This window comes from Mycobacterium aquaticum, from assembly GCF_002086485.1.
GTDB classification, from domain to species: Bacteria; Actinomycetota; Actinomycetes; order Mycobacteriales; family Mycobacteriaceae; genus Mycobacterium; species Mycobacterium aquaticum.
Genome location: NZ_MVHF01000036.1, coordinates 1 through 57,671 on the forward strand (window position 1 = coordinate 1; position 57,671 = coordinate 57,671).

The 57,671-nt window shown below is 65.0% G+C and carries 56 protein-coding genes; 31 read left to right on the forward strand and 25 right to left on the reverse strand.

The annotated features are described in order from the left end of the window. Positions 1-458: 458 nt before the first annotated feature. The gene (locus tag BST13_RS39850; RefSeq protein WP_245839817.1) at positions 459-677 is read right to left on the reverse strand and encodes a hypothetical protein; all 219 of its coding nucleotides are present in this window, start codon (positions 675-677) and stop codon (positions 459-461) included. A gap of 44 nt (positions 678-721) precedes the next feature. Here BST13_RS39850 and BST13_RS27290 point away from each other — a divergent pair, with 44 nt between their 5' ends. From BST13_RS27290 to BST13_RS27325, 9 genes are all read left to right on the forward strand, one after another. Further along, a complete protein-coding gene (locus tag BST13_RS27290) occupies positions 722-1,480 on the forward strand; it encodes a DUF932 domain-containing protein (RefSeq protein ID WP_245839818.1) in 759 nt (252 codons plus the stop codon). Between the two features lie 216 nt (positions 1,481-1,696). After that, positions 1,697-1,948 carry a hypothetical protein gene (locus BST13_RS38785; RefSeq protein ID WP_142282846.1) on the forward strand — a complete coding sequence of 84 codons (252 nt, stop codon included), beginning with the start codon at positions 1,697-1,699 and terminating at the stop codon, positions 1,946-1,948. Positions 1,949-2,024: 76 nt separating this feature from the next. After that, complete coding sequence (locus BST13_RS27295; RefSeq protein ID WP_083167654.1) at positions 2,025-2,294, forward strand: redoxin NrdH; 270 nt, start codon at positions 2,025-2,027, stop codon at positions 2,292-2,294. Positions 2,295-2,338: 44 nt separating this feature from the next. Then, a complete protein-coding gene (locus BST13_RS27300; RefSeq protein ID WP_083167656.1) occupies positions 2,339-2,620 on the forward strand; it encodes a hypothetical protein in 282 nt (93 codons plus the stop codon). Further along, a complete protein-coding gene (locus BST13_RS27305; protein WP_083167659.1) occupies positions 2,617-3,192 on the forward strand; it encodes a hypothetical protein in 576 nt (191 codons plus the stop codon). Before BST13_RS27300 ends, BST13_RS27305 begins: the two co-directional genes overlap by 4 nt. 52 nt (positions 3,193-3,244) lie before the next feature. Further along, the gene (locus tag BST13_RS27310) at positions 3,245-3,433 is read left to right on the forward strand and encodes a hypothetical protein (RefSeq protein WP_083167661.1); all 189 of its coding nucleotides are present in this window, start codon (positions 3,245-3,247) and stop codon (positions 3,431-3,433) included. Beyond that, positions 3,430-4,104, forward strand: coding sequence for a trypsin-like peptidase domain-containing protein (locus BST13_RS38385; RefSeq protein ID WP_142282847.1), 675 nt, complete (start codon positions 3,430-3,432; stop codon positions 4,102-4,104). The genes BST13_RS27310 and BST13_RS38385 overlap by 4 nt, the downstream gene beginning before the upstream one ends. Before the next feature lie 467 nt (positions 4,105-4,571). After that, the gene (locus BST13_RS27320) at positions 4,572-5,150 is read left to right on the forward strand and encodes a hypothetical protein (RefSeq protein WP_083167666.1); all 579 of its coding nucleotides are present in this window, start codon (positions 4,572-4,574) and stop codon (positions 5,148-5,150) included. 89 nt (positions 5,151-5,239) lie between these two features. Further along, positions 5,240-5,521: a hypothetical protein gene (locus BST13_RS27325; protein ID WP_083167669.1), complete on the forward strand. Its 282-nt coding sequence runs from the start codon at positions 5,240-5,242 to the stop codon at positions 5,519-5,521. Positions 5,522-5,657: 136 nt separating this feature from the next. Here the strand turns inward: BST13_RS27325 and BST13_RS27330 are convergent, their stop codons facing one another. Beyond that, positions 5,658-6,122, reverse strand: coding sequence for a hypothetical protein (locus BST13_RS27330; RefSeq protein WP_083167671.1), 465 nt, complete (start codon positions 6,120-6,122; stop codon positions 5,658-5,660). A gap of 486 nt (positions 6,123-6,608) precedes the next feature. Here BST13_RS27330 and BST13_RS27335 point away from each other — a divergent pair, with 486 nt between their 5' ends. Further along, positions 6,609-7,196 (forward strand): hypothetical protein, encoded by a 588-nt coding sequence (locus BST13_RS27335; protein ID WP_083167674.1) that lies wholly within the window; start codon positions 6,609-6,611, stop codon positions 7,194-7,196. 395 nt (positions 7,197-7,591) lie between these two features. Here BST13_RS27335 and BST13_RS27340 read toward each other — a convergent pair whose 3' ends face one another. Further along, the gene (locus BST13_RS27340; RefSeq protein WP_083167676.1) at positions 7,592-8,797 is read right to left on the reverse strand and encodes an IS110 family RNA-guided transposase; all 1,206 of its coding nucleotides are present in this window, start codon (positions 8,795-8,797) and stop codon (positions 7,592-7,594) included. 261 nt (positions 8,798-9,058) lie between these two features. Between BST13_RS27340 and BST13_RS27345 the strand changes: the two genes are divergently transcribed. From BST13_RS27345 to BST13_RS27370, 6 genes are all read left to right on the forward strand, one after another. Beyond that, positions 9,059-9,334 carry a hypothetical protein gene (locus BST13_RS27345; RefSeq protein WP_083167678.1) on the forward strand — a complete coding sequence of 92 codons (276 nt, stop codon included), beginning with the start codon at positions 9,059-9,061 and terminating at the stop codon, positions 9,332-9,334. Positions 9,335-9,400: 66 nt separating this feature from the next. Beyond that, a complete protein-coding gene (locus BST13_RS38390) occupies positions 9,401-9,718 on the forward strand; it encodes a hypothetical protein (RefSeq protein ID WP_095533725.1) in 318 nt (105 codons plus the stop codon). A gap of 125 nt (positions 9,719-9,843) precedes the next feature. Beyond that, complete coding sequence (locus BST13_RS27355; RefSeq protein ID WP_245839819.1) at positions 9,844-11,043, forward strand: tyrosine-type recombinase/integrase; 1,200 nt, start codon at positions 9,844-9,846, stop codon at positions 11,041-11,043. A gap of 713 nt (positions 11,044-11,756) precedes the next feature. Next, positions 11,757-13,700 carry a site-specific integrase gene (locus tag BST13_RS27360; protein ID WP_245839820.1) on the forward strand — a complete coding sequence of 648 codons (1,944 nt, stop codon included), beginning with the start codon at positions 11,757-11,759 and terminating at the stop codon, positions 13,698-13,700. After that, complete coding sequence (locus BST13_RS27365; protein ID WP_083167688.1) at positions 13,697-14,320, forward strand: hypothetical protein; 624 nt, start codon at positions 13,697-13,699, stop codon at positions 14,318-14,320. Before BST13_RS27360 ends, BST13_RS27365 begins: the two co-directional genes overlap by 4 nt. A gap of 88 nt (positions 14,321-14,408) precedes the next feature. Then, entirely contained in the window at positions 14,409-15,743 is a 1,335-nt protein-coding gene (locus BST13_RS27370) for a HEPN domain-containing protein (RefSeq protein WP_083167690.1), read from the forward strand. Positions 15,744-15,945: 202 nt separating this feature from the next. On the opposite strand, the gene BST13_RS27375 is transcribed toward BST13_RS27370, so the two are convergent. After that, positions 15,946-19,065: a hypothetical protein gene (locus BST13_RS27375; protein WP_142282848.1), complete on the reverse strand. Its 3,120-nt coding sequence runs from the start codon at positions 19,063-19,065 to the stop codon at positions 15,946-15,948. 545 nt (positions 19,066-19,610) lie between these two features. Next, positions 19,611-19,754, reverse strand: coding sequence for a hypothetical protein (locus BST13_RS39095; RefSeq protein ID WP_158087202.1), 144 nt, complete (start codon positions 19,752-19,754; stop codon positions 19,611-19,613). Here BST13_RS39095 and BST13_RS27380 point away from each other — a divergent pair. The 5 genes from BST13_RS27380 to BST13_RS27400 all read left to right on the forward strand — a co-directional run bounded on the left by BST13_RS27380 (position 19,753) and on the right by BST13_RS27400 (position 22,547). Continuing rightward, entirely contained in the window at positions 19,753-19,962 is a 210-nt protein-coding gene (locus BST13_RS27380) for a hypothetical protein (RefSeq protein ID WP_095533726.1), read from the forward strand. The two genes, BST13_RS39095 and BST13_RS27380, sit on opposite strands and share 2 nt — an antisense overlap. A 104-nt stretch (positions 19,963-20,066) precedes the next feature. Continuing rightward, positions 20,067-20,414 (forward strand): hypothetical protein, encoded by a 348-nt coding sequence (locus BST13_RS27385; protein WP_083167698.1) that lies wholly within the window; start codon positions 20,067-20,069, stop codon positions 20,412-20,414. Between the two features lie 393 nt (positions 20,415-20,807). Beyond that, positions 20,808-21,248, forward strand: a complete 441-nt coding sequence (locus tag BST13_RS27390; protein WP_083167699.1) for a hypothetical protein — start codon at positions 20,808-20,810, stop codon at positions 21,246-21,248. Between the two features lie 78 nt (positions 21,249-21,326). Continuing rightward, entirely contained in the window at positions 21,327-21,581 is a 255-nt protein-coding gene (locus BST13_RS27395; protein WP_083167702.1) for a hypothetical protein, read from the forward strand. 408 nt (positions 21,582-21,989) lie between these two features. Then, positions 21,990-22,547 carry a hypothetical protein gene (locus BST13_RS27400; RefSeq protein ID WP_083167704.1) on the forward strand — a complete coding sequence of 186 codons (558 nt, stop codon included), beginning with the start codon at positions 21,990-21,992 and terminating at the stop codon, positions 22,545-22,547. 196 nt (positions 22,548-22,743) lie between these two features. Here BST13_RS27400 and BST13_RS27405 read toward each other — a convergent pair whose 3' ends face one another. Together BST13_RS27405 and BST13_RS27410 are read right to left on the reverse strand one after the other, a co-directional pair. After that, entirely contained in the window at positions 22,744-23,280 is a 537-nt protein-coding gene (locus BST13_RS27405) for a hypothetical protein (protein WP_425437059.1), read from the reverse strand. Between the two features lie 115 nt (positions 23,281-23,395). Then, positions 23,396-23,869: a hypothetical protein gene (locus BST13_RS27410; protein WP_083167707.1), complete on the reverse strand. Its 474-nt coding sequence runs from the start codon at positions 23,867-23,869 to the stop codon at positions 23,396-23,398. A 241-nt stretch (positions 23,870-24,110) separates the two neighbouring features. On the opposite strand from BST13_RS27410, the gene mobF reads away from it, so the two are divergent. Continuing rightward, positions 24,111-29,906, forward strand: coding sequence for a MobF family relaxase (gene mobF, locus BST13_RS40215; RefSeq protein WP_083167709.1), 5,796 nt, complete (start codon positions 24,111-24,113; stop codon positions 29,904-29,906). 151 nt (positions 29,907-30,057) lie between these two features. On the opposite strand, the gene BST13_RS27420 is transcribed toward mobF, so the two are convergent. The 3 genes from BST13_RS27420 to BST13_RS27430 form a co-directional block, all read right to left on the reverse strand. After that, positions 30,058-30,780 (reverse strand): hypothetical protein, encoded by a 723-nt coding sequence (locus BST13_RS27420; protein WP_083167711.1) that lies wholly within the window; start codon positions 30,778-30,780, stop codon positions 30,058-30,060. Between the two features lie 474 nt (positions 30,781-31,254). After that, positions 31,255-31,599: a hypothetical protein gene (locus tag BST13_RS27425; protein WP_083167721.1), complete on the reverse strand. Its 345-nt coding sequence runs from the start codon at positions 31,597-31,599 to the stop codon at positions 31,255-31,257. A gap of 210 nt (positions 31,600-31,809) precedes the next feature. Further along, entirely contained in the window at positions 31,810-32,367 is a 558-nt protein-coding gene (locus tag BST13_RS27430; protein WP_083167724.1) for an Imm61 family immunity protein, read from the reverse strand. Positions 32,368-32,750: 383 nt separating this feature from the next. On the opposite strand from BST13_RS27430, the gene BST13_RS27435 reads away from it, so the two are divergent. Both BST13_RS27435 and BST13_RS39865 read left to right on the forward strand, forming a co-directional pair. Then, the gene (locus BST13_RS27435) at positions 32,751-33,098 is read left to right on the forward strand and encodes a hypothetical protein (RefSeq protein ID WP_245839821.1); all 348 of its coding nucleotides are present in this window, start codon (positions 32,751-32,753) and stop codon (positions 33,096-33,098) included. Positions 33,099-33,211: 113 nt separating this feature from the next. Next, positions 33,212-33,502 carry a hypothetical protein gene (locus BST13_RS39865; RefSeq protein WP_245839822.1) on the forward strand — a complete coding sequence of 97 codons (291 nt, stop codon included), beginning with the start codon at positions 33,212-33,214 and terminating at the stop codon, positions 33,500-33,502. A 28-nt stretch (positions 33,503-33,530) separates the two neighbouring features. Here the strand turns inward: BST13_RS39865 and BST13_RS39100 are convergent, their stop codons facing one another. The 5 genes from BST13_RS39100 to BST13_RS27460 are packed head-to-tail and all read right to left on the reverse strand — an operon-like array spanning position 33,531 to position 36,467. Continuing rightward, complete coding sequence (locus BST13_RS39100) at positions 33,531-33,674, reverse strand: hypothetical protein (RefSeq protein ID WP_158087204.1); 144 nt, start codon at positions 33,672-33,674, stop codon at positions 33,531-33,533. Further along, a complete protein-coding gene (locus BST13_RS27445) occupies positions 33,671-33,961 on the reverse strand; it encodes a helix-turn-helix domain-containing protein (protein WP_083167726.1) in 291 nt (96 codons plus the stop codon). Before BST13_RS27445 ends, BST13_RS39100 begins: the two co-directional genes overlap by 4 nt. Continuing rightward, the gene (locus BST13_RS27450; protein WP_083167729.1) at positions 33,958-35,382 is read right to left on the reverse strand and encodes a type IV secretory system conjugative DNA transfer family protein; all 1,425 of its coding nucleotides are present in this window, start codon (positions 35,380-35,382) and stop codon (positions 33,958-33,960) included. The genes BST13_RS27445 and BST13_RS27450 overlap by 4 nt, the downstream gene beginning before the upstream one ends. Then, positions 35,372-36,079: a hypothetical protein gene (locus BST13_RS27455; RefSeq protein ID WP_245839823.1), complete on the reverse strand. Its 708-nt coding sequence runs from the start codon at positions 36,077-36,079 to the stop codon at positions 35,372-35,374. The genes BST13_RS27450 and BST13_RS27455 overlap by 11 nt, the downstream gene beginning before the upstream one ends. Further along, the gene (locus BST13_RS27460; protein WP_142282849.1) at positions 36,033-36,467 is read right to left on the reverse strand and encodes a hypothetical protein; all 435 of its coding nucleotides are present in this window, start codon (positions 36,465-36,467) and stop codon (positions 36,033-36,035) included. The genes BST13_RS27455 and BST13_RS27460 overlap by 47 nt, the downstream gene beginning before the upstream one ends. A 98-nt stretch (positions 36,468-36,565) precedes the next feature. Here BST13_RS27460 and BST13_RS27465 point away from each other — a divergent pair, with 98 nt between their 5' ends. Genes BST13_RS27465 through BST13_RS27500 form a run of 7 tightly spaced genes read left to right on the forward strand, consistent with a single transcriptional unit; the run spans position 36,566 to position 44,694 of the window. Further along, positions 36,566-36,823, forward strand: coding sequence for a hypothetical protein (locus tag BST13_RS27465; RefSeq protein WP_083167736.1), 258 nt, complete (start codon positions 36,566-36,568; stop codon positions 36,821-36,823). After that, on the forward strand, positions 36,823-37,971 hold the full coding sequence (locus BST13_RS38395) for a hypothetical protein (protein WP_095533727.1): 1,149 nt from the start codon (positions 36,823-36,825) through the stop codon (positions 37,969-37,971). Before BST13_RS27465 ends, BST13_RS38395 begins: the two co-directional genes overlap by 1 nt. A 24-nt stretch (positions 37,972-37,995) precedes the next feature. Next, complete coding sequence (locus BST13_RS27480) at positions 37,996-38,946, forward strand: conjugal transfer protein (RefSeq protein ID WP_083167744.1); 951 nt, start codon at positions 37,996-37,998, stop codon at positions 38,944-38,946. Next, entirely contained in the window at positions 38,946-39,185 is a 240-nt protein-coding gene (locus tag BST13_RS27485) for a hypothetical protein (protein ID WP_083167746.1), read from the forward strand. Before BST13_RS27480 ends, BST13_RS27485 begins: the two co-directional genes overlap by 1 nt. 17 nt (positions 39,186-39,202) lie before the next feature. Continuing rightward, a complete protein-coding gene (locus BST13_RS27490; protein WP_245839824.1) occupies positions 39,203-39,532 on the forward strand; it encodes a glycosyl transferase family 39 in 330 nt (109 codons plus the stop codon). Further along, on the forward strand, positions 39,533-42,529 hold the full coding sequence (locus BST13_RS27495) for an ATP-binding protein (protein ID WP_083167749.1): 2,997 nt from the start codon (positions 39,533-39,535) through the stop codon (positions 42,527-42,529). Between the two features lie 2 nt (positions 42,530-42,531). Then, positions 42,532-44,694: a hypothetical protein gene (locus BST13_RS27500; protein ID WP_083167752.1), complete on the forward strand. Its 2,163-nt coding sequence runs from the start codon at positions 42,532-42,534 to the stop codon at positions 44,692-44,694. 28 nt (positions 44,695-44,722) lie between these two features. Here the strand turns inward: BST13_RS27500 and BST13_RS27505 are convergent, their stop codons facing one another. The 10 genes from BST13_RS27505 to BST13_RS27550 all read right to left on the reverse strand — a co-directional run bounded on the left by BST13_RS27505 (position 44,723) and on the right by BST13_RS27550 (position 57,634). After that, positions 44,723-45,331: a hypothetical protein gene (locus BST13_RS27505; RefSeq protein WP_083167754.1), complete on the reverse strand. Its 609-nt coding sequence runs from the start codon at positions 45,329-45,331 to the stop codon at positions 44,723-44,725. Then, positions 45,328-46,122: a hypothetical protein gene (locus BST13_RS27510; RefSeq protein ID WP_083167757.1), complete on the reverse strand. Its 795-nt coding sequence runs from the start codon at positions 46,120-46,122 to the stop codon at positions 45,328-45,330. Before BST13_RS27510 ends, BST13_RS27505 begins: the two co-directional genes overlap by 4 nt. Before the next feature lie 234 nt (positions 46,123-46,356). Next, complete coding sequence (locus BST13_RS27515) at positions 46,357-47,739, reverse strand: ApeA N-terminal domain 1-containing protein (RefSeq protein ID WP_342744317.1); 1,383 nt, start codon at positions 47,737-47,739, stop codon at positions 46,357-46,359. A gap of 62 nt (positions 47,740-47,801) precedes the next feature. Further along, positions 47,802-48,137, reverse strand: coding sequence for a hypothetical protein (locus BST13_RS27520; protein ID WP_083167762.1), 336 nt, complete (start codon positions 48,135-48,137; stop codon positions 47,802-47,804). A 138-nt stretch (positions 48,138-48,275) separates the two neighbouring features. Continuing rightward, positions 48,276-50,105: a type VII secretion AAA-ATPase EccA gene (eccA, locus tag BST13_RS27525; protein WP_158087205.1), complete on the reverse strand. Its 1,830-nt coding sequence runs from the start codon at positions 50,103-50,105 to the stop codon at positions 48,276-48,278. 14 nt (positions 50,106-50,119) lie between these two features. After that, positions 50,120-51,745 (reverse strand): type VII secretion protein EccE, encoded by a 1,626-nt coding sequence (eccE, locus tag BST13_RS27530; RefSeq protein ID WP_083167767.1) that lies wholly within the window; start codon positions 51,743-51,745, stop codon positions 50,120-50,122. Beyond that, positions 51,742-53,472, reverse strand: coding sequence for a type VII secretion-associated serine protease mycosin (gene mycP / locus BST13_RS27535; protein ID WP_083167770.1), 1,731 nt, complete (start codon positions 53,470-53,472; stop codon positions 51,742-51,744). The genes eccE and mycP overlap by 4 nt, the downstream gene beginning before the upstream one ends. After that, the gene (gene eccD / locus BST13_RS27540) at positions 53,469-55,067 is read right to left on the reverse strand and encodes a type VII secretion integral membrane protein EccD (protein ID WP_083167772.1); all 1,599 of its coding nucleotides are present in this window, start codon (positions 55,065-55,067) and stop codon (positions 53,469-53,471) included. Before eccD ends, mycP begins: the two co-directional genes overlap by 4 nt. Beyond that, positions 55,064-56,569, reverse strand: coding sequence for a MinD/ParA family ATP-binding protein (locus BST13_RS27545; RefSeq protein WP_083167775.1), 1,506 nt, complete (start codon positions 56,567-56,569; stop codon positions 55,064-55,066). Before BST13_RS27545 ends, eccD begins: the two co-directional genes overlap by 4 nt. A gap of 153 nt (positions 56,570-56,722) precedes the next feature. Next, positions 56,723-57,634: an ESX secretion-associated protein EspG gene (locus BST13_RS27550; protein WP_158087206.1), complete on the reverse strand. Its 912-nt coding sequence runs from the start codon at positions 57,632-57,634 to the stop codon at positions 56,723-56,725. Positions 57,635-57,671: the final 37 nt, after the last annotated feature.

Sequence of the window (57,671 nt, forward strand, 5' to 3'; positions counted from 1 at the left end):
CGGCCGCCCCGGGGGCCGCGGCGCGGCCCCCCCCCCCCCCCCCCCACCCCCCCCCCCCCCCCCCCCCCCCCCCGGGGGGGGGGCCCCCCCCCCCCCCCCGGGGGGGGGGCCCCCCCCCCCCCCCCCCCCCCCCCCCCACCGGTCGGTAGTGATGGAAGCGCCTGCGGCGCTGCTGAAATCGGCTACGCCTGCGGCGTGGGCCACGGCGTGGTTTGCCTTTCCGGCCTCCGATCGTAACCGGCGGTCCGGACGCACAAGGGCCGCTTCGGCCTTCGGCTCGGCACCGGTTTCCCCGGGGCTCGCTGCGCTCGCCGCGGAAACCGGCCCCGCTGGACCCTTGCTGCTTACCCGGCCCTCTGCCGGTTCTCGATCTCCTTGCCGGACAGGCAAACAGAACGGGCGGATCCGAGAGCGCCCCCCTTTACGAAAGGTTCCCCACCATGGCTCACCAACTCGACTCAACCCGTGGCCGCGTCAGCTTCGCCGACTCGCAGACTGACGCCTGGCATCAGCTCGGCCAGCAGGTCGGCCACCTCATGACCGCGCACGAGGTCCTGGAGGCCGCACACCTTGCCCGATGGAACGTCCGCAAACTTCCGTTGCAGGTCGCCCAGGATCCCATCGTCACCGCAGACGGTCACGTCATCACCCCGAGCCCGCTCGTGGTGCCCGATCACTACGCCACGGTGCGCGATAACCCATCATCCCCGGCCAGGTCGACGTGCTCGGCGTCGTCGGCAGCAAGTACCAGCCGCTGCAGAACGAGGCCTCTTGCGACTTCCTGACCGCCCTCATTGACGAGAGCGGAGCAGTGTTCGAAACCGCTGGTGCCCTCAATGGCGGCCGCCACACGTTTGTCACCCTGAAATTGCCCGAAACCATGGTGTTTGACGGCAAAGACGGCTCTGAAGACCGCACCGAGCTGTATATCGCCGCGCTCAACTCCCATGACGGCAGCGCAGCGTTCCGAGGCATCGTCACCCCTGTCCGGGTGGTGTGCGCCAACACGCAGACCGCCGCGATTCGGGAAGCCAAGGCCAGCTTCGCGATCCGCCACACCGGCAGCGCCCGCATCGCGATCCAGCAAGCCCGCGAGGCCCTCAAACTCGCGTGGCGCTACCTCGATGTCTTCCAGGCCGCGGCCGCTGCGCTCTATGCCCAACCGATGGACACCGACGAAGTACGCGCGTTCGCCGATCGGCTGGTCGACGTCGACGGCGCAACCAGCTTGTCCGCCAAGAAGTCTCGCCGGGAACAAGCCAGCGGCATCGTCAAGCTATGGGTGTCCTCCCCCACTGTCGCACCGATCGCAGGAACGCGGTGGGGCGCCTACAACGCGGTTACCGAGTTCGTCGACCACCACGCGAAGGTGCGTGGCCGTGGCAACCCAGAAGCGGTCCGGGCGCTACGCGCGGTGACCACAGGTAGCAGCGCCCAGACGCTCAAGTCGAACGCGTTCCGGATGCTGCAAACCCTCTGACCCCAGGGGTGAGCCGGGCCCGCCGCGTAATCAGCCGGCGGGCCCGCGCTTTATCCGGCACCGACCGAGCGGAAACGCCTTCGGCGCTGCAACCACCTCTTTTCGCCCCAGAATCATCACCGAAAAGACGAAAACCTCACTAATTCCACAACATGCGATCACAAACACAGCTCCCCGTTTCTGCCGTCCGAATTATGCGCTGGTTTCGGCGACTACATGCAAGGCTATCGGCTCCGCATCCGCTGCGGCCTGCGGCGCGAAAACTTTTCCGAGACGCTCGCTGCGCTCACTGAAAACTTTCCGCCCGAAACCGTGCATTACGCGCCACCACTAGCGGTAACAAGCCTGCCAGAAACGGAAAAAGAACGGCAGCAGACACCCATGACAGCGATGATTGATGCGTCGTCGCGCACGCCTACTTTCCGGCCGATAAACGATAGAAAACCGCAACAAAGTTCTTTTGTTTGAGTGTGGCATAACCAAATAAGTGCCAGTAGAATAACTGAATATAAACCCCGCACAACCAATTCCACGGAGGCTAGAAATGTCTCACATCACCGTCTACACCAAACCGGCATGCGTCCAATGCAACGCCACCTACAAAGCCCTGGACAAGCAGGGTCTCAATTACCGGATCATCGACATCACGCTCGACAGCGAAGCCCGCGACTACGTCATGGCCCTGGGCTACCTCCAGGCCCCCGTCGTCGTGGCCGGCGACGAGCACTGGTCAGGATTCCGCCCCGATCGCATCAAGGCACTCGCCAACCGAGCGATATCCCCATCAGATGCAACGGTGGCCACCGTCGCCTGACAGCCACCACAGGCAGATGAATCCCGCGAAAGGACCGTAACGACATGACAATTCACCCGCTACCCACCTCCACCGACTTCGACGAGCACGCCGAACAAGTCGGCCTGACCCGCGGCCAGCTGCTCACCGAGATCGCCAACGGCGTCTCCGCATTCCAGCGCGCCTACGACCAACTGACCCTGCTGCGAGGCTCGGTCGAAGACCCCGAATTCGTCGACGGCCGCGACGGCCGCGACGTCGCCCGCTTCCTCGATGACAGCATCCGGATCGGCCGCGCCGCCTACGCCGTCGTGCACACCATCATCGACAAGGAGATTCCGCGATGAGCCCCGCCGCCGTGCAGACCCTCGAACCGGTCGCCGGCGATGACTCCTGGCTGCGCATGACCGGAACCGACCTCGAGAAGCACGTCGCTGACGACTGGCGCGCCGAGGCCTTCGTGATGCCCACCGAATCCCAGCACCAACTGATCGGCGCACTGCTGTGGCTGCCGGCCACCCGCGCCCGCGCCATCCTCGAGTTGGTCCCCGACACCGCGTTCTGGCGGCCCCGCGCCCGGTGGGCCTGCCAGCTCATCCGCACGCTCGCCGAAGCCGGACACGATCCCCACCCCGTTGCGGTGTTCGAGCTCGCCCAAACCCAACCCAGCACATTCGCCCTACGGCCGGACCATCCGCCCACCGCCCACCAGATCAAAGGGCTGGCGATCTACCTTTTCGACGCCTACCAGGACGCCATCGCCCCCCATGACAATGCCGGCCGATACGCCGCGACGTCCTCGACGATGCCTACCGAAAAGCCTTCCGCGAGCACGCCGTCCGCATGCAAGAGCTCGCCGAATGCGACGTCGAACGCGAGCTGCTCACCCAGCTGTTCACCGACACCCGCGACGACCTAGCCGACCTGCGGCGCCGAGCCGAAGCCGCCGCGCAACCCGGATGGGACACCCCATGACCACAATCCCGATCGACACCGCCATCGTGCGCCGCACGGCAGCCGCCGTCGCCGTCGCCCACCGTGACCGCCAAGCCGCCACCATCGCCGGTACCTGGATCGAAACCCTCGGCGTGCGGGCACAAAGGCATGCCGAACGTCACCTGTGCCGCCGTCGGCGCCCGACCGGCCGCCGTCCGGCATGAACACCGCGCGCCTGGCGGCCCGCGCAATCGCCACCACCGCCAGCATGGTCATCGCCGCGTCCACAGCACCAGCCGCGGCCGCGGTGCAGCTCGTCGAACCCGGTGACCGCATCGAAACCGCCACCAATGCATGCACACTCGGATGGGTTTACATCGGCGCCGACAAACACACCTATGCCGTCACTGCCGGTCACTGCGCAACAACCCCCGGCGAAACCGTCACCGACAAACACAGCGGCGCCATCGGCACATTCCTGCAAACGCGCGTCGACCCGCCCGGCATCGGCGGAGCCGACTACGCCCTCATCGACTTCGGCGTGCGCACCCTGCCCGTACCCTTCGTCGCCAACCAACCCGTCACCGCCAACAACCACACCGAACCCCGTCCCGGTCAGAAAGTGTGCCGCGACGGCATCTCGACAGGAACCGTGTGCGGTGAAGTCACCCGCAGCTACGGCCAACACCAATACATCACCGTCGGCATGACCCCGACCATCGGCGGCGACTCCGGCGGCCCGGTATGGACCACCGACACCGACGGCGGCGACATTCGCGTCATCGGCATCTGGCTCGGCGGCCGCACCACCATCGCCGGTGGAAACTTCGGCCGCTTCGCCGGCCTCAGCGACGCCCTCGCCGTCATCGGCACACCACCCATCACCGCCCAGTAAGGCCGCACTCTCTACCCGCACCAAAGTCGCCGACTCCCAACGGAATAGGAGTTCGAGCACCCGAGTCTTGCAATCAGGCCTGCCCTGTGGGGTGGGTCGGGTTTTTCATGTTCCGGCTCTGGGGTGGTGGTTGGCGGCGCACTAGGTGCGGCCGCTGGTGGCCACCTGCGGTGGCCATGGGGTTGGGTGCCTGCTCACTTTTTCTTTTGCCTGTCAGCGTGGCCCAGTCTGACCGGCCGGGGCCCGTCACGGTCAACCCACGCGCGCGGTGATGTTCGCCGGCCGGGTGACCCTTTCGGCCCTACGGGAGTGAAGCGCCAGGGCGCTGCGCGCCGGCGTTTCACCCGGGCCGAAAGCCCGGCTCGCATCATCGCGCGCTCTGCCGGGGTTGACCGTGCCACCCTGCCGGTCCCCCTGACCCACACGCCAACCGGCGCAACCACTCCCGACCCGAACGGAGAAAAACCATGTCGAAAACCGACGTCACCGCAGCAGAGCTGGGCCAACCCACCGCCATCATCACCAACACCTACATCCGGCTGCGCAGCACCCAACGAGCCGACCTCACCGTCTATCACGCCCGCACCCGCAACGTCCGCGTCACCCTCGCCTGGGGCGGCATCTTGATGACCTTCCTCAACGCCCAAGCCGCTCAAGGTGTCCGAGAAGCACTCTCAGCCGCCCGGCCCACCATGGTCAACCTGCCCACCGATATCGGCGCCGCCCGACCCACCGACGAAGACGCCTACGACCGGCCCACCGTCGCCATCGACTGGACTCAGCGCCCCACCTACGCCGTCATGCCCCGCGAAACCCAGACGCCGCACCACCAGCGCATCGTCCGGTGGACGGACGTCTATCTCGGCTCGCTGACCTTCCAGGTCCTCGATCGCGCCGCATTCCACTCGACCATGGAGATCCTCGAACTGGCCCATCACACCGCGATCGCGGTATGCCTCGACGGCGAGCATCACCGGGCCGACCCCACCACGGCCGGATACCGAGCCCTCAACGCCGACAAGCACACTGAGACAGATCCGGACTAGTTATCCACAACACGCCTCGGGGCCCGCAGTTATCCACAGACGGAGCTGCGGCCCTCGACGGCGCCGCGCAAAGGCGCAACGATGAGCCCATGACCACCTGGACCCTCACCACGAGCAGTCCCGACGCAGAGCGCGTCACCATGGGCTCAGCCCGCGATCCGCGGCGAGCTCGCCGCGACCTTGTCGCGGCCGCCCGCACGCAAATGCAGCACGCCCCGGCCGCCGGCACACCCCGCTACGTCCTACACCAAGACGGCGTCATAGTGGCCATCATCCAGACCGGACTCACCGAAGCCGGCACACCCGACCACGCCGGCGCCGCCGGCATGCTCGATCGCCTCGACCATTCACGAAAACCGTTCGAGGACTGAGCAACTTACCCTCACCCGGGGCCGCGTCCAGAGGGTTGATCCGGGGCTGCCGCCCCGATCGTTGAGGTGGGATACATGAGCGGCAGCCACATATCACAGTAGCCACGCCGTCGGCCAAGCTCATCGAGCTCGCAGCTCAACCCGCCGTGGACGCCTCAGCGAGCCGTTGCGCGCCGTCGACCATCATGGTGCCGAGATCGCTGGCCAGCCGTGAGCCGATGTTGGCCAGAACCAAGGCCCCGACCATCCGGCCAACGGCCGTCATGTCCTCGTTGGGCCGCGGATGCGGCTGCGGACCCGGATGCAGATGCGGAAATGGCCAGTGGCGCGGCCACGGCGTACCGCACCACTCATCGACGAGCTCGCTGATGATCCGGACGCCGTCGCGGCCCTGGATCTGCGATTCGATGGCCAGTTGCGCGTATCGGTGTGCCATCACCGCCGCAGCCACCTGAAACTGGTCAGCCTCCACCGGGGGAAGAGGCTGCGGGTGCAACTCAACTTCGTTGCTGCCGTTGATCACTCGCCACGCACCCACCGAGACTTGACTGATCAGTGGCAGAACAGATTTGGCGGTTTCCCGATCGATCGACGTAGTCACGACATCCCCTCAAATAGAACATCATTGGACCTCGCCAGTATCAAACTGAGCATCTCCACGGTGCACGTGTAATGCACTACCCCACATCGTCGTAGCAGCACCAAATCGTCGTGACACACATTGGCCCAGGCTGGGTCTATCGACGCCTGGCACCCTGCGGGCCGCCCGGCGACCAGCCCACCTGCCGGCGGGCTTGGGGTTGGAAGCCCACTCACCTTTTATGCCTGTCAGCAGGTGCCCCAGCGTAATCGTCGGGACCCACCGCGGCTCAACCCACGCCCGGTACCGGGCTGCGCAGGCCGAGTGACTCTTTCGGCCCAACGCTGGTGAAGCACCAAGGCGCTGCGCGCCAGGCACTTCACCTGGGCCGAAAGCCCTGCTGCGCCCGGCCCGGACTCTTCGGGGTTGACCCCCCGGCACCCACCGATTCGCCTGCACCTGTGCCAACCGGCACACACCGATCACCAGAACAGAACGGACAACAACATGACCACCACGTGGGACCGTATCGACCACGACCCCATCAGCATTGCCAGCGGAGCTGCCGAGCAGCGCCCGACGATCCGGATGCTCCACATGAGCATGAGCGGCGGCGGTGTCACCGACTGGTCCACCGACCGCACCTTCCACACCGTCGCGGAGGCCAACAAGGCCATCACCGCCCTGGCCATGGACAACGACCACGCGGTCTTCGGTGTCATCCTCGAGCCTGACCCGTCCAGCCTCGTCGACGACGCCCTGCACGTCATCATCCACTGGGGCTTGGTTTCCGACCGCTACCACCTCGACACCATCGACAACGCGGCCCCCAGGGAGCTGAGCATGAAAATCCTCACCGCCCACACGATCTCCGGCGCGGTCGGCGCCGAATACCCCGACTTCGAGAAAGGAACCGCGGTGCGGGTGCTGCCCGCCATCGTCTCCAACCAGATGCCGGTCGAGCACCGCATCGTCGATGACGCATGGAGCTTCTCCGGGCCCACCCGCCATCCCGAGTACGCCACCATCCATCACGACCACGACCGCGTCACCATCGCGATACACCGCCACCGCCTGCAACCGCGGCCAAGCTAACCCTGCGGTATCGGGCCCGGCCAATCCCTCCCCGTGAGGTGGTTGGCCGGGCCCCCTTTTTTTCTTCCGGCCGCGATCCTGTACCGGCGCCCGGGGAGCGTGAATAGCCCACCGCTGGTGGGCTTTTGGGTTGGCAGCCCACTCACCTTATGTGCTGTCAGCGAGGGGTCGCAGCCTACAAGGCCGGGGGCCCGACCGGTCAACCCACGCCCGGTGCTGGTGCCGGCGGCGGAGGACATTTGCGGCCCAACCCTTGCTCGCTGTCGCTCGCGGGCCGCAAATCCGCCGGCACTCATCGCCGGACTCTTCGGGGTTGACCGCCCACCCTCAGCCTTGCCGCCGCTCCCCAGCGCTGACCAGCAGCGCACCGACCGAAAGGATTCTCAATGAGCGTGTCAAGCCGCCGCTGTGGTGATTTGGCTCGTGGGTTCCCAGGCTCGGTTGTCACGGATCAATGCGTAGAGGACGTTGACGAGTCGGCGGGCCAGACAGATGGTGGCCGGTATGGGTCGCTTACCTTGGTCCCGTTTGCGTTGGTAGTAGGCCTTCGACGTGGGATCGCAGCGGATCGCAGTCAGGGCGGACATGTACATCACTCGGCGCAGCCGGCGGCTGTAGCGCTTGGGTGTGTGCAGCCGGCCGGTGCGTTTGCCGGAGTCTTTGGATACCGGGGCCAGCCCGGCCCACGCGGCCAGGTGATCGGGCGATTCGAGCAGGGCGGGATCGCCGATGACGGCAAGGAATTCAGCGCCGAGTCGGAACCCGATGCCAGGCAGGCTGGTGATCACTTCCGCGAGCGGATGGCGGCGAAATCGTTCCTCGATGTCCGCATCAGTGGTCTTGATACGGTCGTCAAGGTTCATCACCTCCTGGGCCAACTCGGCGACCAATGCTGCGCCAACATCTTCACCGGGCAGTCCGACGGTCTGGGCCTTGGCGGCTGTTACCGCCGCCGCCGCGATCGTGGCGGCGTTACGCACCCCGGCGGTGGTAAGCGCTTTGGTCAGTCGCGAAACACCGGTTCGGCGAATAGCTTTCGGTCGTTGGTAGTGTGCCAGCAGCACCGCCCAGCCCCGGTCCTGGGTCAGCTCAGCGACACGTTCCAGCGCCGGGCACACCGCCAGCAGCTGCTGGCGCAGGCGGTTGATGGTCCGGGTGCGGTCGGCAATCAAGTCCGCACGGTGGGCGGTGAGCATGCGCAGTTCGGTGATCAGGTCATCCCCGGGACGCAGGACCGGAAGGTCTTCACCGCGCATCCGAGATTGATCGGCGATCACCCGGGCGTCTTTGGCATCGGTCTTGGATTCGCCACCACGGTAGGTCGAGGAGGCCTGCCAGACTTGCCGGCCGGCCAGGTAGCGCACCGTTTTGCCGGCATCGGCGAGCACCGTGAGCACCAGGGTGGCGTAGACGTTGCTCAGGTCCACCGTCCAGAACACCTCATCGGCAAGCCCATCAATTTTGGTGGCAAGGTCGCGGATCGTGTGTTCGTCGTTGATGAACTTGCGCGACAACACCATGTTGCCGTTGACATCCACGACGCACACCCAGTGATGTTCTTTGCCTACGTCGACCCCAGCCCATACCTGGTTTACCGTCATAGAGCCTCTTTTCGCTTGTCTGCCAACAGGATCCCCATGGAAAACCTCGCCGGCATTTCCTTAAACAAGCGATCACATCGCAGATCTCAATCAGCGGCCCGAGGAAGTCCAGGCAGGCCGGGCGGCCAATCCTTTCAAGCCGCACCACCAGGCCGGCAAAAAACCATTAAGCCTCACCCGACCCACCCGGGTCGCAGCACACCGTAACCGCATCAACAGCACGAAGAAACTGCAACTACAAACAAACTTAAGGAACACACCGTGACCACCAGCGACTACACCGAAGCCGACTTCTACAGCGACCACGCGATCGAAATCGACGAGCGCCGCGTCAAACTCATCGCCGAACTCAACACCGCCCTGGGCGCCCTTCAGAAAGCCAGCACGGTCCTCACCGAGCTGTGCAGTAACCAGGTCTACGACCTGGAATTCGCCGAAGGAACCGCTGGCGACGACGTCTCCGCGTTCATCGCAGACAGCCTGCGCTACACCCGCGCCGCCTACACCGTCACCCACGACATCACCGAACGCCGCTAACCCGCGTCCTTGCCCGGCCAGCCCCTTCCCAGCTGGCCGGGCACCCACAGCCGAAGGAACATCACCATGACCCTCAGCACCCACCCTCACCCCGACGACTTCTGGGAACCCCGCGACAAGCACTCCGGCCCCGTCGACTGCATCAAACCCAAGGCCAAAGTCCAGATCCGCGACGGCGTCAAGTGGATCACCTACACCGACGAAATCCGCCGCTCTCGCAAGCGAATCCCTGTCATCGTCGAGATGCCCGAGAACGCACCCACCAAGTCCTGCCACGAAGGCCGCCACCACCAGTGCGATCACCGCCGCGGCGCCCGCCAGGAAGGCGGCGTCTGGTTGAAGGTCACCAAGCCCGCGTTCCGATGGCTTACCTCCCGGGGGTAAACACGTTCGCGACGTTCGCGGTGAGCCTTCGCCGGAGTGTGGCGAACGCGTGGTAAACCTTCGTTCGCGACGTTGTGCGATTTCTGGGGAGTGTCACCGTGGCCAATCGGTTTACAGTCCGCAAAGTGCGCCACGGCGAGGGGATGTCTTCACATTGGATCTTCACGCCCGATTCAGAGGTCGATCAGGTCTCAATGAAGGTGCTGTGCCGATATCGTGCGTCGTCTCAACAGACCTACGCCTACAGCCTGGTTGATCACCTCAACTGGGCATATTTCAACCGGCTCTCGCCCCAGACACTGACATTGGCTGACCTGCAGCGCTATATGCACAGCATTACCGGTGAGGCTGCCACAGTCCACGGCGTCGCCTGGAGGGATCCGAATCGCCGCCCTCTCAGTGCCGCGGCGGCAAGCAACGTCGCCACGATCATCAAAGCGTATTACTTGAGTCCCGGGATGTGCGGACAGGTGAATCCAGAGCTGGTCGCCGGTCTGACCGCTGGCGCAGTTGAGCGGCGTCGTGGCGGGCGGGCTCGCGGCAATGTCGAGGTAAATCCTTTGTCCCCGAGGCGGACTCCTCGTCGCCCTCGGTACCTTCCCGATGAAGCTGTGGAAGCACTTTTTGAGCCTGGAATTCTGACCACTGCCCGCGACGTGATGATTGTTACCTGGCTCCACGATGGAGGCCTACGCGTCGGCGGTTTGTGCGGCCTGCGGTTCAGCGACCTACACCTCATTGAGCACCACCCGTGCGGCCAACGTGCCGACCCGCACATCCACATCATCGGCCGCGACGACAATCCCAACGGAGCGCGAGCGAAATCGTACGGACCAGCAATCGATAACTATTCGAGCAGAGAGGGTTACACGATCGATGGGGTCATTCGCGCAGTGAGCGCGGGCATGATCAGCACCTTCTATGGCTATCTGCTCGATGAGTACTACCCTGCACAACACCTCGTCGAGCATGAGCAAGTCCTTAATCACACTCGCGGTGCGACGCCGGGCGCTGCGCTCACCACCGCTGCGGTGCGAAAAATGTTGGACCGAGCGTCCCGCCGGGCTGGACTAAGCACGCGCATCACCCCGCACGCCTTTCGACACAAAGCTGCAGCGGCGTTCTACGCAGCGACGGACTTCAATGCCGAGATGGTGGCGCAGGAGTTCGGATGGGCAAACCCCGAAATCGTCACCGACCTCTACGGTCGTTCCGCCAATCGCCACGCGATGGCCTTCCTGAAACAGGCATGGGACGCAACCGCTCGACCCCGCACCGACTCATACCTGAACACCACCGAGCACACCGGCCAGGGCCAGCGATGACGACCACTGGCGCCCACAGCGCTGTTGCCCCCCGCCTGACCACCGTTGATGATTACCTGGGACTCTCAGCTGAAGAACGCTACTCAATAGCAAGCCAGCACTTTCCGCAGTGGCTTCTCTCGGAGCCGATCCAGTTCCCGCCTCAGCACCCGACTTTCGGTTGGGCGTGCATGGTCGAATCGTGCCAAGGCGTACCCTCGCCCACCGCGGCCAATGGTCTGTGCTACAGCCACGGGCGGAAGTTCGCCCAGCTCGGACGTGGAGCCGATATCGAAGAGTTCCTACGCTCAGCCAGCCCAGTTTCCGCTCGAAGCTTCGAACGTGCCCTCAACCGCCACGCAAACTGTCTAGTCTGCGCTGAGAACCGTGAGGCACAACAAAACGGTTACTGCACAGCGCATATGAAGCGGCTCTCTACAGCACGAGCACGCATCGACTGGATGAGCGAGGAGCACTGGCGGCAAGCCCAGACAGCCTTTCCGCCGATTCCACCGTGCAGCATCCACGGATGCGTCCACGACGGCGCGCTACACATCAACGTCGAATCTGAACGCCACCGCATATGCCGACATCATCGCCAAAGTTGGCGGTACCAAACGAAATCAAGAGGAGGCCAGTGCAGCAGACCAACCTGGGAACACTGGTATTCCAAGACCTGCCAGGGCCCCTCCGTCTCGCGGCTTGACCAACAGGGACGGCTGCACCTAGCCAAATTGCCCACCGTTCTGCAACAGGAGATCCGCTACGGCCTCCATCGACACGCCAAGACCCCTCGCCGATCACACCGGCGACCAGTCAACATTCAGAGGGTCGTCGATGATCTTGCTGCCGCCAGCGTTCAATCACTGACGGATGACACCATTTCTGACATCGCGGAAAAGTACCCGAGTGGGTCGATGGAGCGTCGCATACTGCTCGACCTGCCAACCGCTGCCCGCAGCCTCGTCATCACAGCCGACATGTCCAAAGAAGCCGGTTGGTTTGACCCTGTCATCGTCGGAGGGGCACCGTTCGCCGGCGCAGACGTTTCGAACCGGCGCAAACCGTGGGACTTGACCGGAGTATCCCAACGCTGGCTTCGAGACCTAGTGTGGGAGCACCTTCGCGACGAGTCTCTCAAGCCCAAAGGAAAACGAGCAGTTAAGGGGACGATCTACCGGCGCGTGGCGGCGATGTTCCTGGTTTCCTACGCGCTCAGGCAGATTCGAAGCGACCACGGCAACGATCCCCCAGCGCTATCCGAGAAGGACGCACTACGCCTGAAAGAGCTCTGGGATCTCTGGTTTCGCGAACAAACGGTCCTTCCTGCCTATATGGACCGGCCAAGCCGCCAACCAATGGTCTTCAATGAACGTTCTCGCCACACCTACATGTCCAGTTGCCGCATCGTTTTGCGGAACGCCCGAGAACGCCGCCGGACTCCGGCAAGCCTGGACATGTTCATCCTGAATCTGCCTGAGTATCCGCGCGCTCCCAGTAGCCCGCGACCACGTCCACTCACATACGGCGATTTCAAACTCCTGATCGACCAGGACAATATCGAACTCCTAGAGGGCGCAGACCGCGACGACGTCGGTTTCGCCGACATCTGGCTGACCCAGGCCTTTCAGGGAGGACGGATCAGCGAAACGATCCAACTACGCCTGGGCTGCGTGGGCCTCGTGGGCAATGCACAGCCCTACATCTGGCGAGATATAAGCAAGGTCAACGTCATCGACTACGGAATGCCCTGCTATCTACCGATTTATGAGCGACTTCTGACCCGACAACACAAGACACGCTCAAAGCTCCGGAGGCGCTACGCCGCAGAGCTGGCCAACCTCGACGAACGGGGACGAGCTGCCCTCGAAGCGCGTTGGGACCGAACCATGCCGCTGTTCCCCGCCGCGATACAAAACCCCGACCTGGTGCTCGAAACATCTCAGTGCGGATTTCGCGACACATGGACTGCATGGTTCGAAAGCCTTGGACTGAAAGGAATTACCACTCACCAAACCCGTGCAACCCTGGCAACTTCGCTCCTCAACAATGGTGCACCAGCCGCCCTCGTCCGCCAATTGCTCGGCCACTTCTCATCAGAATCACTCGCCCACTACGCCACCTACAACAACGAAAGCATGACCCGCCACCTACAACAGGTGTGGGCGGCTGGCCCAGGAATGAACAAACCAGGCACGATCTTGCTCCGTCCAGAACTCGTCAACGCCGAGAACACAGCCGCCGGCGCCGCCCGAATAGACTTGTCAGTAGTGCCGGTCGAACACGGGCTATGCCGCTACGGCCCCGTGGTCGGCGGCACGAACTGTCCCTTCGAAAAGAACTGCACCAACGGCCCTCTCGGCCCCTGCGAGCATTTCATCCTCGCAGGCGCTGACCTCGCCTACTGGGAGCGAAAGCGCGACGCCGCCTACCACTTCGCCGAAGGTGCACCAACTCAAGCCGCACGCAACTACATCCTGAGCCAATGGGATCCATGGGAACCGGTACTGACCGCCCTGCGTGAAGCACTCGACGAACTCGGCCTACTCGAAGAAGCCGAGAACCTCGACCTGCGCACCCCACTACACGACTACTTCGATCCACTGTTCGCTACCGGATGGCGATTGACACAACTACACACCACAACTCCCGCCGACAATGAGGAACTCAATCTATGAGCACCGCATCGAGCATCCGCCGACCAATCGAAGCAATCGCACAACGCTCGAACGCAAGCCAGCAATGCGAACGCCGAGTACGCGCCGCGCTCACCAAACTCATCAAGAGCGGCGCACCCTTCACAGTCGAGAACGTGTGCACCCTCGCCGGCGTCGGCAAGACCTTCATCTACGACAAACGGCGCCCCGACCTGACCCGCGCAGTTCTCAATGCCCGGGACGCATCTCAAGCGGCCACCACGGCGAAACAGCATGCGGGGGGCGAAAACAACACGGCATCATGGCGTGAACGCGCAGTCAATGCCGAAGCGTTGGCGAAATCGCTCAGGCAGACCATTCGAGACCGGGAAAGCCGCATCAGCGACCTGACCGGACAACTCTACGATCCAGAAGGCACTCACCTCGCAGAATCCAACGCCAAGCTGCGGCAGCTTGTCGCCAGCCTTAGCGGCAACCTTAGAGACACGGAACTCGAAAATCGCAAGCTTCGACGATCACTTACTGCCGCCAGAGCTAACGTCAAACACGAGCGCGAACGAAGCATCACTCTCATTAGCGGGCGGCACGAGTCGAAGATCCCGAACGAACACCCCAACATGCCTCTCAAGAAGAGGTTGTGACTGACTGACAAGTCGCTCGGCACAACACATTACGAAGTGGACGACGCACTTCTCAGCGATACCCGAGATCGAATGCGGAGGGCATGACATGGAGTTGGTGACGGGCGGGTTGTTCTGGGTCGCGGGGACGCCTGAGGCCCGCGTGCGTGGCGACTTCAGTTTCCACACCGGCGCAGATCCTGAGGTGAGGCTGGCCGCTGGCCTTGTCGACGACCCACGTATACGGCGCTTTCCAGGTGGTGTGGGCTTTTCAGGCACGGCCGAAGACTCGGTCGCATCGTTCTTGCCGATCACGCTTCATGGTCAACTCGATACAGGCGAGCGGATCACCATGCTCAATGCACGCAATTACGGTGGTGCAGGCCAACTGTTTCGTAGCCTGCCGCGGTATGTCGCCGACACCGCCGTCCTAGGCGAACATATCGATGATGCCCAGCCTGTCCACGCCGTTCGATTCCGGCTCGGACATCGATACTGCCTCGATCATCTCAGCGCAGAGAACACCGCAGGCAATGAGTACGGCGCTGCCTTGGGCATCGAAGCTTCAAACGATGGCAACTGGCTGGTCTATTCGCCGGCAGCACCAGAAACACTGCGCCGCCTTGAGGTTCTTGTCGTATTAGGTGTTCGAACGTTACTGGAGCTGGCGCTCGACGAGTCCCACGATGCCAAAGATGTCGAGCTGCTCGCTGCGCCTGACGGTGCCTGGCTCCCTTTACTGACCGACGACCCGGATACCTCTGCAGCGCAATCGACGCTGGATCCGTTGTTGTCTCCAGAAGCTCTGACACTCGAAGTCATCGCGAACTGGATCCCGCTCAACGACCGATTAGACGGTCTCGCCGCAGCCGTCGTCTCGCCAAACAAGGGCGCGCTGCAGGCCGAGGCGCTGGTTGTCACGTCCCTAGTCGAGGGCCTGCACCGCAGGTTGCCCTACGAACAGTCGAAGTTCCCCGAGATCACGAAGAAGGCTCGAAAAGCGATCACCCAGGCGGCCCGACTCGCCGCGCGATCCGAATCAGAGATCTTTGACCTCGACCCCGCTCGCGTGAGTGAATCGCTGCAGCTCCTCACCGACGTGAGCTTTCGAATGCGTGCGACAGAGATCGTGGACGAAGTCTGTTCAGTGATCCCTGAAATCGCCGAATCCTTGACGGACCTTCCAGGGCAAATCACGAAGGCACGCAACGACTTTGCACATCACCTACCCATTGACCAGGAGAAGGAGCCCCTCGATATGCGCTACCTTCGATGGTTGATTGTGGTCACCGCGACACCGTGGCTGTTGCAAGCCCTGCTGCTCCTTCACGCAAACATTGCGCCTGATGTCATTCGGGAAGGCTTCTTGGAATCCGACCGGCTCGCGCATGCACGGGCAAACATTGCGCAGTTCGTTCGCGAACTCGGGTGGGAACTCCCTTGAACGCCAAGGATAGATGCGAGTAGGAACCGCATCGACGGGTTTCGCGTCTAACTGAATATGGATGCTGAGGAACGCCAGGCGCTCGTGAACGAGGGTGTTGACCCCGACGACCCGCGGGTCGTCGCGGCGATCGATTTGGTGCGGTGGGAGTTGTCCCTGCTCGGAAGGGTCGACACACCCTGCCCCACAACAGATCGGTTCGTCATAACAAGATCGACCGCACCGACCATCGCGGATCCGCTTGTAGGACTTCGCGAACGTGGTCAGAGTGAGGACTGGGGTGGTCTCTGATAGCAGTGGCAATGGAACGACGAACGCGAGCATCCGGATCCCGGCTCAATCGCTCGCCCAGTTCGGCCGGCATCGACGGCGACCGCGCCCAGCCGATAGCTGCAACGCTACGCATCGCCCACCCCGCTTGCGCCAGAAGTGGAGCCAGGTCGCTTAGGTCATCCTTGACGGCCTGCAGAGCTTCCGCCAAGTAGATATCGTCTTCTCCCACAACGCTAATCAACCCGATAGCCAAGTCTCGAACCTGGTCCTTCTCATCCGCTTCGCGAGCGAAGCAGGCCGCCGCCAATACTGCGGCAGAACGACTATCCAGGGTTCCAGCCCAGCGCATCATCCCCAGAGGGTCAGTCATCGACGCGTTGAACATGTCAGGCTGGGACGGAGGTGGATTCTCAACGAAATCGACGAGATCGGCCAAGAATCTCCGGCGATGTTCGTCGTCTAAATCTTCCGACAGGTTCGCCGTGGCAATGAGGTAGGTCTGCCTGTTGCTTGAGCCTTCGAAGGGCGACCGGGCATTTTGGAGCAGCATCTCGATGCAGGCTATGCGTTGCTCCGGCGCCAATGAGCGCGCAAGCAGGGAATCGTTGATCGCGCGCGTTCCCTCGGCATAGCGCCCAAAAGAGTTGCTTGTGGGTTTCTGTAGCCGATTTGCCGCAGCAAGCGCATCCTCGGGATCGATGCGCACCTCGTCCGTAGAGGCGAGCAACGCGTGCGCCTCGTGATGGCCGCCATCGGCCAGTTCCTGCAGTCGAGGTCCGACAGCCTGCAGATTCTGTTTAAGGGCGCCTTTGGCCTTGATACCGAAGGGATGCGCGCGACGTGCGAAGAGCCCCATCAGATGATCAAGTGCTACGGACGCAGTCTCATCGCTTCTGGTTTCGGCGATGCCAGCTGCAATACGGATGTGGCTCTCGTCGGTCCGCCAGTAGTGGTGCTCCCTGGCTGTCACGTGTCCGCTCAAACTGTCGAGCACGGCAACCGCATGACCGCTGTTCAGGCGTTCGGACAACGCGCCAATCATCTTGTACGCGGAACCGACGATCTGGGGACTGAAGACCGGCGAATCGGGACGCTTACCTGATGACACGTCGTCGATCGCGGACAGCGCGGATTCAATCAACTCATCGACCAACGCGTCGGGAACAAGGTCAGCTTCCGCCGCAACGAACTCGAAAGCCGTTGCAACCACCCATGACACAGGACTCGCGATCAGATCCCTGACATCGAGGTATGAATCACCCAAGTCCTGCGCTACCGATCGGACGGCCTCATAGTCACGAGACAAGATCATCTGGCGGACGGCGAGTAGCGGATCGTTTGTTTGAACGTACAGACCGCCCAGCAGCATGCGCGCATCGATCTCGTCGCTGAGATTGCCTGACCGGATGGAATCGCACAGATAACGGCGCAGATGTATAGCAGCACTGCGCTTTTTGTCGTAATGCAGGGCAGCTAGTGCGTTCTCGCGCGATGACGTTGCGGAGGTGACTAGACGGGGACGCGACGGCAGGTTGGATAGGGAGCGAGCTAGAGGATGCCATTTATCCTCGGAGACCGGGACATGGCGGTTCATCACGAGCCGTTGGCTATAGAGCCAGTCGGCCGCGTCCTCGTGACGATGTGCCAGACATGCGTGGTTGATCGCCTCCTCATAGGCCCGGTTGGCCTCGACATAGTCCCCTTTCCACATCGTGTACCGCGCATAGCGAGCGAGGGTGAGCGCGCCGAGATCTCGGCGAGTGGCGGTGCGAGCCCTATGAAGTAGTTCCTTCCAATCGCCGGTCAATTCGGCGAGAACCAACTCGATCCGAAGCGCAACATCCTCGTGACTGGAGTTTGTTTCAGATACGCACTCAGACAACACCTTTGCGTGGCTCTCAAGCCAGCCGAGATCGTCGTTCGCAAGAGCGCGCTCCGCCGCGAAGAGGACTGTTTGCGCACGGTCGCCGGGTGAAAGATGCTGCAGCTCCTCGGTCGGCAGGTCTAGTTCCATGGGGACCGGTTGGTGCAGATTGTCGGCAATAAACCCAGCGACCCTCGCAGCGCCCACCAGCAGCGGTGAGGTGCCGTCGTCGGGCCCCTCCGGACCAAATTCAGGCAACCCGGCCAGAGACTTGAGGGCGCGCGCCGCAACCTGCACGCTCAACCAATCATCAGTCCGTTCTGCCACCCAGAGACGTTCCATGACCAGGGCAACGGCATCAGCTTCTGCCCCCGTGGCGACCAGTAGATGCGCAACCCGTTCGTCAAACTCGGCTGCATGCGCGGGGAATCCTGCACCAGTCAGTAGTGCCTGGACGTCTTGGTAGAGTGCCAATGCGCCAGCAGGGTCACTGTCAGCAATCTCTTCCGCTCGCTTTAGCTTCTCATGGCCCCCGACGTGGGCCAGCGGCCCGCGGATCACCGCGGCGGCGGTTGCGACAGCATCCGCACCCGCGATTTCGACAGCGATCACCGTGTGCTCGCCGCAGAACCGCGTGGCCGTCGCCGGTCCAAAGAACTCGGTGACGATCTGGGGGTGCGGCCGAAGCATTCTCGACAACGCATCCTGGTCCCAAATTTCGATCTCAAGCGGTGCCAGCGTCACATTCAGATCGATCAGATGCTCAACGATCTCCCGCTCGGCAACCTGTTTGCTCACCCCGATTGCGAGTCGCGCGAATGGGAACGGGAATTCCGACTCTGTGTACTTCCTGACCGCATCATCGAGATGGGTCTTTGTGAAGGTCTTTCGGCGCTTCGACTGGATACCCTCTGCCTTGCCGTCGCCATTGATCCCAATGACATCCAGGCCCTTCTGGGCTTGGCCGGGAGTCCCGAAACGTCTGACGTTGTGCAAACCACCAACGTCCTGCGCCACCCGCAGAAGCAGCCGCTCGAAGTTTTCCCACGACAACTGGTCAATCGGCAGATACTCCAGTTGGGGATCAACAAGGGGTTCTGCAATCGCATCGGGCGGCCCTAGCAGCGGATCATCACGATCAAACTCGTGCAGGTCTGCGTCGTCGCCATTGTCCTTATCTGACACTGACACATAGCCTTTCGTGACATCGCACCGGAGCCTGACGCGCCGCTGGTGCGGGTGCGACACAGACAACATCTACCTAGCCGCGCTCAGCCCGGCTACCCGTCAATGGTGCACCTCTGGGACAGCACATTCTGGCAACCGCACCAGGTGTGTCGCGAACGCGTTCGCGACACCTTGACATGCCTTTAGGTCAGCGGTAGCCGACAAGTGGGCACTAAAGCCGGTCGCTGCGGTTGTCTCTGCCACAACCATCCTGAACGCCTCGGCATGCTGTTCTAGACACGACGCCGCTGCCACCTTGGCCCGGTCGCCGCTCCCTCGTGAGCTGGTGGCCGGGCCCCGTTTTTTCTTCCGGCCGACGTCGGAGTGGTGTCGGCGCACCGGGTGCGGCCGAGCAGATAGCCCACCTTCGGTGGGCTCGAAAGTCCGTAGCCACTCACCTTTTTAGCCGTCAGCAGGGGTGTGCAGCGTAATCGGCCGGGGCCCGTCGATGTCAACCCACGCGCGCGTTGGTGTCCGCCGGCCGAGTGACCGTTTCGGCCCTATCAAGCTCGCTGCCGCTCGCGGGCCGAAACCCCGGCTACCACCCCCGCGTGCTCTTCGGGGTTGACATCGCCACCCATCCGATTGACCGCACCCCAGCGCTGACCGGCGCACCCGATCACCACACCGAACGGAGAAACAACCATGAACACAGCAGCCACCCTCGAAGAAGCCCGCTCCGACATCCACGCCGCCACCGCCGCGATCGACGACCCACACCGGCGCCGCCAATACGCCCTGTCCGCACGCGACAACGCCGTCACCGTCCTGCTCGCCGACGACGCCACCCCCGACGAGCTACGCCACGCCGAGGGCTACGCAGCCGACGCCGAAGCGATCATTGCCAACCCCTGAAACCACGGTGCCCCGGGGCCGTGCCGACCATTCCGCGGCCCCGGAGGCACCACCAACCATCAACCACACCAACACAACTCACTCACGAACGGAGAACACCCATCATGTGCTACTACACCACCACCATGTGCCGCGACAGCGACCACCACCAGGTCGTCACCCACTGGGACGACCACGACCCCAACCGCTTCATCTACGCACCCGTGACCGTCACCGGCGACATGACCGAACAGAAACTCGCAGATGCCCTCGCATCCCAGGGCTTTCGCATCGTCTCCACCGCCTCCGACAACATCGGCCGCGGATGGGCCACCGTCGAGCGCCCCGATCACCGCTTCTACGACCCGATCAGCCAGGACTGGTACAGCTACCTGAGCAACGAACAAAAAGACGCCATCACCACCACCTACCCCGAAGCCAGCGTGCCCGGAACCCACTACCGCCACCCATAACCACGCGAGATCCATTCGCCCGGCCAGAGTCCCCCGAGGGTGCCTGGCCGGGCTTTCTCGTCATCCCCCGCTTCGATGGTGCCGGCGCACCAGGTGCGACCGGCAGACAGCCCACCTTCGGTGGCCTCGAAAGTCCGTAGCCACTCACCTTTTTAGCCGTCAGCAGGGGCGCGCAGCCTAATCGGCCGGGGGCCCGACCTGTCAACCCACGCCCGGGCCCGGCGCCGGCGGCGGAGGACATTTGCGGCCCAACCCTGCTCGCTGCCGCTCGCGGGCCGCAAATCCGCCGGCACCAACCCCGGACTCTTCGGGGTTGACAGCCCACCCTCAGCCGATTGACCGCACCCCAAGCGCTGACCGGCGCCCGGATCACCACCACGAACGGAGAACACCATGGACCACGAATTCGACCTCGCATTCGCACTTCTCGACGAAGCCGCCGAACGAATCTCCCACCAGCAGTACGGAATCACCCGCTGCAACGACCACAACTACGGACCGATCCTGTTCACCACCGTCCACAACTACACCCGCGAAACCGGACACCACCTCGTCCTACTCGCCTTCGACGACCACGGACAAATGGCCGCCATCGAAGCCACCGCACCCGACCTCGACACCGACCCGGTAACCCGGATCGTCCACGTCCGAGCCGGCGACGTCACCTTCCACGCCGTGGACACCTGGAGCTTCCGCGCCACCGCCGCCAACCACACCTACACCCTCACCGCCCAGCCCGGCACCGACACCTGGACCCTCACCGTCGACGTCGAGCCGCCCACCGCCCACCCCGATCTCGACGACGCCATCACCGAACTCCACTACGCCGCATAGCCACCCAGGGCCGGGCCGCCGAACACCCGGTGGCCCGGCCCACCCCGCACCCACCACACGACACCGACAGGACAACCCATGCTCCGCTACATCACCCGCAGCACCACCCGAAACGAGTACTACACAAACCCCCACCTCGACGGACTCACCGGCGTCGAATACCGCCGGATGTACCGCTACCTCAACTCAATTGGAGAACTCACCCTCATCCGCACAATCGTCGAGCACCTGCCCCCGAAATACGCATTCGACGAGCACGGCCGACTGACCCACGTCAACCTCACCGAAGCCGACATCACAGCACAGCTCGACACGATCACCAACCAGCCCTGACCCACACCAACCCGCCCGGCCTGCCCTGTGGGGTGGGTCGGGTTTTTCATGTTCCGGCTCTGGGGTGGTGGTTGGCGGCGCACTAGGTGCGGCCGCTGGTGGCCACCTGCGGTGGCCATGGGGTTGGGTGCCTGCTCACTTTTTCTTTTGCCTGTCAGCGTGGCCCAGTCTGACCGGCCGGGGCCCGTCACGGTCAACCCACGCGCGCGGTGATGTTCGCCGGCCGGGTGACCCTTTCGGCCCTGCGGCAGTGAAGCGCCAGGGCGCTGCGCGCCGGCGTTTCACCCGGGCCGAAAGCCCGGCTCGCATCATCGCGCGCTCTGCCGGGGTTGACCGTGCCACCCTGCCGGTCCCCCTGACCCACACGCCAACCGGCGCAACCACTCCCGACCCGAACGGAGAAAAACCATGTCCCACACCTACCGGCTCGCCGCTCAACTGCAAGCCCTTGCGATCGACAACGTCGACCGTCCAGTGTTCGGAACCCACCGCATTCCCAGCCCCCAGCACGGCATCATCACGACCGCACGACACCGCCAGCGCAACGGCGAGCACGCCGTCCTCGTCATCGCCCGCGACGACGCCACCCACGTCCTGGCCGCCGCCGTCGCCACCGCCCCGATCGGCGGCGGCATCATCGACTCTCACATCGCCCAATTCCGCAGCGCCGCACTGGTCTGGAAGCGCACCATCACACCACCGGCCCACTGGTGGCAGCGCAGTGCCGCCACCATCGACACCGCCGAGCCTGCACCACGCGACCGGATCGGGTTCACCGCCACCGGCTCGGCCGAGTACTTTCTCAACCACGACTGGATCCCCGGCAGCGACCCGCGCAATACCCACTGGACGTTGAGCTCCTGGACGCCGGCGCACGGTCTTCACGTTCTGCTCTCCGGCACCGATATCGACGCCGCCACCCGGCACGCCATCACCGTCGAAACCCGGGCGGCCAGTGTCGCTTGATGATTCGCCGCACCGTTTCGGGCCCGGGTCGCCATCGCGCGGCCCGGGCCCCGACCTTCGCGACGCGCACGGTGCGCCGGTGCGTGCGCTCGCTGCGAATCGCCACGCACCCGGTGCTGAGGGCGGTGGCGGGCTCTGCGCCGCGGCGCCGCCGGCCTTCGGGCTTACCGTCTCTGCCGTCGCCGTGCCCGCAGTCTCACCACAGGGTCGGTTCGGGTGATCCGAGCAGCGCGACCGCGACCGCTTCGGCGTCCCATCCGTGCCGGACGGCCTCGCGCAACGCTACCGCGCGCGCTCGCCGCTCCGCCACGCCGTGATCACCGCGGCGAACCACCGTTCGTCCGCCGCCGCGACCCGATCGGGCCATCATCTCCATGTTGTCGCGTTGGCTGCCTGCCACCAGGTGCAAAAGGCCCACATCTCCGGGTGCGCTCACGCGCACACACACCGGGTTGTCGCAACCGTGCAGTGCGCGTTCCCACGGCTCCAGCGGCTGGCCCTGTCGCGCGGCGGCCAGCGCGTACCGGTTGCCTCGCAGCATGATCCGTTCACCGCCGCCGCGGCGGACCCCAAACCGCGGATACCCGTCGCCGCCGATCGCGCCCGTCCAGATCGCGCAGTCCTCCGCGCCTGGGCCGCGCACGATGTCGGATTCAAACCGCCGCAATTCGGCGGCATGAATCACTGGATTCACCACCAGGCGTAGTGGTTGCGAAACCCCCACGGCGGTCACGGTCTCCTGTCACCCTAACGCGCCGGTCGAACTCCGGTACGGATCGAACCGGCCCGGACCGTGCGCAACGGTCTTCTGCGCCACCCATTGTGGAGCCCACCACCGACATGCGCGGTCAACCCGCCGCGCGGACCTCGACTCCGTGTGCGTCCTCCGCTGCGGTCTCCGGCCGATCTTCGGTCCATTCGGCCGCAGGGGTCGGCGCGCCGTCATTCCACTGCGCCGCCGGCGTCGCCGCCGGCGTCGCCTCCGGCTCCCCGGCCAGCTTGATCAGCTCGCGCACCGTCTTTTCGCCGACGCCCGCCATGCGCGCGATCTCGCGAACGGTCTCGCCGCGGTCTCGCATCGCTTTCAGCGCCGCGCCACCCGCGGCGCGTTGCTCGTCGCGCTTCTGCGCCGCGCTGGCCTTCAACTTCTCGATGCCCTCGGCAAGCCAGTCGTCGACCTCGTCCGCGCGGTGCTTGGCCGAAAAGAACTTCGCCAGATCTTCCACGTTCGCCTTCTGCCGGCGCGCCAGCTCTTCCTGAGCCGCGGCCGCCGCTTCGCGTGCGGCCTTGCGTGCCGCCTTCGATACTCCACTGTTCGCCATGCCGCCCACCTTCCCCTCTCGATCCCCCTTATGCCGCACCCAAACTCAACCTCCTTCCCGATTCCTCACCTCTCACACCGTCCCCACCACACGCCCTCGTCACACCAGCCCTGCCCACCTCCACATCCATTTCCACCCAACAACGGCACATCACACCTCTTGCATTCAGGTCACAAATTGATAACGGCTGTCGTATAACTCCCCGGCCGCCCTTTGGCTCGACCCGGGTGATGACGCGGTGATGGGCTTGCACAAATTGAGCGCGGGCGACGGGTACCTGTACCTGATTCGCCAGGTCGCCGCGTCCGACGACACCCACCGCGGCACATCGAGCCTGGCCGACTACTACAGCGAGAAAGGGGAAACCCCCGGTCGCTGGATGGGCAGTGGCCTACCCGGACTCGGCGAGCCTGTGGGCCGTGACGCCACCGATCCGATGGTCGCCGAGCTGTGGTCAGTGCCCGGAGGATCTGAGGTTACCGAGGACCAGATGAAGGCCCTCTTCGGCGAAGGGCTGCACCCCAACGCGGATCGAATTACCGAGCGGCTCACCGGATTCGGGCTTGGCCACAGTGGTGCCATCGCCGCCGCGCGATTGGGCCGGCCGTTCCGCGTCAACAAGACCGACAACGAATGGATGCGCCGCCTTCGTGAGGGCTACGCCGACTTCAACGCCGCCCTCGGCCGCGACCGTCAAGCCTCCCTCGAACCCGAGGACCGTGCCCGCGTCAAAACAGCGGTCGCCCGTGAAATGTTCACTGACCAATACGGCCGCCCGCCGGCCGATGAGCGAGAACTGACCGGCTTCATCGCCCGCAAGTCCCGCGCCCAAACTCAAGCCGTCGCCGGCTACGACCTCACGTTCACCCCAGTCAAATCGGTGTCGGTGCTGTGGGCTGTTGCGCCCCGGGAAATCTCGGAAACCATCCTCGCTGCTCACCACCAAGCCGTCGCCGACGCGCTCGCGTTCCTGGAGGAACACGCGGCGTTTTCCCGCGTGGGAGCCAACGGAATCGCGCAGGTCGACACCACCGGATTCATCGCCGCGGCGTTCGATCACCGAGACTCCCGCGCTGGTGACCCGAACCTGCACACCCACGTCGCGATCAGCAACAAGGTGCGCGTCGTCGGGCCGGACGGAATCCCGCGCTGGCTGGCGCTGGACGGTGACCCGTTGCACAAGGCCGCCGTCGCCGCCTCCGAGCTCTACAACACCCGACTCGAGGCGCACCTCATGGCCGCACTCGGTGTGCAGTTCGCCGAAACCCGCGCCAAGAACGACAAGCGGCCGGTGCGTGAAATCGACGGCATCCCGGTCGAACTCATCGAACGCTGGTCAGCCCGTCGCGCCGCGATCGAAAACCGTGTCGCAGACCTGGCGAAGGCCTTCCAAGCCGAGCACGGCCGTGAACCCAGCGCCGTCGAGATGCTCGCTCTGTCCCAGCAGGCCACCCTCGACACCCGGCAGGCCAAACACGAACCGCGCAGCCTTGGCGAGCAGCGGCAGACATGGCGAACCGAAGCCATCGAAGTCATCGGCAGCCACCGCAAACTGGCCCGGCTGATCACCGACGTCACCCACCGCGCCCGGCCCCGCCGCCAGCCCGCCATCACCTCCGAATGGGTTGCGCAACAAGCGCAAGCCGTCATCGACCGGGTCTCACACGACCGGGCCGAATGGGGCATCAACCACGTCCGGGCCGAGGCTCAACGGGTACTGCGAGGCACCGACCGCCACGGCGACCCCGACATCCTCAACCGGATCGTCAACCATGCTCTCGACGCCCGCAGCATCACCATCACCACCCACGCCGACACCGAGATGAACGAACCCGCGGTCCTGCGCCGCCGCGATGGCGTCTCGGTCTACACCCGCCACGATTCGACCCGCTACACCAGCGAAGCCATCCGGGCCGCCGAACGCCGCATCCTTGCCGCCGCCGAACAGCGTGGCGGCCGTGTCGCAGACGACACCAGCATCGGTTTGGCGATGCTCGAACAGCACGCCCAAAGCGGCTTGCAACTCAACGAAGCCCAGCAAGCGTTGGTGCGCGGCATGGCCACCTCCGGCGCCCGGCTGCAACTGGCGCTCGCCCCCGCCGGCACCGGAAAAACCACCGCAATGTCCGTTCTCGCTGCCGCGTGGATCAACAGCGGCGGCAACGTCATCGGCCTTGCGCCAACCGCGGCGGCCGCTGAAGTCCTGGCCGAAGATGCCCACATCACCACCGACACCATGGCCAAATTCGTTCAACTGGCCACCCCCGCAGACCATCCCGACCGCACCGCCGTCGCGGCCAACGACCCGGCACTCAAGTGGTTCAACACCATCGGTCCCGACACCCTGTTGATCGTCGACGAAGCGGGCATGGCCTCCACCTTCGACCTCGACGAGATGATCACCCACGCACTCGCCCGCGGTGCCAGCGTGCGCCTCGTCGGCGACGACCAACAGCTGGCGTCGATCTCAGCAGGCGGCGTCATCACCGACCTGTCCACCCGCCCCGAAACCCTCACTCTCTCCACGGTGGTGCGCTTCCGCGACCCCGCCCAAAGCGCCGCCAGTCTGGCCATCCGAGACGGCGATCCCGCCGGCATCGCCTACTACATCGACCACGCCCGCGTGCACGTCGGAGCCGACCAAACCGCCGCCGACATGGCCTACCAAGCGTGGGCCGACGACATCAAAGCCGGGCACCGCAGCGTCCTATTGGCCCCCACCAACGACCTGGTCGCCGAACTCAACGAACGCGCCCGACTCGACCGGTTGCGCAGTGCCAACGCCACGCCGTCACGGACCGTCACACTCGCTGACGGGCTGACCGCATCGGCCGGGGACTGGATCATCACCCGCAAGAACGCCCGCTGGCTGCAGCTGCCCAACGGTGCCTGGATCAAGAACGGCCACCGCTACGAAATCCGCTCCGTGCACCGCGACGGATCGATCACCGTCGCACCCTTGGGAGCCGACCGGCGGGCCAAAACTATCCGGCTGCCCGCCGACTACGTCACGGCCAACACCACACTCGGCTACGCGTCGACGATCAACGCCGCCCAGGGCCTCACCGCCGGCACTCAGAAGATCAAAGGCACCTGCCATATCGTCGCCACCGATCACCTGACCCGCCAACAGCTCTACGTCGCCGGCACCCGAGCCCGCGACGAAAACCACTTCTATTTCTCGACATCCGAAGCTGACCCGCACCGCATCCTCGCGCCAAAAGCCACCCACCCACCGACCGCCGTCGACATCCTCTCGACCATCCTTCGCCGAGACGGCCGCCAGGTCTCGGCCACCACCGCAGCGCAAGCAGAACTCGACCCGTTCGGCCGGCTGCACGGTGCGGCAAGCATGTACGCCGACGCACTCACCGCGGCCGCCGAAGTTCTCGCCGGGCCCGCCACCATGGCGCGCATCGACCAGGCCGCCACCGCCATCGCCGGTGACATCACCGACGCCGAAGCCTGGCCCGTCCTGCGGCGCAACCTGGCTCTGCTCGCCCTCGACGGACACGACCCCGTAGCGGCGCTGCAACACGCCGCGGCCAAGCCGCTGGGTGACACCGTCGACGCCGCCGCGGTGCTCGACTGGCGCCTGCCCACGCCCGAAGGCTCATCGGCCGCCAATGTCGGGCCGCTGCGCTGGTTGCCGGCCATCCCGACCGCCGTCCAACACAACCCGCAATGGGCCGAATACCTCGCCGGCCGAGCACGACTCGTCACCGAACTGGCCGACCAAATCCGCGACACCGCACGCGGGTGGACCGCGGCCACCGCGCCGTCCTGGGCGCGGCCACTGCTCACTGCCCAACCTCAATTGATGGCCGAAATCGCCGTGTTCCGCGCCGCCCACGATGTCGATCCCGCCGACACACGGATCACCGGCCGCGAACAACACGCGAACCGCTCCGCGGCCTTCCAGAAACTTCTGCACAGCCGCGTCGATGCCGCGATCCTGCACAGCCAAGACAGCGTCTCGCGCTGGCGCACCATGGCCGCGATGCTCAACCCGCACATTCCCAACGACCCCTACTGGCCACGGCTCGCCGCCCACATCGACGACGCGGCCCGCGCCGGCGCCGACGTCGCGGGAATGCTCGCCTCCGCGATGGCCGCCCACGGTCCGCTGCCCGACGAACTGCCCGCAGCAGCCCTGTGGTGGCGGCTGTCGGGCACTCTGGCCCCGCCGACACTGCAACGCTCGAACCCCCGTCTGCGTCCCGACTGGACCCCAGTACTGCACCATCTGCTCGGCTCCGAGCTCGCCGAAACAGTCATCGCAGACCCGGCATGGCCCGGACTCATCGCCGCCGTCACCGCATCCGACTGGCCACCGGCCGATCTGCTGTCAGCGGCCAGTGAACACCTGCGCGAGATCGCCGAAACCGAAGGCGGACTCCGCCCGGACGAATACGCCCGGCTTCTCACCACCCGCATCGAACTGCTCACCCATGCAGCCACGATCGACACCGATATTCCGCACCCGGCCGAATGGGCGGCCTCCGCCGCCGGCGCCCAGCTCGATCTGCTCGCCGAGCCATCACCGGAAGAAGCCGCCTACGAGGACGCGCCACCGGATCCCGCCGACTACGCCTACGGATACGCCGACGACGACCTTGGCAATCTGGATTTCGAAGACCTGCTGCCCTACCGACCGGCCCCCACCCGCCCGGCCGACATCCTCGCGCTGCGCATCGCCCGCGATCGCGCCCGCGACCGGGTCAGCCAGCTGCAACACGCCATCCTGCACACCGGCGGCGGGCCCGCCGAACAAGCCCTCGCCACCGAGCTCGCGGAACTGGCCCGGCGCCGCGACGAACAGCGCCCCTATGCCCACGCCTACACCCACGCCCACACCGACTGGGTCCGCGCCGAGCACACCGCCGAAACCCACCACCGACTGCTCGCCACCATCACCGAGCAGATCACCGCCGCCCAACGCGGCGGCAAGGCCGATCTCGCCGCGGTTCTCACCGAACACCGCGCCGAACTCGACCGGCACACACCGGCGGTCGCTACAGCGCTCGCCGACGCCGCCCACCAGCGCGACACCACTCAGGAGGCCTTGATGAACATCGCCGGCGGACCCTCAGGAGTGGTCACCGAGCACGACATTCAACAGCGCCGCACCGCCGCCATGCAGGCAGACGCCGAACAGCTGCGCCAAGCCCGCATCGAGGCCACCGACCTCGACAACCAACTCATGCGCGCCGAACTCGCCGCCGCCCGCGTGTTCGGCACCCGGCCCGGCGTCGACTACGACCTGGCCGCCGACCTTCCCGTACTGCGCCGTGAAGTCGACATGCTCGACGCTGCCGGCGTCCGCAGCCCAGCCGCCATGTACGCCACCCGCGACGCCGACCTCGCCCTGCTCGACCAACCTGCCTCCGCAGCGGTCACCGACATCGCCGGCAGCGCCCAAACCGTCCAGCCCCTCCACTTGGGCGCCAACGCAGACAAGCCCGCGGTCCTCGGCGCCCTCGCCACAACCGCACTACGCAACCAACACCGCATCCTGGCCATCCCCGCCAGCGAGAACGCCGAAACCTATGCGGCACAACACCGCTACGCCGACACCACCGCCAACCCCGACCAAGCGATCGAGCGGCTCGAAAACGGGCAATGGAAACTGCCCACCGGCACCCTGCTCGTCGTCGACGACGCCGACCAACTCGACCCCCGCCAGCTGCGCGCGCTCACCAAGGCGGCCGGCGACGCCAACGCCAAACTGCTCCTGGTCACCAGCACCGACAACCAGCGCGAAGCCAGCCTCACCGACATGCTCAACAACCAACTGCCGTGGTCACACCGGCTCGCAGACCCGGCAGAGCGTCCCGCGCGTACCGCGATCGACCGTGTCGAACACCACCTCGCCTGCACCACCGCCCCCGGCGAGGCCGCACAAGAAGCCAACGACCTACTGACTCGCCGCGACGAGCTGGGCCGCACCTACCACGACACGACCCACTACCGGGCCCGCGTCATCGACCCCGACCGCGATCGCAGTCGAGGCACCGACGTCGGCCTCGACCTCTAATCAGTCCCGAGCAGCTGCAACTCCCAGCGCACCATGTCGAGCGCCGTTGCCACCGCCGGGTCATCGGGATCCACACCCTCACCGATCAGTGCGAGCCATTCATCGAAGTCCATGACCGATTAGACGTCGCCCGGCGGGGCGTTGGTTCCGTTCAAATCAGGACTTTGTCGGGTTCCTTCGATGGCGCACGGCCGGGCAGTGGTGGCACGTAGAGCGGGTGCAGGGTCAGCAGCTGCCTGCGGAAGCGGCGATGACCAGACCCTGACTGATTCTGGACGTCGACGTGCTTGGTCTCGACGTCGACGATGCCCGCGCCGACGAGATCCCGGATTCCCGTCAACCGGGTGTCTTCAGACAGCCCATGCCGTTCACTGAACCTCTTGGGGGAAAACCACACCGGAGGAGCTGCCGGTGTGCGGATCCCTTCACCCGGTGGGTGCTCCATCCCATCTGGGCGATGGTGATACGACAGCACGATCAGGTACATCGCCAGGGCCGGGCCGCTGAGTTTGGCGATCGCGCCGGTCGTCCACAGTCGATCGGGAACACGAAAATACGATCCGCTCTTGCCGTCGGGCCGCAGATACGGCTCACCCGGCCGGGCGAGGTCATCGAGCAGAGTCACCACGTTGGCCATTCCCGGTTCCCCGGGCTCGCTCCTCATGAAACCCCGCCGAGCGAGCTCCTGAAAGTTCGCCGCAACGGTACGGGGGCCTTTCGCAGGATCGTCCATACCGATCAATTCGGCCCACCAGCTCGCCGGCTTCTGCGACGAGTAGGGCGGCATCGAGTTGACCCACCACAGACTCAGCAGCAGTGCCAGCCGAGTCCGGCCGCCACGCCCACCGCCAGCCCCACCTCGGGCAGCCCGCATCACAGCTTCAAGCCCGGTTGGCCCCTCACTGTCGCGTGTCACGAAGGACCGGCGCACGGGAGCGCCACGGCGCGCGCCTCGTGCCGCGAATCTTTGCGCAGCGTCAAGCGACGCCGACCGGCGGCTGACCTGTTGAATCATCTGGCCCTCACCTGCAATTTTCGTTCGAAGACCCGTAACACTTGGTCCAGTTATTACATAGTACCGGGCGCTGGCGAAGGGGTATACCGGGTGCAAACGACATTCTGTTTTCGGAGACCGTAGGTCGTGGCAGGGATGGTGCGGTAATGTTCGTGGGGCACCGGCCCGCCAAATGGATTTGCTCACACTTGGTAACCACGCAGTGGGCCCGCTCGCGCCGGCAGTCGCCGCCGCCCCCGGTATGGGCGTCGGGAATGGAAGGCAGCTGGCCCTGCGAACAGGTGCCGACAACCCTCGGGGCTCCACCCGGGGGTTGTCGTCGTATCTGCGCCTCTACCGCTGTAGGGCGGCGATAAGGATGAGTGCGTTGATGACGGCGATGACTACGGCGACCGCAGCTGCGGCATCGTATTGCGTCATCACCGCCTGGCTGTGGCTGTGGCAGCGCTCGAAGATGCCGGCGCGCCGGCGTCGGCCGCGGGCGCTGCCGTCGTTGACCCAGGCCGAGCATTGAAAGGTCCACTGCGCCGAGAGTGCGATCGGCAACGCGATGGCAATGGCTCCAAGGACGAATAGCCAGAGGTGGTCGCGGACGATCAATGCCAAGGCGATCCAGGCAAGGAAGTCCGCGCCGGCCACCGATCCTGTCTGGCGGGCCATTTGGTCGGCTGCCGTCATGAGACCGTTAACGGTGCCCCTCGTCGATCGGGTCGTGCCGCGTGTGCGAGGGGTGACGGCCGGCGGTGTCGGAGTGTTCACTCGCCACGCCTGTGTGCCGTGCACAGGGCAAGCCGCTTTCGCGGCGGCACTCGTGTGACCCTTGACCGGCGCTGTGCACTTCGGCATAACCAATGCTAAGCCGCTCTCAGTGCGCTACCTGAACTGAAACTATGTGGGTTTGCGTAGTTCCGGCTGCGCATAACTACCATCCGCCGCCAACAGCGGCCTGAACGACTCATCAAGAAACGACCGCTTCAACGCCGCCAAACTCCAGCCGAGGAAATGCGACAACGGCACCAACGCCAGCAGACCGACCTCCGAACGGGGAACCGCAGCGACCGGACCACTACCGGACCCCGTGAGGATCTGGTAGCCCGGGCTCGAATCGTCGATCTCATACCCCTCGGCTAACGCGTCTCTGTCCCAACGGAGTTCAACAAACGGAAGCTCGACTTCTGCTCGGATATCGTCGCCGAACAGACCGAACAAGTAACGCTCGAGAACCTTCATCTCCGCCACGAACAACACCAATCGCTCATCGCCGAGTTCATCGACCTCGACGAGCTCCAGACGATCCCTCGCCGGCCGCCGGACCACATATCGAATCGGCGCACCCATCTCCGACCTGAACTCGACAACCCCTGCGATGTCGTCAGTGCGATGAACAAATCCAGCGGCCCGCGCCCACCCCAAACAATCAGCGCTCAGAGCTGGCACACCGGTCACGGTCGCCCACAGTAACGGTGCGCTCGCAATCGACCGCTGACCGTCGAAACAGCCCCAACGAGCAAGCGCCGCACGGTATGAATGATCCGTCCCCAGCACACAAGGAGAGAACCAGGATGATCCGTCTGCTCACTGCCGTCTCAGTGGCAGCGGCAATCACTGGCTGCGGCTCAACCAGCGCTCCCCCATCAACGCCCACGGAAACCACCTCGTCCCCAGCTGCGGCCGCCGCCTCGACACCGGCTCTCGCGCCGCCACCACCGCCAGTAGCGCCTTCCCCACCGGCAACCCCGCCCCCAGGAAAGACGCTGGCCGGGCCGGAATCGTCATGTACGACCAACGAACCGAGCCCACCCATCGAACTGACCGGCACCACAGTGAAAGTGGGAAAGCTCGCCGGCCATCCCGGCACCACAGCGACCGTACGGTTCACCTACGCAGGCACCGTCCCCACCTCAGGCACCGTCCTATGGTCCCTGCTGGCCACCAACCCCGACGGAAAGACCGTCCAGCTCGGATACAAAACGCTCGACGGGCAACGCATCGCCTACTTCTACTTTCCCTTCGACGAAGCGCAACAACACAACATGGACGGACTCGCCGACGAGCACACTCCCAGTGAAATCGGGCTTTTCATGCCTCAGTCCGTACTCGACATCCTCGGCCCGACATGGTGGTGGTCATCTGCGGTCAACATCGACGGCAAAGACATCGCGACCTGCGGCGGGTAAACCCCTACCTGTACATCGCGCCGCACCGCGCCCGGGGACACAGGCCCTTGAACGTGGCGGTCGGCAACCCATACCGGTGACCAGTCGTCGAAATCCCCGGCGTCGACCCGCGCTTGCAGTTCTCGCCACGGCGCGGCGGCGGGACCGGACTCAATGACGCACTGCTCGATGAAATCCACGGCGGCCAGCGATCCGAACTCCGCAAGATGCGCTGCCTGGTCGACCGCATCCCATCCGGCCATCTCGGACAGTTCGAGAAGGTTATCCGCGATCCACCGGGAGGCCTTGCCGGCGATCGTGGCCACGTCCCACTGGTCTGGAATGAGGCCAGCCCGGCGCAGCAACACAATGACCTCGTCCACATTGATGTGGTCGGTGCTCAATGTTCATCTTCCTGCGGTTGATAGGCGCGCACGAGAGAGGACACCCGCGTCATAGGACTGGCGCCGACAGAAGATTCGCGATCAGTCCAACGATGCCGGCGGCGACCTGTCCGATCATCCACACCGCGCCGAGCAGTGCAAACAGTAAACCGCTGAGCCACGGTGCTTTTCGGGTCTTCTTCGTCGCCATCATGCAGTCTCCCTTGGCTTTCGGCTGGTGTCTTGGAGAGCGAGGTCACCGGGCCGCCCGGTTCGCCCCCAATGCGCTTTGATCGATCCCTCAACCCGGACCCGCTCGACGAGGCCGCGCCGCTCCAAGGTCAGCAGTGCGCGGTAGACCTGCTCGGCCACCAGGACGACACCGGCCATCGTGTTGACCTGCTCGCGGATCTCGGTCGTGCTCAGAAACCCTCTGGTGGAACGCAGGACGTCGAGAATCGCCACCTGACGCGCATTTAGCGTGAGTTCTTCGCCGCTCATCGTGACCCGGTTCTTGCTGCGGCCAGTCCGCGTTGATGCCGTTCAGCCAGTCGGGTCCAGAAACTGTCGCGCGACCGCGACGCAGGCTCTTCCAGGACGTTCTTGATTGCCCGGTCATAAATCGCGAGAAACTTCGACCATTCCGGGATCTCAGTCAGCACGCCCGCGGTCCCGAGGCGCACGAGGCGGGCATGTTCACGGTTCTGCGGGAGCAGCCGGCGGTATTCGAGGGTGCTACCCAGCTGCGAGGACAGGGTTTTGTGGCTGGAGACCTGATCGAATGTCTCCTGGCGCCGGGTCGTCTGCCCTTCCCACTCCTCGGCGCGCTGCAAGATCTCCATCTCCGGTGCGCCGAACATGATCAACGCCGATGGAAAGGTGTCGCGGAGCTCCTTCATGTACGCGGTGCCGTACACGGTTTCCAGCTGGGAGCTGGCCTGCACAGCCAACATGAGATTCGCGCCGAGCCCCCGGCCCTCACTGATGTAGCGGCGCAGTGCCGGCATCGGAGCAGTGTTCGCGGCTTCATCGATCACGATCAGCAGGCGGTGCCGCATCTCCTTGCGTGCCGTTTTCGCCCGGCACAGTCGCACGAGGTGGTCGATCAGTGTCACCGCGGCGCCGGCGATCGAGCCTTCGGCTGGCGTGAGGACGTAGAGCGTGGATGTCGGATTCTCCAGGATCGACTCGTCGAAAGCCGGAGGGAGATTGCCGCGCAGTTGCAGACGCATCCACGGCGTCACCGACTTTCGCATCGTCAACGCGATGCTGTCGCGCTGCTTGGGATCCATCACCAACGTCGCCATCAGCGCATCTCTGAACAGCGGAATGTCGGCCACGATGTCGGCGGCGTGCTCCCAGCCTGGATCGGTCGACTTCTGCTCGCCCTTCTTGGTCAGACGAGTGTTGTTGACGGCCAGCAGAACCCAGCCGATACCGGCGCCGTTTCCGCGCGGCGAGGCAGCGTAAAGCATGGCTGCAAGCGGGGTCTCAGTGTTCGCCTCCCAGATGCCGGCGTCGCTGACCTGGTCTGCACCCGAACCCATGCCCACCGCCGACATCTGCATCATCGTGTTCGCGATCGTCACAGCCTGATCCGGTGTGACGATGAGCTTCGTGGGGTCGAACGACAGCAGGTCGATGTCGGGATAGTCGGCGTCGTAGTCGGGACGAAAGTCAATCAACGCGCTGGGACCGTAGCGGCGCTGCATGACCAGTTGCATCAGGTCGTCTTTCGGACTCACTACAACCGCGGGCCCGGTCCACAGCACGGCGGCCGGCGCCAAGATGCGACGCGTTTTGCCGGTCTCTGTGGGTGCTGAGACCAGCACGTGGGCAGCTGATTCCGCGACTGTGCGACGGTTGGTCTCGTCGTCGTACAAGAACCCGCAGTACGGCGTCGGCGGCGGCTTATAGGCCATCGCGATCTCGCTTGATCGGTGTGCGTTCCCCTATCGGTTGGCGCGACCGGGTGCGGAACACGCTGGGCAACATCTCGATCTCCGTGTGGAACCCGAAGTCGACCTCGTCGTGCTCCTGGGGTGGCCGCATGGGCCACCAGTCACGAGAACCGTCAACGGCCAGCCAGCCCTCCAAGATGCCGTACACCCCGGCGGCCAGCAGCGCTGCCGGAACTTGGGCGACGACCCACGGCACAACCACCGTCGAAGCGAAGGTGCCGCTGCCGGAATAGATCAGCCAGTAGATGACTGGCAATGGAATCCCGACCGCTACCGCGCTCCACATGAACGCTGCGATCGGATACGACCTCAGGTTGTCCGGGATTAGCTGGATGGTGAACGCGTAGACGCCGCGGCCGACGGCCCAGCCGATCGGTGCGAACAGTGCGGCGGTCAGAACAATCACCCAATCCACCGCCGCATAAATTGTTTCCGGTGGCCGCGCCCACATGGGATGAATGATGTCGTCATCGGCAGGGTCGACCCGCGCACCGGTATTTTCCTGTGCGCGGTCGCGAATTTGACGAGCCAGAATTTCTGCTCGTCTTTTCTGAAATATGAACGTGTGCTGATGACGTGCAATCCACTTTCGGCGGACCTCGTCGAACCGATCAGTGGGCGCCGGCATCAGCGGCCTCCTGGTGGGGTGCTTGATCATCAGGATAGAACTCGCGCAGCTGTTCAGCGACACCCATCAGAAAGTCGCGCAACTCCGCTGCGGTACGCCCCACGGCGACCCTCTCAGACACCGCCACCGCAGCGTCCACCCGGGTTTTCACCGTCTCTACCTGGTCTGACAGACGAATAGTCGGCTCACCCCCGTCAAGGGTGATGCGGCAGGACTCCTCCTCCCACCCCACGGCCCGCTCCAGCTTGTGCATGGTGCGCTCGTCCATTTCCCGGTTGAGCCGGTACGCCTTGTACAGCGTCGACGGCGACGGGCCGCCATGGGCGAAAAGGTCATCACGAGACCAGCCCAACTGCACCAGTCTGCGCTGGACAAAAAACATCAGCCGGGCCGGCCCGTCCTGCGGTATTGGTCTCACAACGCAGAACGTAGCAATTACTCATCACGTTTAGCGACAGCTATCGCAAAACCGTATTACCACCCTTTAGCCTCAGCGTGAACTCACTAGGAGATCTCATGAGAACGATTCTCGGCGTCGCGATCGGCACCATCGCGTTCTGGTTGGCAATGCTGGCCGCCGTCGCCGCCTACATCCTTGAACATATCTTTGCTATCGGCTTGGCAACGGCACTCGTGGCGACAGTGATCCTGGCCAGCCGTCTACTTCTTCGACGCCAGGGACAGCGCACCCGTGCCCGTCCAGCCGCCATCAACGTCGGCCGCACGGCCGGCATCCCCCCAGCAGCATCCGCTCATATGCGAAAGGCCGTCTGATGACTCACCCCGACAACGCCGCACACGACGGCCCGTCATGGTCGGCAACCCAGGAGTGGCTTGCCGATCTCGACCGAGATCCCGACGACACCGGATACGACACCGAATCTGATGACAGCCCAGAGGATTACGACCCCGGCGACGAGCCAAGCTACGACGAAGAGTACGCGCCGGCGTCCGACCCCGAGGGGATCGAGGACTATGAGCTGGCCCCGCCAGCCGATGGCAGCGATGACGAGGTCGTACCGATCGTCGACGACGCCGACATCTACGACACCGGTGGCATCGACGGCGATACCGCCGCAGCTCAAACCGCAGATACGCCGAATCCCGCACCCCGATTCAACAAGCCGCTCGCCATCGGCTTCGTCGCATTCGTGGTCGTCACCACGATCGCGGTCACGAGCGTCCTGCTCGGCATGAAAAACGGGCCCGAAGTCCAGAGCGAGCAGTCCGAGGCCGTCACGAAAATCACTGCCCCACCGCAAGAATCACCACCACCATCCCCACCAGGTGCCACCGCAGGCCCCGCAGGACTCCCGTTCACCGCGAGCGCACCAGGATGCCTACTCGGTTCCACTGCTGCGCAAGCCGTGGCCAGCGGCGACCCCACCCAAGCGTGGCTGTGCGTGCGCGGCGGCGTCGACGGCCAAGTTCTCACCATCGAGCTCGGCCGGACCATGGTGGTCACCGCCATCCGTATCACTCCCGGCTGGGTCGGACCGGACGCGTCCGGAGCCGACCAGTGGCTGCAGCACCGCGTCCTGACCCGTGTGTCATGGATTCTCACCGACCACGGCAACAAGCCGACGGTCGTTCCTCAGCACACCGGGAACGTTCACGGCGAAGCGCCCCAGCCGATGCCCGGACAAGGCGTCCTGGCCTCCACGATCACCATGATCGTCCAGGAGACCTCACGGCCTCCCGCCGACGCTCCACCGGCCGACCAGGGCCCTGCAACGGCCGGCTCTGGAGGGCTGCTCGACGACGTTCTGGGCGCCCCGCTGGGCACGCCGTCGCAGACGTCCACGGCCCCCGTCCCCGGCCTCCCCGGAATGAATGGCGGCGAGGGCCAAACCGACCCCGTCGACAACACCTTCGCCGTGTCCTCGATCACCGTCGAAGGCCACCAACCCATCCCCTCCTAACCAGCAAGGAAGGCGGCACCACCAATGCCCACCAAGACCTGGCAACGTCGCATCGACACCACCGGCGGCTGGATCGGCCGCGCATTCTTCTTCGCAGCGGTCGCGTCCTGCTCCATCGTCGCAATCTCCACGATCTGGGGATGGATCTTCAACAAGCCTATCGACGTGCACGGCCCGGCCCGCAAGGAAGTCAACCGCACCGAACTGGTCGGCAACTTCGCCCGGCAATGCGTCGAAAAGGCGCTCACCGTCACCGACACCCAGCGCGCATCGCTGCAATCCTGCTGGGCCAATCAGGATCAGCAGCAGCCGCTACCCACCAACCCCGGCGCCGTGGTCAGCTCGCCCGGTGTCGCCGCGGTGACACTCGAGGACGACCTGGGCTACGCCCAGCAATGGAGCGTCATCGTCTCGGTGTCCGAGCGCCCCTACGTGGCCGCACCGGCGGCCGAGAAGTGCTACCGCATCCCTGTCCTCTACAGCAGCTACGGCCTGCAGGCCACAAGTCGGCCAGGCAAAGCTGACTGTTCAGGTGCCGGGGCAACTCTCCCTCTGGGCTACCCCACCACATTGTCGAATCGGTCACCGGTGTTCCACACGCTGACAGGGTTTTTCGAAAGTTACCTGACCAATGCTGGTGGCCTGGATCGCTACATCACCGAGAAATCCGGGCTCGTCGCGGTTCCCGACTATCGCTCCGCTCGCGACGGTGGGCCTGCACCGCGGATCGTGAAACTTCAGTCCACCCGCGCTGTCCCCGACGACGCCATGCCAGTCGACGGCACCACCATCCACGTGTTCGCCACTGTCGACTCCGTCACCCGCCAATTCTCACCGCGCCGCGAGGACTATGCCCTCAGCCTCACCGTCATCAGCGGTCGCTGGATGGTCGCCGGCATCGACTACGCCCCACAACTCGCGCCACAGGCGGAACTCACACCCGTCGTCCCCGCACCCGCGAAAGGACAGTCGTAATGCCCACCGGATCCGGACCTTTCATTGAGCAGCTCGCCGAGACCCTGGCCCACCACTGGTGGATTTATGCCGCGTTCACGGTGGCCGCGGTCTGTGCCGCTATCGGGCGGGCACCCCGCGTCTTCCTGTTCACGATGGCCCTGCTTACCGCCCTCGTGGCGGTGCAGATCGCTGCATTGGGCAGCGAGTTCGTCGACGAAATATCCGCTGATGCTTCGTCGGTACTGATCAACAACTAACCCCTGAAAGGAAAACTATGTTTCCCATCACCGGCCACCTCATGGCCATCACTGCTGATGCCGTGTCCGAACCCTCAACCACCACAACCATTCTCGCAGCGACCGATCTGACGTCGGGATCCCGGTCGCTCTACACCATCCTCATCGGAGTCTTCGTGGTCCTCATCTTGATCGGCGGCGGCGCCCGTGCCACCGCGGCATTCTTCGGCGGCCGCAAAGGCGAAACCATCTTGTGGGCACTGCTGTCGGTCATCGTCGCAGTGATCGTGGGATCGGGCTACGCGATCTACGTGTCCACGAAGAAGACCGTCGACCAAAGCGGCATCACCACAGGGCAGTTCGGCTAAATGGCCGTCGAATCCGCACAGGTGTTCAAAGGGGTGCACGACACCCCCACCTACACCGATCTGCTGTTCAACAAGTCACTGCGCATCGGGGTGGCGGTACCGCTCGCACTCGGCGGGACCGCCACCATCGCATTGCCGTTGCTGTTCCTCGATTCCGGACACGCCCAAACCCTGTTCTTCGTTCCCCTGTTTCTGACGCTCATCTCCGCCGGCATCGGTGCGATGATCCCGTACGGGAAACCCAGCCTCGGATTCCGAGTCCGCAGCATCTGGCGGACGGTTCGGCCGAAGAACGAGTCCAGCCGTGACAGCATGATTCTGGCACCGCCCGACGACGTCATCGGCCACCTTGAATTCACCAAACACGGCGTGTACGCCAACTATCTCGTGTCCGGGCTGCGCTACTACCTGCAGCCGACCAAACACCGCCTCGGTGCCGCCGAACGGCACCGCAACATGGCCCGCGAAGTCCCCGCCGGTGCGTGGATCTACAGCATGTCGGTACCGCAAAGCCAGCGCCAACTGCTGCGCGCCATGCTGCACGGTCATCGCGACAAGCCCGAATGGATCGCCACCTGCCAAGGCCTGGCCGACCAACTCGCGCAGAAGAACCCTCGAACCCGCGTGTACTGGCTGCGTTTTCCCGTCGACGCAGGCCGAGAGGGCCACACCCCGTTGGGACAGGCCACCAAGCTCAAAGACTGGCTGGCCGGACGCGACAAGGACTCCGACGAGTCCCTTGCCGCCTACCGAAGCCTCGCCCACGACATCGTCACCTCGCTGCCGGAAGACTTTTCACCGGTGCCGGTCACCGAAGACATGGTGGACTGGTTTTGGCGGCGCACCGCCTGGCGAGGCACCTTCACCAACCCGCTGCCGCGGCGCCGCCAAGGGACCGCACGACAAGCACCGCGCAGCTTCCCTGTGGCGGAGTTCGACGACGGCGACCAGCTGCACAACTCCGGCCGCAGACTGCCCATGCTGCCGGCCGCCGGCGTGATGGCCGCCCTGACGGTCCTCGCCGCCGTGTTTGTCGTCGTCGCCCCCGCGATACTGTTCGGCCTCACCACCGCCAGCCTCGTCGCCCTGTGGTGTGCCGGTGTGCGGCGGGTGCCGTCCGCGAAGAAGGTTCTGCGGGTCAGCAGCCCCGACGGCCTCTACCCCGACAGCTATCAAGCGATCCTGCCGGTCACCGATATGCCCAAGGCTGGCATCAGGTTTCCCGGGTCGGAGTTTCTCGATGCTCTCGACGATCTCAACACCGGCGCCGAGTTTGATTTCGCTATCAGCCTTGTCGGTCACCACCGCGAAGTGGAGTTCGTCCGCAACGATCGCGCCAAGGAGAACCTGGACGACCAATTCAAGCAGCGTCGTGATGCCCGCGATGGTGATCGCGAGCTGCGCGACACCGGCCTCCAGCTCGCCGAATACAACCGCCAACTCCACTCGAACAGTGACGAACGCCCGATGGAGACCGCCTTCGTCATCGCCGTCGGCGCCAAAGATCCCGCCACGCTCGACTACAGCGTGAAGCGACTGAAAGAGCAACTCGCCGCCTCCGGGCAGGTCTCGGTACGCCACCACCGCGGCGCCCAGGCCAAACTCTGGGCCGCGTTCAACTCCGGAGTCCCCACCCACAAGAGCTCGGTCGACCAGTTCAGCTACCGAACCACGGCAACAAAATGGTCCCGGTTCGTTCCGATCACCTCATCGCAGGTCGGCAACACGAACGGAACTCTATTGGGATTCAACACATCGAGCGCACTCAACAGCGCCGCCCTGATCGACCTTCCCGGCACCGCGCGGCGCAACCACAATCCCTGCCTGGTCTGCAGCGGCGCACCCGGATACGGCAAGTCCTATGCCTCCAAACGAATAGCCCGCGGCGAGTACCAACGCGGCGCCCAATTGTTCATCGTCGACCCCGGCATCGAATGGGCCAAGGCATTCGCCGACGTCCCCACTGACCGCAAAGCCGTGATCGACATGGCCGGCAACAACTTCGGCTGCGACCCGCTACGAATCTTCCCCGAGCGCGTCGCCGGCGGCTACTGGCTCGACTACATGATCCCGATGATGGGCCTGGACTCACGCAGCGTCGCCGTGCAACGACTGCGCACCATCCTCACCGCGCGCGCCCGCCGACAGCTCAAGATCCCCAGCACCGCGGCGCTCATGGCCTACATCGCCAGCATCCAAGCACCGGTCGACCGACCCGACACACGGTCTGAGCAGGTCATCAAGCTCGCCGAGGATCTCTACCCCATCCTGGTTGCCCTGCAGTCGTGGTCGACCTACGACTTCACCCGCGCCATCTTCGACGACACCCTGCCCATCCCCGACTTGGCCAACCTCGACATGACGATCTGGCTCACTGAGAGCCTCGACCTTCCCGACGCCGAGGAGATGAGCACACCCCACCTGTACAACGACCTCAGCGACCGGAAGAAGGCCTCCGTCGCCATCTACGGCATGCTGGTGCGGCTCGCCCGAACCACCTTCTTCGCCAACAAGTCCCGCTTCGGCCTCATCGTCCTCGAAGAAGCCGGAGGCCTGCTTAACTCCCGCGCCGGCGCCGCCGACGCGCATCTCATCAGCCGCCGCGCTCGCAAGCACTACACCGGGTTGTTGATCATCACCCAGGATCCGGTGGCCGACCTCACCCTGATGGGCGACAAGTTCATCACCCAACAACTCATCGTCCCGTTCGAAAACGAGGAACTGGCAAAAGAAGTCGCGCGGAAAGCTGGACTACGAGCGGCCGACTACGACGACCTTGAAGAGTACTTCTTAGCCGAGCCGGATCCCGAAGACATGCGTGAACCGACCGACTTCGACGACGACGAGGTCACCGAACGACCCAATCGGGGCTCCCGGATCGGCAAGGCCTTCTTCATCGACGAATTCCGCCGGCCCGCACCGATCGTCGTGGCTCACGAACCCGACGCGCGTCTCCACGCCGCCTACGACACCACACCAGGCCAGGAGGCAGCGTAACCATGGCCACCGCAGCTGCACGGCCGCATCCCGCCGAACGATTCGGCTACTTCATGGCGACCCACCCCAAGATGCGTCGCGTCACCATCATCTGGTCGGTCGGCCACTTCCTCACCCTCTGGTCGGTCGCCGCCGCACCCCCGGCATTCGCCTCGACAATGGCCGGCGTTCTGAACTGGACGGGCATCAAGGACACCTACGGTGTTCCCCTCGGCAGCTACTACCTGTCGGTGGTCTCGGCCGGCGAAGCCATCACACAAGCCGGCCCCGACCTGTCCATCAACCCAGTGAGCTGGGCGCGGTGGCTCGGCAACGCGGTCGTCACCGGCGTCACCCACGACACGATCGTCAGCTGGCTACAAGCACAAGTGTCGTTCTACGTCTTCATGATCACCGTCGCCTTGTGGTTGCTGCGGTTCGCCATGTCCTCGACTTGGCTGTACTGGCTGGCCATGTGGTTTCGACCCCTCTTCGATGTGCTGCGCACCCTGCTGATCGACCTATGGGTGTTCCCGATCTGCCTCCTCCTGGCTCTCGGCTACGGCGCCTATCAGATGCTGTGGCACGGCCGACGCGGCCTCGGCTGGAGCATCATGCTCAGTAGCGTGGCGATCGGCGTCATCGGCATGATCCTGGTGTTCCAAGGCGATCCGCTCGGCGAACTCTCCGGGGACCACGGCCTACTGTTTCAAGCCCGCACACTGGCCTTCACGGCCGCCCAAGGCGCTGTGAACAACGGCTCGCTCGTCCCCGGGGCCGACAACGCGGCCAATCTCGATCACTTGACCGCGGTCACCGCCGATGCAGTTCTACGGCACCCGTTGCAACTCATGAATTTCGGCATGGTCGTAGACAACATCGGCACCTGCGGCACCGCCTACTCGAAAGCGCTGATGGCCGGTGACGGACAGATGCTGCCGACTCTGCCCACGACCATGCCGAACGGGGTTCCAGGGGCCATGTCGGCCGCCGATGCGTTGCCGTTCATCGGCGGCGGTGACCACTCCCGTCCCGCCCACGCCATGGCCAAATGCGGTGCGCCCCAGGCATTGGCCCACGCTCAACAACTCGACTTCGGCAGCTTCGCCGTCGGCATCGGCTTCTGCATTCTCGGGCTGATCTTCACGTTCTTCATCTGCTATGTCGCCTACTCGTATGTGATGGTCTGCGGCGCAGCGTTCCTCAACGCATTTATGGCCCTGTTCGCAGCGGGCCCGTCGATGATCGACGGTAAGCCCCGCCAGCGCGCCAAACGCCGGATCAAGGAGTTTTTCAAGCACGCTTTCCTCGTCTTCGTCTACGTGCTCTACGTCTCCTTCGCCGCAGTCATCATCCTGAAAACCGTTGCACCCAACGGGTATGCGGCACAGGTCGGCATGAGTCACCCCGTCGCGCAGCTCGTGATGATCGCGATCATGTCGGCGGTGGCCATCGGCCTGTTCTGGTGGTTGAAAAAGGAGCTCAACGACCACACCCGCCAAGACCTGGTGCATGCGGTGCACCAAGTCATCAACCTGGCCCGTTCGGGCTACGACAAGGGCCAGGAAGCGTTCGACAAAGGCATGTCGGCCACTCAACGCGGCCGAGACTGGTTGATGGAGAAGGGTGCCGCCGGCGGAGGCGGAAGCGACCAAAGCGACGATCAACCACTCACTGGGCAGCCCGTCCAAGGACGCTCCGGCGTCAACAAGCCTTCGTCGAGCACTGGTGGCGGCGGCGGATTGACTGAATCGCTACCTGTACCGGGCGGCGGAGGCGGCGCACTGCCTGCTAGCGGGGGCGCCGCAGGCGGCGCAGCGGCCGGAGCCGGCGGATCGGCGGCGAGCAGTGCCGCCGCAGTGGCCGCTCCAGAAGTTGTAGCGGGTCTGGCGGTAGCCGAAAAGCTGCAAGGCGGCCGCCAACAACACACCACGCCGCGCAGCAACGGCAATGGGAGGCCTTCGTCCGACACACCCCCGGTCATCGACGCCAACCGCTCCCAACACACGTGGGTACCAGGCGATTACGGGGTGCAGCCGCCAGCCGACGGCCGCACTAACCAGCCGGTCAACAGTCAACAACGAACCTTGCCGCCACCCCCGGCACCGGAGCAGCCGATATTCGAGACCGACATCGACGACTACTGGGATGAGCCACCGGCACCCGGGAGAGGTCGGCAGGGCTGAGACGCAAGTCCTTGGTGCCCAGCGTGATTCAGTTTTGGCAGTGGCATGAATCGTCTCGGCCGCTGCAGCCGTGATGGTGAGCTCGTGGAAGAACTGGCGCGGGTCCATGGCCCCGGGCGGGTTTGGGGTTCAGCAGCCGTGATCGTGCGGCCTGGAGGCGTTCGAGCGCCTCTACCGTTGGGTGCAGTCCCTCTTGGGTTGGCCGGCCAGGGCTGGTGCGTGGGTCAACGGGCGGCTCATAGCACAGCACCCACGACGAGGCGAGGACGGCAATCTCTGAATGGTGTACGCCGCTGCCGAAGTGCGACCGGATTTGTGCAGTGATTTGCCATGTTCCATCGTCAGCGAACGCGCCGGTCACCGTGTCCACGGCGTACAAGAAGTCATTGTCATCATCGAGGGAAATACCCCACAGGCAGGCGGAGGTTGAATGCTGGAAGGCCGGCTCGACCCGAGGGTCATGACCGATGAGCTTGAACGATGTCGGCACGACGACGGCGCCAGCCAGCGTGTTGCTGAGGACGAAGCTGCTCCCCATCTGGGTCCGCACGACCGCCAGCGTGTTGAAGGGCGCAGGCCCGACGACCGGTATCCGCACGACGGGAAACGGAACCATTGGCTGCATCGGATCGGTCATTTGACGACCGATGTTCGGATCTGGAAGTCGATTTCCTCGGTGGGGTGCTGGGGTGTCAGCGTGAAGTCATAGGGACCTTTCGTCTGTCCCCAGCCGACGCTGGCGCCGGGATCCTGTGCTGAAAAAGCTTGCGCGATATTGAGTGTGACTCTGAGGTCGGTCGCCATCGGCGGGTTCGGAATGCGGTAACTCGCCTGGCATTCATCGGCCGACACGGTGAGATGCTCGATGGCGCCAGGCACGAGCGGGGTGAGGTTCTCGTAACCGAAATTGCCGCCGCTGGCGGGCACGTTCTCGTAGCGGTTGGCGACCACCGTCAGCACGCTCTGTGCGATCGCCGGGTCGTCCGATTCGGGTCGGAACAGTTCCGTGGGCCAAGTGATCGTCCCGGTTATGGCGGTGCCGACGCGCACCACGGTGGCAACGACCTGGTAGCTGAAGCGGTGCAGCGCTGACCATTCGCCCATGAGTGCGGTGTTTACGATCAGGACGAGTTCACCGGTGTTCGGGTCAAGCTCGACACGGGCCCAGTCGGTGGCGAAGAGGAAGCCGCTCTCGCTGTTCTGGATGCTGGCCAGGCCTACGTAGGCCGACCATTGCTCCAGGTCGCGCGCGTGAACTCCCAGCAAAACCCGCTCTTCGCCACGGAGCACGACGTCTGAGTCGTAGCGCCATTCCAGCAAGACAATTCCCGACATGACGAGGAGCCAGCGGTTGGCCACCCCGAGGTCGGCCTCAATGGTGCCCATGGACACCACTTGATTCGGGTTCTGGCTGTTCCACACGCCCATGAGGGGCAACCTATGTGCCGACCCCACAAAGCGGGCCCAGAGTGGCGAATCGTGCCCTTCCGGGCAACGACCACCACAAGCCTGGATCGGCTTGCCGCGCGGCCCTGTCGCTCACTTCGACACCCTGGCTGGCTGGTAGCCGCGAGTCGATCAGTGCGTCTCGCTGATGCGACCGGCGCAGGGCGCATCGCGACCGACCAGCGCGGCCTTCGTGACCGACCCAGCCGCCTACGTTTATGCGGCGCCGGCGTCTGCGGTGTCGGGCTTGTCCTGCGCCGGCCGAGGTGGTGGCCATCCGAGATCGGCCACCATTTGGGCCACATTGGCTCGGTGGACGTCGAAACGTTCGTGCTCAAGCAGCCCGGCGCGTAGCACCACCGGATCAATGCCGGCGTGCAGCAGCAGGAACACCCGCAACAACCACGGTGCCACCTCGGCCACGATCGCCCAGCGCAGCACGCGGTCCCCGAGCGGCTCTTTCTCCTCGTCCGGAATGGGATGGTGAGAGAGCTCGTTGCGGGCCCTGGTCAGCTGCGCGGAGAGGTCGGGCACCGACTCGGTGAGCTCGGGTACGGCCGCCGTGACTTCCGACACCAGTGCACGGGCTCTGTCGGCGTAGCCGACCGCGTCGAAGTGTGCGAGAGCGTTGTTAACGGCGGTATGTACCGCGCCTGGATCGAGGTTTCCGGTCTTGGTGGCCCATTCCTTTGCTGCACGGCGTGCGGCCTGCCGGATCTTCTCGAACCATTTGGGCTGCGCCGCAGGGAACTGCGACTGTTCGTAAGGCAACCGTCGGTGCAGCCCCTCGACCAATGTGGTGTAGACCTGTGCGCGTGCTTGCACGGCCCCATTGATCGGCTCGACCACAGGCCATGCCAGCCCGTCAAGTTTGTCGTTGAGCGCGATCCATTCCGCGAACTGGTTGAGCGTCAACTCCGCGGGTTCCACGATCCGCAGCAGGTTCAGGTTGGTTGGGGCGGAATAGGTCTGGCTGTGCACGGTCAGCCAAGGGTCGCCCTCGTTGACGCGTACCTGACATGCCCTGATCGCCACGGGCTGGTCGAGAGCTAGTCGAAGAAGCACCAGGCATCCCGACACCACCCGCATGTGCAGTTGCCGCAGCGTCATGGGCGTCGCGGCCTCGTACACCAGCCACATCTCACCGTCCTCGGCAGGATCGGCGCTCAACCTCGAACCGTCGTCTGGTACAACGCTCGCCACGCCGACTGGCAGGTGGCCGAGCAGCAGATGACCGAGCTGGTAGCGCACCCCGGTGTAGAGCTGGTCGGCGCCAGATACGTGAGCACCGACGATCGCCTGGTGTGCCTCGTATCGCGGTTGGCCACTGTCCGGCTGGTAGTTCTGAGCATTGACCAAGGTGACGTCCACACCGCTGTCCAGCCGCCCGTGAATCGTGATCGGTTGAAACGCCGCGACATCGAGCGCGGAGTCCGCCGCCGAGACAGGTGGCGGCACTTCATCAACGACCGGCCCGTCAAGAACGACCGCGGCTCGGCTGCCCTCCGCCATCGTCAAGACACCACCTACACGCTTCCCGCTGCGGCTCGCGGCCCAGAACTGGCCATCACTCGTATCCGGCATCATCCACAGAATCATGCATGCCGGCGACGCCCAGCTTGGAAGCCGGTCCTCCCGTAACCAAACGGCGCACAGCGGGGCTATTCGACGACCGGGTCTGCGTCTACCGGTGGAGGCACGTCTATACCGGCCCAGCGCAGATGCTCGACAATCGCGGCGTAGGCCAGGACGTCGTGCCCTTGTGCTGCTCTCATCGCCATGAGCTCCCGAACTGGTTGCGCCGCAGCGATGCCGCCTGGCTGGGGAACCGGCGACCAGTAGATGCTGTTTTCGCGGCAGCGGTCCCGGATGTACTGCTCGGCATCACGTGCCTTGTGTCGCTGCCGTGATCCCTCGTCGGTGATGTACCACCAAGCCAAAGTGGCGGCACCACTATCGATTTCCCACTGCCTGCGTTCGGGCGGGTGCGCGAACACCAGACGCCACTCGGTGATCAGTCCGCGATCCGTGAGCGCCTCCAGGGCCTCCCCGATGTGCCGCTGTCTTTCCGCTTGTAGCGGTAACGCGACTCTGGACGTGGCACAAGGGGTCTCCTGTCAGCGGCCCGCAACGGGTCAGGTGGTGGTCTGGATGACTGAGTCGAGGTCGACGGCGCCCGGGACGGCGGTGGACAGGACCGTTCGCAGCGCGGCGGCGATGTCGCGTTCGGTGATCGTGGTCATGGTCGTGTCGTCGACGTCGCCGGTGTCGAGTTCTTCGGCGATACGCAGCATCTGCTCGTCGAAGCTCTCCTCGATCACGTTGCGGATGAACCGGCCGTTGCCGGCGACATCGAGAATCCGCCGCGGTTTACCGGCTTGGCCGTTGGAGTCGGTGGTCTCCACCTGATGTTCGGCCAGCTTGGCGCACACTCGCTGTAGGAGCTCGCTGGCCGCTGGGTCGATGGTCGACTCTTTCTGCGCCGCCATGGAAGCCGCGATCTCACCCAGCTCAGTTGGCGTGTAGGATGCGAACCGGATCCGCCGCGGTACACGGCTACCCAGGCCTTCGTTGGACGCCAGGAAGCGGTCGATCTCGTCGTCGTAGCCGGCGATGATCACCATGAGCCGGTGCCGGTCGTTCTCCATGCGGGCAAGCAGGGTGTCGACGGCTTCCTTGCCGAAGGCGTCGCCTCCCGACAAGCCTTCCTGGATCAGGGTGTACGCCTCGTCGATGAACAACACCCCGCCAAGGGCCTCGTCGATCTTGTTGTCCGTTTTCTCCGCTGTCTGCCCGAGATAGCCCGCGACGAAGTCAGCGCGTTTGGCCTCAACCACTTTCGGGGTGGGCAGAATGCCCAAGCCGCAATAGATATTGGCCACCACGCGGGCGATGGTGGTCTTGCCGGTGCCCGGCGGCCCGGTGAACGCCATGTGGTGACTCCGGATCACCAGCGGCAGGCCACGTTCCTCACGCACCTTGTTGACTTTCACCGTGGCTTGCAGCTTGTGAACCTGCCGTTTGACCTCGACAAGGCCGATCTGGCGGTCCAGTTCGGCCTCCGCCTCGGCGAGCAGTTCGGCTTGGTGGTCGGCCTGCTCGGTCTCCCGGGTGGGCTCGGTGTTCGGATCCCAAGGATCGGTACGGGCTTCGATCGCTTCAGGGTTGGTCACCGTCAGCCGGCGGTCCTTGTCGTCGAGCGCCTGACGGGCCGGGGCGAACTTCGCGTCGCGCGCATACACGCGCCGCAACAGCTGCGCGGAATCGTCATGCTTGCCCAGGTGGCGCAGGCACATGGCCTGGGTGTAGAGCGCGATCGTGGCCGCGTGCGGTACCAGCTCGGTGTCTATCGCGGTTTGCGCTCGCCGGTAGGCGTCCTCGAACACGCCCAGTGAGGCCAGCGCCGTGCTGGCCATCGCGGCGGCCGCGGCGCCGTATACCGGTTTGCGCCAGACCTTGTCGACGGTGAAGAAACGCAGCACGTCGGGCCAGCGTTTGGCCTGAAAATGCAGCACTCCTTGGGCGTAGGTGTGCAGGTCCGCGTCGAACGGGTCGGTCGGCGCCAGCCCGCGCAGCACCTCATCGGCATCGGCGTAGCGGCCTTCGCGGGCCAGAACCGTCGCATACGCGGTCAGCAAGGAATCGCGGGAGGTGATCTCCAGGCTCACGAACAGTCCATCGAAAACCATTGGGCAGAAGGAGGACTGCAAAACGCCGAGACGCTGAAACTCCCATCCGAACGTTGCCCGCGCCTCGCACGCGCCGGCCAGTGTCTTGGCCGAGTCGTCGCCGGCTCGGATACGCGCCAGCCAGGCGTCACACATCGATGGGTCCGTGTCGGTGGCGATCCTGAACGACTTGGCTGCCACCTCGGGATTGGTGCTGGGCATCATGTTGTTCACGCTCACGCCCGACGCCAACAGTCCTCGGGTGAGCGCCTGGCGGGCCGCCTCTGCGCTTTGCATGCTCGCCATGGTCATCAGGCCACCCGTCCCCGCTTCTGTGTCCGGATCAGATTGCGCTCGGTGCTCAGGTCGGAGTTCAACCGGTGAGTGAACTCGGCGGTGCGGATGATGCACGTATTTTCCGAGTCCTGTTCCAGGTGAACGTCAGCGACGCTGGCGGTTCGCGCCGGCACCAACCGTACCGTGATGGCCGCACGGGGTCCGGCGGCCGCACGGGCCGCGCTGGATCCCGCCGAGGACCGCGGATCGTCGTAGACCACCATCACGCCGTCACCGTTGTTGGGCAGTTTCGGCGGCAGGCCGGGAACGATGTGCAGGCCTGCCCCGGTGGCATCGCGCCACACCTCCGGCCGCGATGACCGCACCAGCACCTGATATCCGATCGCGGCATGGCTCATCGCCAGTTGCAGCAGCTGGGCGACTTCGCCGGCCACAGTGACGCTGGCCGTCGACGTGGGCGCTGCGTTGGCGAGGCTGACCAGCAGCAGGTGTCCGCTCATGGTGGAACCGATGATGACGCCGGTCGAGCCGATCGGCGCCCGCAGATCCTCGCCGTCGCGCAGGCGCCTATGGGGAACCCTCAGACGCGGTGTGGGCGCGTCGACGACACTGGCCCGCACGCCCAGGTCGTGACGCCCCGACAGAGGGTTGAGGCCAAGGATGGGTGGTTCGCGTAGCGGGCCTCCGGTGGCGTAGCGCACCAACAGCCCGACCTCGGTGGACTGTTCGGACCCGGGCCGCAATTGCAGTGCGGTGGCGGTGTAGTCGCAGTCGGGAACCCAGACCCGGTCGAGGGTTTCGGTTGAAATGTCTTGCGGTGACACCCAATACGCGGTGATCGAGCCACCGTCGTGATGCAGCCCCGTCCAGCCCGGGCGCGACGGTTCGCCGACGCCGGCGCTCAACGCGGTGTCGATGTCGGCGAGCTCGGCGGCATCGACAACACGGGCCGGGCAGTGCTGGGCGGTCAGCTCGGCGGCCAACCGCTGCGCACATGCGGTCAGCGTGGCCGCCACAGATTCTCGGCACTGGACCGCGTCGACGTTGTCGTGGCTGTTCATCCGCAGCACGCAGACCGTGCGGCGACTGCCCATCGCCCCGTGATCGCCAACCTTGCGCGAGTACGTTGCCGCATACGGGTGGTGCTGGTTGGGCGCTCGGCGCCGACCCACGCTGAGCACGTCAATTCCCGACAGCGTCACATCGAATTGCCGCAAGGCGTCGGCGACAACCGAGATCGGCAAGCTGGCCGGTGATTGCACGCGGTTGTGGTCAAGCACCGACGGCGTGTGTGAGCGGCCATCGACGGCAACGACCGCGATCAGCTCTTCGCCATGGGCACGCACCGCCGCCGTCGTCGGCGGCCACTGCGTGGTGTGCTCGGTGGTTTCAGCCACCGCCAGCACCCCTGTCGCCGGGCGACGCGGCAGCAGACGAGCGACAAGAGTCAGCACATGCTCGTGACGCCACGTCACCACGAGAGCAGCGACCACCACCGCGGCGACCCCGATCGACACCCACACCGCGGCCGGGCCGGCCAGTGTCGAGGAGACCACGGTCAGAACCACTACAGCGGCGAGGAACGCCACGGCCAGCCGCGCCCAGCTCGCCCGCACCCCCAGTGCGAACATCGGCTTCATCGGACCCTCCTCGATCGAATCGCGGTCAATCCCACGGTGATCACGCACAGTGCGATCACCCCGCCGATCCCGCCGAGAGCGACCCACACCGGTGTCATGTTCCGTGGCGGCGGCGCAGGAGGGATGAACAGGGGCGACGAAAGACGTTCCGGCCCAACGCGAGCGCCGGGATCCTTCAAGTCCCAGGTCAGTGCGGCGACCGGATCGACGATGCCGTGACCGATCTGGTTGTCGACGCCACGTGCGGGCGGACGAGCCGTGCTGATGAGCCGGTTGATCACCTGATGGGCGGTGAGTTCGGGATATTTGGCTCGCACCAGGGCCGCGACACCGGAGACGATCGCCGCGGAGAACGATGTCCCGGCCGGAGCGACCATGGCGTTGTCCCGGCCCTCGGTGGCGTTGATCAGCCCATCGTCGCGGGGTGAGAGGCTGACCACGTCCGTGCCGGGTGCGGCAATACCCACCCACGGGCCCGCGACGCTCAGATCGATCAACGGATTGCCCGCGGAGTCCACGGCCCCGACGGTCAGGACGTACTGGTCGAACCACGCCGGCGTCACCACGGTCTTGACCTGGCCCCAGTTGCGGGGATCGTTCGGTGTCATCGGGTTGTACGGCGGGTTCTGTTCGCAATCAGTGTTGCCGCCCGAACCGGTGTTGCCGGCGGCGGCCACGATCACCGCGTTCTTGTCCACCGCGGCGTACCGCAGCGCTGCACCCAGCGCGGCCTGGTCGATCACGTTCAAGGCGTTCATGCACGACACCGCACTGATGTTGATCACCTGGGCACCCATGTCTGCGGCGTGACGGACCGCCCGGGCCATCGTCTGGATGTCGCCGGCCTTCTTGCGTGTGGCCGGATCCTGATCACCGCTGAACGCGTCCTTGGGGCTGAACGCTTTTGACGACTGCCGGATCGAGATGAGCTCCACATCCGGTGCCACACCGGAGAATCCGTCAGCCGGTGGCGCAGGTGGTGGCGGGGCCGGTTCGGCTGGCACGTCGACGTCATCGACTGGTGCTTGCGGGATGGTGAACCGGTTGCTCACTGCTTGTACGCGCACGGTCGTGCCGGTTGGCTGCCACGAAGACGGCGCTACACCCGGTTCCCCGGGCGGGGGCGGCGGCGGGCCAGCAGGCGCCGGCGGCGGTGGCGGTGGTGACGGGACTTGCACGATCACCGTTTGCGGCGGTGGAGGCGGCGGCGGTGCTTCGCTGGTCGGCACCGTGTCCGGCCGCCGGCTCTCGCGCGGCGGCGGCAACGGAGTCTTGCCGTCCATCGGCGCCGCTGCGATCAGCGATGCCACCCACGTGCCGTGCGCATCGCAGTCGGACAGTCCGTCACCGCCCTCCATCACGTAGTCGCCCCCGCCAATGAGGTTGGGCAGGCGTGGATGTGGGCTGACGCCGGTGTCGATCACCGCGACCTTGACGCCGGCACCACGTCCCCACCGCCATGCCTCGGGCAGATTGAGCATGTCCATGTAGCGCGGCTGGACCCGGTAGTCGGTGTCGGGAAGGGTGGCCACACGGGTGCAATAGGCGCCCTGGCGCATCGGTTCCGGCGGGCTGGGCGGACCGTCAGGCGGCAACGCGCCCGGGTCGACGCTGGGCGGTTCGATCGCCCGGGCGCTCGGCGCACCCCACAGTGTGGAGGTGGCCACCAAACTGACCACGGCCACAGCCGAAAACATCGGCGCCAGAAGGCGAGTGCGGCGGTTCATGAGCGGTACCTGATCGCGGCGAACACATCCATGACCTCGAACGCCAGCGGCCACACCGCGGCCAGCAAGAAGTACTCGATCCATTCCACGAACTGTTCGAACACCGGCGTGTAGGTGCTGCGCGGGACAATCACCGCGGCGATCAGGCCGAGGGTCGGAAGCGCCACGATCAGCCCGCATCCGACGAGCAGTGCGGGCATCGACCACAGCTGCACGATGTACCGCAGCGCCACCACGACGGCGATCGTCACCGCGGTCACCGCGAGGATCGACGACTGCCACCGATCGGTGTATGAGCGGCCGTGCAGCAGCACCGCAGCAGCCACCACACCGGCCAGCACCACCATGAGCCACCGCCGCGGCGAGTGCGGGTCGCACAGCCCCAGGCACGAGATGACCAGCAGGATGCTGAACGCCATCAACATGCCCGTGATGTAGACCCGGGCCCGTTCGGTGTTCAGCGCGACCTGCTGCACCGACTCCGGGCCTTCCAGCACCGGGCGGCCACCGACGACCACCACAACCTCACCGGGCAGATACGGCCGAGTCTCGAACACCCAGGGCCGCCCTGGAGGCGGCATGACCGGCAACCGGATCTTGGCGGCAATGCGGGCTAGCGACGGGGTGATCTTCATCCCGACCATGGACACCAACAACACACTGGCCAGCAGTACCGGGGCCGATGTCACCAGCAGCATCCGCACCGCCCCGGTCACCAACGCGGCCAATCCCAACACGATGACGGCCGTGCACAACGAAAGGTGACGGCCCGTGTACCGCAACGTCAGTCCTGCGGCGGCCAGCGCCACCGTGGCCCCCAGCGCACCGTGAGGAGCCCCGAGCGGACCAGGCACCACCAGCGCAGCCGCCACAGCCGCAGCAGCGCAACCAGTGAGCCGCAACGTGTCGGCCACGGCGACCTCAGTCTGCCACTCCGACCACGCGTGCCGATCCGACGAGTCCTCCTCGATGAGCGCACGCCGTGTGAGCCCGGCCCGCATCGCCAGCACGGTAGCTGCGACCAGCAGCGCCAGCGCGATCACGGCCGCGGCTGCCGCTGCCACGAACCCGTCGTGGCCGTAGCGCCAGCGCGCCAGCATCGCCAGCACCACGAGCACGCTCGTCGATAACAACCCAACACCGATGCGGGCGGCCAACTCCGGAGTGATCTTCTGCCGGCTGCGGCGCAACTCGGTCGCCGCGGCCGTGGTCACATTCTCGATAACCGGGGTGCGGGATTCGGTGTCGTCGACGAACTGCAGCCACAGCTTGGTGCCGTCGACCACGCCCTGCTCAGCAAGCGAACGTGACGGGCGCAGCATGGTGCCGTCAACCCAGCACAGCGCCCACCGGCCCCGTACGACCTTTCCCGTGGCATCGGTCGCGCCGGCCGGTTGCAGCTTCGGACGTCCGATCTGGTCAAGGCGCTGATTGGACAGATCGACCAAGGCCGACATGTGACGCGACACCGGGGCCACCGCATCGAGGACGACCCCGAACTGAACATCGGCCACCATCAACGCCACCTGCACGCGGTTGGCCGAAGGCGACGGCGCCGCCGACACCCCGCTCACCTGTGGTTGCACGGCCGTCATCGCGGGCTCACCCCACCGGGTGTAGGAAAGCCTTCCGCCACCCACGCGGCAACTTCGGTGTAGGCCAACCGAGTTGGCTTACGCAGAGCGTCGAAATCCAGCACCGCGCCGTCACGAAGGTGCTCGTCGAACGGAACGAACTTCACCGCACCGACCCGCTGCTCCAACGAGTGCGTGACCGCGGTCACGAATTTCTTTTCAGCGCAGTCGTATACGTCGTTGAGCACCACCACCGACCGGCGAAGCAGATCATGCTTCCCCCGCGCGGCGAGCCAATCGATGGTCTGTTCTGCCGCCGCGGCCCCGTCAAAGTTCGCCGTTCCCACGATCACCAACGCGTTCGCCGCCCGCAACACCGCCGGCATCACCGGATGCTCGACATTGGCCCCGCAGTCGATCAACGCCAGCTGATAGAAACGGCGGGTGCGGTTGAGCGTCGTGTCGAACATATCAGCCGTCAGCCCCAGCGGATTGGCCACATTCTGGTTTCCGGCAAGCACTTCCAAGCCCTGCGGGTTCTGGCCGGTGCGGGCACGCGACTGCGGATAGGTGTCGGTGTAGTTGCGCTTATAGATCTCCTCACCATCCGCTAAATACTCGCGTATGGTCGACGTGGCACGGGGATCGACGACGCGGCCCAGCGCCCCGTAGGTCGGATTGGCATCGATCGCGATGACCGGCTCATTGCGGTACATCGCGAACACCGTGCCGATGCCCGCCGTCGTGCGTGTCTTGCCGACACCACCCTTGATCGACAGCACCGCAACCTGGTAGTTGCCGGGAATGTTCCCCGCAATCTGGGCTTGCCGCTGCAGCTGCAGCCGCTCCGCCGGACCCGCGCCCAAATTCACGAGATGTCCGGTACCCACGTAAACCGCGTGCCGCCAGCCCTCCTCGGGCGGTACTCGCCGTGTCTTCACCAGATCGTCGTGACGAAGATGGCGGGTTGCCTCGCTAGCCCAGGCCGGTGTCAGTGACCCCTCACTGGCCGCCGCCCAACTCGCAATCTGCAGTGGCGCTGAGGATTCCCCCTCCGATCCGGGCCGCGAGACCGCGACACCGTGTGCATCGGGGTACGACTGTCGCGCATGCCACTGCGGCCCGGTTTCGGCGCTCTGATGCGCCTGAACCGGGTGTCCGTTGACCGACTGGTGCTGGCCCGGCTGCTGGTACTGCCCCGGGTAGTGGTGCTGCCACTGGGCAGCCTCGGCGTTGGCCGGCGCAGGCAGGCGCCGGCTCGCCGGCCCCTCGGTCTGCCGCTGGTCAGGCCGCCGAGCCGTGTCTGGTTGAGCCGCGTGGCGCGCGATCACCTCGGCGACCTCGGCCGACATCGGGCCGACGATCGTCGGGTCGTCGACGACGGGCCGGCTGGGTTCGCTGACCTCCGGCTCGGAAGGCAGGGCGGGTTCGGTCAACGGATCCTTCTTCCCCTCGGCCGCCTGGTCCGCGCTGTCGCTGGCCTGATCGCTGAAATAGCGCGTTGCGAAATCCTGGTTGTCCATTTCTTACTCCACCCCAATTGCTCACTCTGCCGGGCTTTGCACCAATCCTATGGCCCGCAAATACCGCTTAGCGACGGTCAACCGTGACTTTCCGTGATCCATTTGCCGGATCGTGTTTTGTCCACCATGGCCGGTCGATATCAGGCTCGCATGTCATGCGCGTCGATGCGTTTCCCATGACCGCACTCCCACCCCCGCCAGCACCGTCGTGACCCCTTGCTCGATCTGGGCCGCGCTGCCCGCAGCGATCGTCATCCATTCCTGCGCCGCCCCCCGGACAGAGGGCAGCTGATAGAGCACAACCCTGCCAGCATCGCTGTCTCGGACGTCGAGCGTGGAGGAACTGGTGTGCACTGCTGCTTCGTCGTAGGCACGCGCATAGAGCACCGCCTCGGCCAGGGGCGCGTCCATGAGCTCACCGAGCTCGGCCAGGTCGGCCGCCCGCACACCCATGGTGCGCAACGCGTTGTCGCGCTGCGGCGAATCCGCCTCAAGGCCTGCGCGTTCGGCGGCCGCAGTCAAGATCTCCTCCAAAGGCACATTGATTGCGGTCATCCGGGACGGCCCACAGGGATGAACCGCGTCGAGCAGAGCCACGACGTGGTCTGAAAGCCACCGCGGGTCGGCGGCACCGTCGACGTGGTCGATCGTCACGTCGTCGCCGACGCGCACGGCCGACACCCAGTGTCCGTCCTGTCGCGCGAGCACCACTCTGAGCTCCCCGTCCGGAATGGACCGCCATGTGTTCGGATCGTTGAGATCGGGAATGGACTGCTGCCGCGCGCCCGGGCCGACCTGCAGCATCACCTCGACGTCGGGAACCGCCAGTATCCGAAGCCACCGGGCCAGCGACTCGATGACGCGTCCGTCTGGGCCGACCAGGCCTTGCTCGCGCAGGGCCTCGACCGCGGGATGGTCGTTGAGCCAGTCGTCGCTGCGGGCCGCGGCGTAGGGCCACGCCTGCAGTTCCGGTGCCAGGCGCGGGATTCCGAGGATGGCTTGCAGCACCCATAGGGCTGCCATGTTGACGGTCACGTCGGCTGCGGTGTCGTGCGTCGCGCTCATTGGTGCTCCCCGTTTCTCGGTGTCGTAATACGGCAAA

What these genes read in the sequence shown, in the direction of transcription:
- BST13_RS27445 (WP_083167726.1), bottom strand. Translation starts at nt 33,961, where the DNA reads ATGAGCGGCGAAGAACTCACGCTAAATGCGCGTCAGGTGGCGATTCTC.
- BST13_RS38390 (WP_095533725.1), top strand. Translation starts at nt 9,401, where the DNA reads ATGACCCTCAGCACCCACCCTCACCCCGACGACTTCTGGGAACCCCGC.
- BST13_RS27500 (WP_083167752.1), top strand. Translation starts at nt 42,532, where the DNA reads ATGGCCACCGCAGCTGCACGGCCGCATCCCGCCGAACGATTCGGCTAC.
- eccA (WP_158087205.1), bottom strand. Translation starts at nt 50,105, where the DNA reads ATGCAAAGCGCAGAGGCGGCCCGCCAGGCGCTCACCCGAGGACTGTTG.
- BST13_RS27490 (WP_245839824.1), top strand. Translation starts at nt 39,203, where the DNA reads ATGTTTCCCATCACCGGCCACCTCATGGCCATCACTGCTGATGCCGTG.
- BST13_RS27450 (WP_083167729.1), bottom strand. Translation starts at nt 35,382, where the DNA reads ATGGCCTATAAGCCGCCGCCGACGCCGTACTGCGGGTTCTTGTACGAC.
- BST13_RS38785 (WP_142282846.1), top strand. Translation starts at nt 1,697, where the DNA reads ATGCAAGGCTATCGGCTCCGCATCCGCTGCGGCCTGCGGCGCGAAAAC.
- BST13_RS27550 (WP_158087206.1), bottom strand. Translation starts at nt 57,634, where the DNA reads ATGAGCGCGACGCACGACACCGCAGCCGACGTGACCGTCAACATGGCA.
- BST13_RS27515 (WP_342744317.1), bottom strand. Translation starts at nt 47,739, where the DNA reads ATGATTCTGTGGATGATGCCGGATACGAGTGATGGCCAGTTCTGGGCC.
- BST13_RS27385 (WP_083167698.1), top strand. Translation starts at nt 20,067, where the DNA reads ATGTGCTACTACACCACCACCATGTGCCGCGACAGCGACCACCACCAG.
- BST13_RS27425 (WP_083167721.1), bottom strand. Translation starts at nt 31,599, where the DNA reads ATGACGGCAGCCGACCAAATGGCCCGCCAGACAGGATCGGTGGCCGGC.
- BST13_RS27295 (WP_083167654.1), top strand. Translation starts at nt 2,025, where the DNA reads ATGTCTCACATCACCGTCTACACCAAACCGGCATGCGTCCAATGCAAC.
- BST13_RS27495 (WP_083167749.1), top strand. Translation starts at nt 39,533, where the DNA reads ATGGCCGTCGAATCCGCACAGGTGTTCAAAGGGGTGCACGACACCCCC.
- BST13_RS27455 (WP_245839823.1), bottom strand. Translation starts at nt 36,079, where the DNA reads ATGATCAAGCACCCCACCAGGAGGCCGCTGATGCCGGCGCCCACTGAT.
- eccE (WP_083167767.1), bottom strand. Translation starts at nt 51,745, where the DNA reads ATGAAGCCGATGTTCGCACTGGGGGTGCGGGCGAGCTGGGCGCGGCTG.
- eccD (WP_083167772.1), bottom strand. Translation starts at nt 55,067, where the DNA reads ATGACGGCCGTGCAACCACAGGTGAGCGGGGTGTCGGCGGCGCCGTCG.
- BST13_RS27390 (WP_083167699.1), top strand. Translation starts at nt 20,808, where the DNA reads ATGGACCACGAATTCGACCTCGCATTCGCACTTCTCGACGAAGCCGCC.
- BST13_RS27310 (WP_083167661.1), top strand. Translation starts at nt 3,245, where the DNA reads ATGACCACAATCCCGATCGACACCGCCATCGTGCGCCGCACGGCAGCC.
- BST13_RS38395 (WP_095533727.1), top strand. Translation starts at nt 36,823, where the DNA reads ATGACTCACCCCGACAACGCCGCACACGACGGCCCGTCATGGTCGGCA.
- BST13_RS27485 (WP_083167746.1), top strand. Translation starts at nt 38,946, where the DNA reads ATGCCCACCGGATCCGGACCTTTCATTGAGCAGCTCGCCGAGACCCTG.
- BST13_RS27365 (WP_083167688.1), top strand. Translation starts at nt 13,697, where the DNA reads ATGAGCACCGCATCGAGCATCCGCCGACCAATCGAAGCAATCGCACAA.
- BST13_RS27305 (WP_083167659.1), top strand. Translation starts at nt 2,617, where the DNA reads ATGAGCCCCGCCGCCGTGCAGACCCTCGAACCGGTCGCCGGCGATGAC.
- BST13_RS27370 (WP_083167690.1), top strand. Translation starts at nt 14,409, where the DNA reads ATGGAGTTGGTGACGGGCGGGTTGTTCTGGGTCGCGGGGACGCCTGAG.
- BST13_RS27320 (WP_083167666.1), top strand. Translation starts at nt 4,572, where the DNA reads ATGTCGAAAACCGACGTCACCGCAGCAGAGCTGGGCCAACCCACCGCC.
- BST13_RS27380 (WP_095533726.1), top strand. Translation starts at nt 19,753, where the DNA reads ATGAACACAGCAGCCACCCTCGAAGAAGCCCGCTCCGACATCCACGCC.
- BST13_RS27335 (WP_083167674.1), top strand. Translation starts at nt 6,609, where the DNA reads ATGACCACCACGTGGGACCGTATCGACCACGACCCCATCAGCATTGCC.
- BST13_RS27400 (WP_083167704.1), top strand. Translation starts at nt 21,990, where the DNA reads ATGTCCCACACCTACCGGCTCGCCGCTCAACTGCAAGCCCTTGCGATC.
- BST13_RS27300 (WP_083167656.1), top strand. Translation starts at nt 2,339, where the DNA reads ATGACAATTCACCCGCTACCCACCTCCACCGACTTCGACGAGCACGCC.
- BST13_RS27420 (WP_083167711.1), bottom strand. Translation starts at nt 30,780, where the DNA reads ATGCGGGCTGCCCGAGGTGGGGCTGGCGGTGGGCGTGGCGGCCGGACT.
- BST13_RS27340 (WP_083167676.1), bottom strand. Translation starts at nt 8,797, where the DNA reads ATGACGGTAAACCAGGTATGGGCTGGGGTCGACGTAGGCAAAGAACAT.
- BST13_RS38385 (WP_142282847.1), top strand. Translation starts at nt 3,430, where the DNA reads ATGAACACCGCGCGCCTGGCGGCCCGCGCAATCGCCACCACCGCCAGC.
- mobF (WP_083167709.1), top strand. Translation starts at nt 24,111, where the DNA reads ATGGGCTTGCACAAATTGAGCGCGGGCGACGGGTACCTGTACCTGATT.
- BST13_RS27410 (WP_083167707.1), bottom strand. Translation starts at nt 23,869, where the DNA reads ATGGCGAACAGTGGAGTATCGAAGGCGGCACGCAAGGCCGCACGCGAA.
- BST13_RS39095 (WP_158087202.1), bottom strand. Translation starts at nt 19,754, where the DNA reads ATGGTTGTTTCTCCGTTCGGTGTGGTGATCGGGTGCGCCGGTCAGCGC.
- BST13_RS27480 (WP_083167744.1), top strand. Translation starts at nt 37,996, where the DNA reads ATGCCCACCAAGACCTGGCAACGTCGCATCGACACCACCGGCGGCTGG.
- BST13_RS27505 (WP_083167754.1), bottom strand. Translation starts at nt 45,331, where the DNA reads ATGACCGATCCGATGCAGCCAATGGTTCCGTTTCCCGTCGTGCGGATA.
- BST13_RS27545 (WP_083167775.1), bottom strand. Translation starts at nt 56,569, where the DNA reads ATGGACAACCAGGATTTCGCAACGCGCTATTTCAGCGATCAGGCCAGC.
- BST13_RS27465 (WP_083167736.1), top strand. Translation starts at nt 36,566, where the DNA reads ATGAGAACGATTCTCGGCGTCGCGATCGGCACCATCGCGTTCTGGTTG.
- BST13_RS27510 (WP_083167757.1), bottom strand. Translation starts at nt 46,122, where the DNA reads ATGGGCGTGTGGAACAGCCAGAACCCGAATCAAGTGGTGTCCATGGGC.
- BST13_RS27395 (WP_083167702.1), top strand. Translation starts at nt 21,327, where the DNA reads ATGCTCCGCTACATCACCCGCAGCACCACCCGAAACGAGTACTACACA.
- BST13_RS27325 (WP_083167669.1), top strand. Translation starts at nt 5,240, where the DNA reads ATGACCACCTGGACCCTCACCACGAGCAGTCCCGACGCAGAGCGCGTC.
- BST13_RS39100 (WP_158087204.1), bottom strand. Translation starts at nt 33,674, where the DNA reads ATGATGGCGACGAAGAAGACCCGAAAAGCACCGTGGCTCAGCGGTTTA.
- mycP (WP_083167770.1), bottom strand. Translation starts at nt 53,472, where the DNA reads ATGAACCGCCGCACTCGCCTTCTGGCGCCGATGTTTTCGGCTGTGGCC.